Origin of the sequence: Curtobacterium sp. PhB78, assembly GCF_003751685.1 — a bacterium.
Lineage (GTDB): Bacteria > Actinomycetota > Actinomycetes > Actinomycetales > Microbacteriaceae > Curtobacterium.
On record NZ_RKIA01000005.1, the window covers coordinates 284943 to 342468 of the forward strand.

General features: G+C 71.3%; 49 protein-coding genes and 2 tRNA genes (2 of these 51 only partly in view). 21 read left to right on the top strand and 30 right to left on the bottom strand.

Going from position 1 to position 57526, the window contains the following annotated elements; genetic code table 11:
• Nucleotides 1–223 carry the beginning of a DUF3097 domain-containing protein gene (locus tag EDF53_RS13555; protein WP_123294198.1) on the bottom strand. 722 nt of this gene lie to the left of the window's left edge, so only the first 223 of its 945 coding nucleotides appear in the window; it begins with the start codon at nt 221–223; its stop codon lies off the left edge, out of view.
• Nucleotides 224–301: 78 nt separating this feature from the next.
• Between EDF53_RS13555 and EDF53_RS13560 the strand changes: the two genes are divergently transcribed.
• The 7 genes from EDF53_RS13560 (at nt 302) to EDF53_RS13590 (ending at nt 8566) form a co-directional block, all read left to right on the top strand.
• Entirely contained in the window at nt 302–1351 is a 1050-nt protein-coding gene (locus EDF53_RS13560; RefSeq protein ID WP_123294055.1) for an alcohol dehydrogenase catalytic domain-containing protein, read from the top strand.
• 137 nt (nt 1352–1488) lie between these two features.
• Complete coding sequence (locus tag EDF53_RS13565) at nt 1489–2730, top strand: ROK family transcriptional regulator (protein ID WP_123294056.1); 1242 nt, start codon at nt 1489–1491, stop codon at nt 2728–2730.
• Between the two features lie 126 nt (nt 2731–2856).
• Nucleotides 2857–4215, top strand: a complete 1359-nt coding sequence (locus EDF53_RS13570; RefSeq protein WP_248704655.1) for an extracellular solute-binding protein — start codon at nt 2857–2859, stop codon at nt 4213–4215.
• Entirely contained in the window at nt 4215–5258 is a 1044-nt protein-coding gene (locus EDF53_RS13575; RefSeq protein ID WP_207895476.1) for a carbohydrate ABC transporter permease, read from the top strand. The genes EDF53_RS13570 and EDF53_RS13575 overlap by 1 nt, the downstream gene beginning before the upstream one ends.
• Nucleotides 5259–5283: 25 nt before the next feature.
• Nucleotides 5284–6174, top strand: coding sequence for a carbohydrate ABC transporter permease (locus EDF53_RS13580; RefSeq protein WP_123294058.1), 891 nt, complete (start codon nt 5284–5286; stop codon nt 6172–6174).
• A gap of 8 nt (nt 6175–6182) precedes the next feature.
• Complete coding sequence (locus tag EDF53_RS13585) at nt 6183–7490, top strand: 6-phospho-beta-glucosidase (protein WP_123294059.1); 1308 nt, start codon at nt 6183–6185, stop codon at nt 7488–7490.
• Nucleotides 7478–8566 (top strand): N-acetylglucosamine kinase, encoded by a 1089-nt coding sequence (locus EDF53_RS13590; RefSeq protein ID WP_260215704.1) that lies wholly within the window; start codon nt 7478–7480, stop codon nt 8564–8566. Before EDF53_RS13585 ends, EDF53_RS13590 begins: the two co-directional genes overlap by 13 nt.
• A 185-nt stretch (nt 8567–8751) precedes the next feature.
• Here EDF53_RS13590 and gap read toward each other — a convergent pair whose 3' ends face one another.
• Together gap and EDF53_RS13600 are read right to left on the bottom strand one after the other, a co-directional pair.
• The gene (gap, locus tag EDF53_RS13595) at nt 8752–9756 is read right to left on the bottom strand and encodes a type I glyceraldehyde-3-phosphate dehydrogenase (RefSeq protein ID WP_123294060.1); all 1005 of its coding nucleotides are present in this window, start codon (nt 9754–9756) and stop codon (nt 8752–8754) included.
• 111 nt (nt 9757–9867) lie between these two features.
• Nucleotides 9868–10818 carry a GlxA family transcriptional regulator gene (locus tag EDF53_RS13600; protein ID WP_123294061.1) on the bottom strand — a complete coding sequence of 317 codons (951 nt, stop codon included), beginning with the start codon at nt 10816–10818 and terminating at the stop codon, nt 9868–9870.
• A 93-nt stretch (nt 10819–10911) separates the two neighbouring features.
• Between EDF53_RS13600 and EDF53_RS13605 the strand changes: the two genes are divergently transcribed.
• The gene (locus tag EDF53_RS13605; RefSeq protein ID WP_123294062.1) at nt 10912–11355 is read left to right on the top strand and encodes a prevent-host-death protein; all 444 of its coding nucleotides are present in this window, start codon (nt 10912–10914) and stop codon (nt 11353–11355) included.
• A complete protein-coding gene (locus tag EDF53_RS13610; RefSeq protein WP_185021045.1) occupies nt 11348–11794 on the top strand; it encodes a cytotoxic translational repressor of toxin-antitoxin stability system in 447 nt (148 codons plus the stop codon). The genes EDF53_RS13605 and EDF53_RS13610 overlap by 8 nt, the downstream gene beginning before the upstream one ends.
• Before the next feature lie 3 nt (nt 11795–11797).
• On the opposite strand, the gene EDF53_RS13615 is transcribed toward EDF53_RS13610, so the two are convergent.
• The 9 genes from EDF53_RS13615 to mnmA form a co-directional block, all read right to left on the bottom strand.
• Nucleotides 11798–12520, bottom strand: a complete 723-nt coding sequence (locus tag EDF53_RS13615) for a methyltransferase domain-containing protein (protein ID WP_123294063.1) — start codon at nt 12518–12520, stop codon at nt 11798–11800.
• Nucleotides 12517–13596: a type III polyketide synthase gene (locus tag EDF53_RS13620; RefSeq protein ID WP_123294064.1), complete on the bottom strand. Its 1080-nt coding sequence runs from the start codon at nt 13594–13596 to the stop codon at nt 12517–12519. Before EDF53_RS13620 ends, EDF53_RS13615 begins: the two co-directional genes overlap by 4 nt.
• A gap of 133 nt (nt 13597–13729) precedes the next feature.
• Entirely contained in the window at nt 13730–15235 is a 1506-nt protein-coding gene (gene gatB / locus EDF53_RS13625) for an Asp-tRNA(Asn)/Glu-tRNA(Gln) amidotransferase subunit GatB (protein ID WP_123294065.1), read from the bottom strand.
• Nucleotides 15235–16779 (bottom strand): Asp-tRNA(Asn)/Glu-tRNA(Gln) amidotransferase subunit GatA, encoded by a 1545-nt coding sequence (gatA, locus tag EDF53_RS13630; protein WP_111085022.1) that lies wholly within the window; start codon nt 16777–16779, stop codon nt 15235–15237. The genes gatB and gatA overlap by 1 nt, the downstream gene beginning before the upstream one ends.
• Nucleotides 16776–17075: an Asp-tRNA(Asn)/Glu-tRNA(Gln) amidotransferase subunit GatC gene (gene gatC / locus EDF53_RS13635; protein WP_111085021.1), complete on the bottom strand. Its 300-nt coding sequence runs from the start codon at nt 17073–17075 to the stop codon at nt 16776–16778. Before gatC ends, gatA begins: the two co-directional genes overlap by 4 nt.
• Before the next feature lie 145 nt (nt 17076–17220).
• The gene (locus EDF53_RS13640) at nt 17221–19551 is read right to left on the bottom strand and encodes a transglycosylase domain-containing protein (RefSeq protein WP_123294066.1); all 2331 of its coding nucleotides are present in this window, start codon (nt 19549–19551) and stop codon (nt 17221–17223) included.
• 201 nt (nt 19552–19752) lie between these two features.
• Nucleotides 19753–21120: an alpha/beta hydrolase gene (locus tag EDF53_RS13645; RefSeq protein WP_148058358.1), complete on the bottom strand. Its 1368-nt coding sequence runs from the start codon at nt 21118–21120 to the stop codon at nt 19753–19755.
• 182 nt (nt 21121–21302) lie between these two features.
• On the bottom strand, nt 21303–23636 hold the full coding sequence (gene ligA, locus EDF53_RS13655; protein ID WP_123294068.1) for an NAD-dependent DNA ligase LigA: 2334 nt from the start codon (nt 23634–23636) through the stop codon (nt 21303–21305).
• 66 nt (nt 23637–23702) lie between these two features.
• Entirely contained in the window at nt 23703–24809 is a 1107-nt protein-coding gene (gene mnmA, locus EDF53_RS13660) for a tRNA 2-thiouridine(34) synthase MnmA (RefSeq protein WP_123294069.1), read from the bottom strand.
• Between the two features lie 56 nt (nt 24810–24865).
• Here mnmA and EDF53_RS13665 point away from each other — a divergent pair, with 56 nt between their 5' ends.
• From EDF53_RS13665 to EDF53_RS13675, 3 genes are all read left to right on the top strand, one after another.
• On the top strand, nt 24866–26158 hold the full coding sequence (locus tag EDF53_RS13665) for an MFS transporter (RefSeq protein WP_123294070.1): 1293 nt from the start codon (nt 24866–24868) through the stop codon (nt 26156–26158).
• A gap of 175 nt (nt 26159–26333) precedes the next feature.
• Nucleotides 26334–26414: transfer RNA gene (locus EDF53_RS13670), tRNA-Leu, on the top strand.
• Nucleotides 26415–26532: 118 nt separating this feature from the next.
• Nucleotides 26533–27234: a DedA family protein gene (locus EDF53_RS13675; protein WP_123294071.1), complete on the top strand. Its 702-nt coding sequence runs from the start codon at nt 26533–26535 to the stop codon at nt 27232–27234.
• Between the two features lie 64 nt (nt 27235–27298).
• On the opposite strand, the gene rdgB is transcribed toward EDF53_RS13675, so the two are convergent.
• The 3 genes from rdgB to murI are packed head-to-tail and all read right to left on the bottom strand — an operon-like array spanning nt 27299 to nt 29530.
• Nucleotides 27299–27889: an RdgB/HAM1 family non-canonical purine NTP pyrophosphatase gene (gene rdgB, locus EDF53_RS13680; RefSeq protein ID WP_123294072.1), complete on the bottom strand. Its 591-nt coding sequence runs from the start codon at nt 27887–27889 to the stop codon at nt 27299–27301.
• On the bottom strand, nt 27886–28617 hold the full coding sequence (gene rph / locus EDF53_RS13685) for a ribonuclease PH (RefSeq protein WP_123294073.1): 732 nt from the start codon (nt 28615–28617) through the stop codon (nt 27886–27888). The genes rdgB and rph overlap by 4 nt, the downstream gene beginning before the upstream one ends.
• A gap of 37 nt (nt 28618–28654) precedes the next feature.
• The gene (gene murI / locus EDF53_RS13690) at nt 28655–29530 is read right to left on the bottom strand and encodes a glutamate racemase (protein WP_123294074.1); all 876 of its coding nucleotides are present in this window, start codon (nt 29528–29530) and stop codon (nt 28655–28657) included.
• Between the two features lie 155 nt (nt 29531–29685).
• On the opposite strand from murI, the gene EDF53_RS13695 reads away from it, so the two are divergent.
• The gene (locus tag EDF53_RS13695; RefSeq protein ID WP_395861795.1) at nt 29686–30936 is read left to right on the top strand and encodes a nicotinate phosphoribosyltransferase; all 1251 of its coding nucleotides are present in this window, start codon (nt 29686–29688) and stop codon (nt 30934–30936) included.
• 78 nt (nt 30937–31014) lie between these two features.
• Here EDF53_RS13695 and EDF53_RS13700 read toward each other — a convergent pair whose 3' ends face one another.
• From EDF53_RS13700 to EDF53_RS13710, 3 genes are all read right to left on the bottom strand, one after another.
• Nucleotides 31015–31275 carry a DUF3039 domain-containing protein gene (locus EDF53_RS13700; protein ID WP_111033217.1) on the bottom strand — a complete coding sequence of 87 codons (261 nt, stop codon included), beginning with the start codon at nt 31273–31275 and terminating at the stop codon, nt 31015–31017.
• Nucleotides 31276–31336: 61 nt separating this feature from the next.
• Nucleotides 31337–32908, bottom strand: a complete 1572-nt coding sequence (locus EDF53_RS13705) for an ABC transporter permease (protein WP_123294076.1) — start codon at nt 32906–32908, stop codon at nt 31337–31339.
• Nucleotides 32884–34224, bottom strand: coding sequence for an ABC transporter ATP-binding protein (locus EDF53_RS13710; protein ID WP_260215713.1), 1341 nt, complete (start codon nt 34222–34224; stop codon nt 32884–32886). Before EDF53_RS13710 ends, EDF53_RS13705 begins: the two co-directional genes overlap by 25 nt.
• A gap of 298 nt (nt 34225–34522) precedes the next feature.
• Here EDF53_RS13710 and EDF53_RS13715 point away from each other — a divergent pair, with 298 nt between their 5' ends.
• From EDF53_RS13715 to EDF53_RS13730, 4 genes are all read left to right on the top strand, one after another.
• Nucleotides 34523–35218, top strand: coding sequence for an NTP transferase domain-containing protein (locus tag EDF53_RS13715; RefSeq protein ID WP_111085011.1), 696 nt, complete (start codon nt 34523–34525; stop codon nt 35216–35218).
• A 44-nt stretch (nt 35219–35262) separates the two neighbouring features.
• Entirely contained in the window at nt 35263–36087 is an 825-nt protein-coding gene (locus EDF53_RS13720; protein WP_395873643.1) for an ABC transporter permease, read from the top strand.
• The gene (locus EDF53_RS13725; RefSeq protein WP_111085010.1) at nt 36087–36857 is read left to right on the top strand and encodes an ABC transporter ATP-binding protein; all 771 of its coding nucleotides are present in this window, start codon (nt 36087–36089) and stop codon (nt 36855–36857) included. Before EDF53_RS13720 ends, EDF53_RS13725 begins: the two co-directional genes overlap by 1 nt.
• Before the next feature lie 116 nt (nt 36858–36973).
• A complete protein-coding gene (locus tag EDF53_RS13730) occupies nt 36974–37276 on the top strand; it encodes a hypothetical protein (protein WP_111085009.1) in 303 nt (100 codons plus the stop codon).
• A gap of 17 nt (nt 37277–37293) precedes the next feature.
• Here EDF53_RS13730 and EDF53_RS13735 read toward each other — a convergent pair whose 3' ends face one another.
• From EDF53_RS13735 to EDF53_RS19695, 5 genes are all read right to left on the bottom strand, one after another.
• Nucleotides 37294–38526 carry a CDP-glycerol glycerophosphotransferase family protein gene (locus EDF53_RS13735; protein ID WP_123294077.1) on the bottom strand — a complete coding sequence of 411 codons (1233 nt, stop codon included), beginning with the start codon at nt 38524–38526 and terminating at the stop codon, nt 37294–37296.
• A gap of 54 nt (nt 38527–38580) precedes the next feature.
• A complete protein-coding gene (locus tag EDF53_RS13740; protein WP_260215773.1) occupies nt 38581–39489 on the bottom strand; it encodes a glycosyltransferase family 2 protein in 909 nt (302 codons plus the stop codon).
• Nucleotides 39490–39707: 218 nt separating this feature from the next.
• Nucleotides 39708–40529 (bottom strand): CDP-alcohol phosphatidyltransferase family protein, encoded by an 822-nt coding sequence (locus EDF53_RS13745; protein WP_123294078.1) that lies wholly within the window; start codon nt 40527–40529, stop codon nt 39708–39710.
• Nucleotides 40530–40533: 4 nt separating this feature from the next.
• A complete protein-coding gene (locus EDF53_RS13750; RefSeq protein WP_123294079.1) occupies nt 40534–41577 on the bottom strand; it encodes a glycosyltransferase family 2 protein in 1044 nt (347 codons plus the stop codon).
• Nucleotides 41578–41760: 183 nt separating this feature from the next.
• Nucleotides 41761–43812, bottom strand: a complete 2052-nt coding sequence (locus tag EDF53_RS19695) for a S1C family serine protease (RefSeq protein WP_260215716.1) — start codon at nt 43810–43812, stop codon at nt 41761–41763.
• A 191-nt stretch (nt 43813–44003) separates the two neighbouring features.
• Between EDF53_RS19695 and EDF53_RS13760 the strand changes: the two genes are divergently transcribed.
• On the top strand, nt 44004–45206 hold the full coding sequence (locus EDF53_RS13760) for an aminotransferase class I/II-fold pyridoxal phosphate-dependent enzyme (RefSeq protein WP_123294080.1): 1203 nt from the start codon (nt 44004–44006) through the stop codon (nt 45204–45206).
• Between the two features lie 54 nt (nt 45207–45260).
• On the opposite strand, the gene EDF53_RS13765 is transcribed toward EDF53_RS13760, so the two are convergent.
• From EDF53_RS13765 to EDF53_RS13780, 4 genes are all read right to left on the bottom strand, one after another.
• Complete coding sequence (locus tag EDF53_RS13765) at nt 45261–46160, bottom strand: carbon-nitrogen hydrolase family protein (protein WP_123294081.1); 900 nt, start codon at nt 46158–46160, stop codon at nt 45261–45263.
• 100 nt (nt 46161–46260) lie between these two features.
• Nucleotides 46261–46337 (bottom strand) — tRNA-Met (locus EDF53_RS13770).
• A 63-nt stretch (nt 46338–46400) separates the two neighbouring features.
• Nucleotides 46401–49370 (bottom strand): UPF0182 family protein, encoded by a 2970-nt coding sequence (locus tag EDF53_RS13775; protein ID WP_185021046.1) that lies wholly within the window; start codon nt 49368–49370, stop codon nt 46401–46403.
• Between the two features lie 165 nt (nt 49371–49535).
• On the bottom strand, nt 49536–50645 hold the full coding sequence (locus EDF53_RS13780) for a PDZ domain-containing protein (protein WP_260215719.1): 1110 nt from the start codon (nt 50643–50645) through the stop codon (nt 49536–49538).
• A gap of 152 nt (nt 50646–50797) precedes the next feature.
• Here EDF53_RS13780 and EDF53_RS13785 point away from each other — a divergent pair, with 152 nt between their 5' ends.
• Entirely contained in the window at nt 50798–52219 is a 1422-nt protein-coding gene (locus EDF53_RS13785; protein WP_123294083.1) for a zinc-dependent metalloprotease, read from the top strand.
• A 75-nt stretch (nt 52220–52294) separates the two neighbouring features.
• Complete coding sequence (locus EDF53_RS13790) at nt 52295–53152, top strand: TOMM precursor leader peptide-binding protein (protein ID WP_123294084.1); 858 nt, start codon at nt 52295–52297, stop codon at nt 53150–53152.
• Here the strand turns inward: EDF53_RS13790 and EDF53_RS13795 are convergent.
• Entirely contained in the window at nt 53043–54848 is a 1806-nt protein-coding gene (locus tag EDF53_RS13795; protein ID WP_260215722.1) for an ATP-dependent helicase, read from the bottom strand. The two genes, EDF53_RS13790 and EDF53_RS13795, sit on opposite strands and share 110 nt — an antisense overlap.
• On the bottom strand, nt 54845–55780 hold the full coding sequence (gene nudC, locus EDF53_RS13800; RefSeq protein WP_123294086.1) for an NAD(+) diphosphatase: 936 nt from the start codon (nt 55778–55780) through the stop codon (nt 54845–54847). The genes EDF53_RS13795 and nudC overlap by 4 nt, the downstream gene beginning before the upstream one ends.
• A gap of 129 nt (nt 55781–55909) precedes the next feature.
• Here nudC and EDF53_RS13805 point away from each other — a divergent pair, with 129 nt between their 5' ends.
• Nucleotides 55910–56908, top strand: a complete 999-nt coding sequence (locus EDF53_RS13805) for a phosphotransferase (protein WP_123294087.1) — start codon at nt 55910–55912, stop codon at nt 56906–56908.
• Between the two features lie 375 nt (nt 56909–57283).
• Here EDF53_RS13805 and EDF53_RS13810 read toward each other — a convergent pair whose 3' ends face one another.
• Nucleotides 57284–57526: the final stretch of an ATP-dependent DNA helicase gene (locus EDF53_RS13810; RefSeq protein ID WP_123294088.1), read on the bottom strand. It continues 2997 nt past the right edge of the window; only the last 243 of its 3240 coding nucleotides appear in the window; its start codon lies beyond the right edge, outside the window — the gene reads right to left on this strand; its stop codon occupies nt 57284–57286.

The window sequence follows — 57526 nt, forward strand, 5'->3', positions numbered from 1 at the left end:
CCTCGAGCAGGAACTGCCCGGTGAAGGGGAACGAGCGGGTGCGGCCCTTCCAGTCCTCGAGCGCGATGTTGCCCGCCTCGAGTCCGACGACGGCACCGGCCCACCCGGAGTCCGGGTCCTCGAGCACCATGTCGCGCTCGAGCGGCACCTGCCGCACCTTCTTCACCCCGCGGGAGCGCCAGTCTCCCGAGAGCACGTCCCCGCCGTACCGGTCGTCGTCCACCCGCACGAGGGTACTGTCGACGTCGGCTCGGACGACGTCGACCGCGCCGACACCCACCATCTCGACGGAAGGCCTCCCGTGCGCGCAGCCATCATCCACGCCCCGAACGACATCCGCGTCGAGGAGCGCGACCGTCCCTCGGTGCTCACCCCGACGGACGTCGTCGTCAAGGTCGTCGCCGCGTGCGTGTGCGGCTCGGACCTGTGGCCGTACCGCGGCGTCACGAAGACGAAGGAGCCCCGGCCGATCGGGCACGAACTCGTCGGCGAGGTCGTCGCCGTCGGCGACGCGGTCACCGACCTGCACGAGGGCGACTTCGTGATCTCCCCCTTCACCATGAACGACGGCACCTGCCAGGCCTGCCGCCACGGGATGACCAGCGGCTGCGACCACCTGTCCGGCTTCGGCGGGAAGGACGCGTACGGCGACCCGGTCGGCGGCGCCCAGGCCGAGTACGTCCGCATCCCGGATGCGTCCGCGACGCTCGTCGCGGTGCCCGGACCCGTCGACCCGGCGCTCGTGCCGTCCCTGCTGACCCTGTCCGACGTGTTCTCCACCGGGCACCACGCTGCGGTGTCGGCGGCGGTCGGTCCGGGCAAGACCGTCGTGGTGGTCGGCGACGGCGCGGTCGGCCTGTCCTCCGTGCTCGCGTCGAAGCGACTCGGCGCCGAGCGCATCATCGCCATGAGCCGGCACGCCGATCGCCAGGCGCTGGCACGCGAGTTCGGCGCGACGGACATCGTGTCCGAGCGCGGCGAGGAGGGCGTCGCGGCGATCCGCGCGCTGCTCGGCGGCGACCTGGCCGACTGCGCGGTCGAGGCCGTGGGCACCGAGGAGAGCATGGACCAGGCGCTGCACTCGGTGCGCGCGGGCGGCAACCTCGGTTTCGTCGGGGTCCCGCACGGCGTGCCGACCATCGGGACGCGCTACCTCTTCGACACGAACATCGCCGTCGCGGGCGGGATGGCGCCGGCACGGAAGTACATCCCGGAGCTGCTGCCCGACGTGCTGTCCGGAGCGATCGACCCGGGGCGTGTGTTCGACCTCGAGCTGCCGCTCGACGAGGCCGCCGAGGCGTACCGGGCGATGGACGAGCGCCGGGCGATCAAGGTGCTGCTGCGGCCGTAGGCACCGGTCGCTCGCGGGCGCCCGGCCGGCGTCCGGCGCGCCTGGGTCGGGGCGGCACGTTTCGCGCAGCAGAACGCGTGTTTCGAATCGGTAAACAAACCTTTCAGTAAAGAAGGTTGTCCGTTACAGTCCTCGACATGACCACACGAGGACGCACCCCCGGCCAGCCCGGTCTGCTGCGCGTCCTGAACGACCGTGCGGCCCTCGAGCTGCTGCTCGACGACGGCCCGCTCACCCGCAACGAGATCGCGCAGCGCACCGGGCTCAGCAAGCCCACCGCCGCCGAGATCATCCGCCGGCTCGAGTCGGCTGCGCTCATCCGCCAGGCCGGCACGGACACCCAGGCCGGGCGTCGCGGGCCGAGCGCCGTCGTGTACGAAGCGATCACCGACCGCGACCTCGGTGTCGCAGTCGACGTCCAGCTTGTCGACGTCCGGTCGACCGTGGTGGACGCCGCCGGTCGCACGTTCCCGGTCGCCACGCACCGGATGTCCGAGGCCGAGGTGCGCTCCCCCGGCGCCGACATCGTCGCCGCAGCGATCTCCCGCGCAGCCGCCGCGGCCGGTGTCGACCCCGAGCTCGTCACCGCCGTCGCGGTGGGTGTGCAGGCGAGTGTCGACCACGCCACCGACACCCTCATCTTCACCGACGGACTGCCCGGCTGGCCTCGTGAGCAGGTCAGCGCGACCCTCTCCGCCGAGCTCGGGGTCCACGTCGTCGTCGAGAACGACGCCAACCTCGCCGCCATCGCCGAACGCAACATGGGCGCCGGTCGGGCTCCCGGGTCGTTCGCGCTCTTCTGGATGGCCGAGGGCCTCGGCATGGCCCTCGACCTGCACGGTCACCTGCACACCGGCGCCTCCGGTGCCGCGGGTGAGATCGGCTACCTCAGCGTGCCCGCGGACGCACGCTCCATCGACCCGACGGCCACGATCGTCGCGGACCTCATCTCCGAGTCCGCGATCATCGCCCTGGCCGCCGAGCACGGGATCACGGCACCGGACGGCACCGCAGCCGACTGGCGCCAGGTGCTCCCGCAGCTGCCCGGCCTGCCCGAGCAGCACCCCTTCACCGTCGCCCTCGGCGAGCGCGTCGGGCACAACGTGCTCCCCGCCCTCGCCGTGGCCGATCCCGAGACGGTCGTCCTGCACGGCCCGACCGGGATCGCCGGTGGCCCCGCCCTGGCCGCCGCCGTGACCGCCTGGCTCCGGACCCGCTCGCGCTGGTCCACCGCCGTGGTCGCGCCCGGCGTCCCCGACACCCCCGTCCTGCACGGTGCGCGGCACGTCCTCATCGACGTCGTCCGCACCGCGCTCGCGGACCGGCTCGAGCGCATCAGTGACGATGCCCCGACGCCGGACCCCGTCGAGCGCCCCTGAACGTTCCACCCGCACCACTCGAGGCACCATCACCCAGCCCTGTCACAGGGCTCTTCGTCGCGCCCGGAAACGGGCGGCGCCCGGAAACGGACGGCGACGGAGCGAGACCAGAGAGCGAGTACCGCCTTGTCCCTCCCCGAACCGAACGTCCCGCGCCGCCGGGTGTTCCGCCGCATCGCCACCGCCACGGCCGTCGCCGCCGTCGGCGCACTCGTCGTCGCCGGCTGCAGCTCCGGCAGCAGCGCCGACTCGATCGAGAAGAGCGCCCCGAAGGAACTCAAGGGCACCGTGTCCCTGTGGCACTTCTTCACCGGCCGTGAAGCCGGCGTCGTGAAGACCGCCGTCGAGGGCTTCGAGAAGGCCAACCCCGACGTCACCGTCGACATCCACGCCGGTCAGGACGACGAGAAGCTGCAGAAGGCGATCTCGTCCGGCCAGAACATCGACGTGGGTCTGTCGTACTCGACCGCGATCGTCGGCAGCTTCTGCTCCTCGGGTGCCTTCCGCGACCTGTCGCCGTACATCAAGCGCGACAAGGTCGACCTGTCCGACATCCCGAAGGCGGTGCAGTCGTACACGCAGTACAAGGGCACGCGCTGCACCCTGCCGGCCCTCGCCGACGTCAGCGCGCTCATGTACAACAAGCCGCTCCTCGAGAAGGCGGGCATCACGACTCCACCGAAGACGCTCGACGAGCTGAAGACCGACGCGCTGAAGCTGACGACGTACAACGCCGACGGCTCCATCAAGCAGCTCGGCTTCAACCCGCTCATCGACTTCTACGAGAACTCCCCCGAGCACTGGGCGCCGATGGTCGACGGCTCGTGGCTCGACAAGGACGGCAACAGCGTGATCGGCACGTCCGACGCGTGGAAGAAGCTCATCACCTGGCAGAAGGGCTTCGTCGACGAGATCGGCTACGACAAGCTCAAGGCCTTCACGTCCGGCCTCGGGCAGGAGTTCGCGGCCGACAACGCGTTCCAGACCGGTCAGGTCGCGATGCAGATCGACGGCGAGTACCGCACGGCGTTCCTCAAGGACCAGAAGCCGGACCTCGACTACGGCACGTCCCCGACCCCGGTGATGGACGGCCTCGGCAACTACGGCTCGACGTACATCGCGGGCAACGTCGCGGGCATCGCGAAGGGGTCCAAGAACCCCGAGCTGTCGTGGGCGCTCCTGAAGTACCTGTCCACCAACACCGACGCGCAGGTCACGATGGGCAACGGTCTGAAGAACATCCCGACGCTCACCTCGGCGCTGGAGTCCCCCGACCTCGAGGTCGACGAGAACTACAAGACCTTCGTCGACGTCGCGGGCAACAAGGACACGATGACCTCGCCGGGCACCGCGGACGGTGCCGCCTACATCGGCACCTTCACGAAGTTCTGGCAGGCCTACCAGCAGAACGGCGGCGACCTCGACGCGAAGCTGAAGAAGCTGGACTCCGACATCGACAACGCGAACCAGCTGGCTGGTCCGTGATGAGCCTCACCACCAAGACGACCGGCCGGGAGGCGCGGCTCGCCCGCGCAGCCCGGCCCACGGGCCCGACGGGGTCCGGTCCGGTGCCCCCGACGGCTCCGCGACGTCGGCCCCGCTCCGCAGAGTCCCGGCGCCGCCTCGTCGCCCTGACGATGCTCGCGCCGGCCCTTGCGGGCCTGGTGATCTTCTTCGCCTACCCGCTCGTCGCGTCGATCTTCTACTCGTTCACGCGCTACAACCAGCTGCAGGAGCCCGAGTTCGTCGGGCTCCTGAACTACAAGTTCCTGTTCACCCAGGACCCGCAGATCGGGCCCGCGGTCGTGAACACGTTGTGGTTCGTCGTCATCCTGGTGCCGGTCCGGATCGTGTGCGGGCTCCTGGTGGCCGGGCTGCTCAGCCGGGCCAAGACGGCCACCGGGTTCTGGCGGACGCTGTTCTACCTGCCCGCCCTGGTCCCGCCGGTCGCGAGCGTCGTGGCGTTCGTGTTCCTCTTCAACCCGGGCACCGGGCCGGTGAACCAGATCCTCCGGGTCTTCGGCATCGACGGCCCGCTGTGGTTCAACGACCCGGCGTGGTCGAAGCCCTCGCTCGTGATCCTGGGCGTCTGGGTGATGGGCGACATCATGATCATCTTCCTGGCCTCACTGCTCGACGTGCCGCGCGACCTGTACGAAGCCGCGTCGCTCGACGGTGCGAACGGCGTGCAGCAGGTCCGGCACATCACCTTGCCGACGATCGCCCCGGTGATCGGGTTCGCCGCCGTGACGGGGGTGATCGCCGCGCTGCAGTACTTCACCGAGGCGGCCGTCGCCTCGGGCGTCGCGAGCGGCAAGGCGACGATCGGTGGCGGGACCGCCGCCCAGCTCGGCTACCCGGGCACCTCGCTGCTCACCTACACCGAGCTGCTCTACCAGCACGGGTTCGCGAACTTCCAGTTCGGCTACGCGTCCGCCATGGCCGTGGTCCTGTTCGTGATCACCGCCGTGGTGCTCGTCTTCACGATGCGTCGAATTTCTGTATTCAGGCCGGAGGCCGACCAATGAACACTGCCCGGCCGGAGGAGTCCTGATGACCGCTGTGTCCCAGTCCCCGCTCACCCGGGCGCCCCGGGGTTCCGCTCCCCGCACCGGCAGGCCGCGCGGCCGCACGCTCGTGTGGATCGCCGAGCACGCCGCCCTGGTGGCCCTCGGCGTCCTGACCATCGCCCCGATCGTGTTCGTGGTCCTGACCTCGCTGATGTCGAGCAACCAGGCCCTCACGGCGTCGATCGTGCCCCGGCCGTTCGACTTCTCGAACTACGCGCGGGTGTTCACCGAGCTGCCGCTCACGCAGTGGTTCGGCAACTCGTCGATGTACGCCGTCCTCGCCACCGCGTTCATGCTCCTCAGCTCGGTGCCGGCGGCCTACGCGCTCGCCCAGATCAAGTTCAGGGGCGCGAACCTGATCTTCACGGTGATCATCGTCGCGATGCTCCTGCCGCCGCAGGTCACCGCGGTGCCGGTCTACGTGATGTGGTCGCACCTGCACCTGACCGGCACCCTGTGGCCGCTCATCCTGCCGAACCTGCTCGGCGACGCCTTCAGCATCTTCCTGCTCCGCCAGTTCTTCATGACCATCCCGAAGGAGTACGGCGACGCCGCCCGCATGGACGGCTGCAGCGAGTGGGGCGTGCTCTGGCGCGTGGTCGTCCCGATGGCCCGCCCGGGCATCGCGTCGGCGGCGATCTTCATGTTCTTCCACTCGTGGAACGACTACTACGGCCCGCTCCTGTACGCGTCCGAGAACCAGGCCGCCTGGCCGGTGGCGTACGGGCTCGCCACGTTCCGCGGGCAGCACGGCACCGACTGGTCGATGACGATGGCGATGACCGTCGTCGTCATGGTCCCCGTCGTCATCATCTTCTTCTTCGCACAGAAGGCATTCGTCGAGGGCATCGCGCTCACCGGCGTGAAGGGATAGCAGCTCCAGTGAAACTCACAGTCGTCGGTGGCGGATCCACCTACACCCCCGAACTCGTGGACGGCTTCGCCCGGCTCCGCGACCAGCTCCCCATCGACGAGCTCTGGCTCGTCGACCCCGACCCGGTGCGCCGCGAACTCGTCGGCGGTGTCGCCAAGCGGATGTTCGCGCACGCCGGACACCCCGGCACGATCCACGTCACCGACGACGTGGTTGCCGGGGTCACCGACGCCGATGCCGTCATGTTCCAGCTCCGCATCGGCGGGCAGGCCGCACGGCAGCAGGACGAGACGTGGCCGCACGAAGCGTGCTGCATCGGCCAGGAGACCACCGGTCCGGGCGGGTTCGCAAAGGCGCTCCGCACCGTGCCTGTCGTCCTGGAGTACGCCGAACTCGTCCGGAAGCACGCCAAGCCGGACGCCTGGATCGTCGACTTCACCAACCCCGTCGGCATCGTCACCCGCGCCCTGCTCGAAGCCGGACACCGCGCCGTCGGCCTGTGCAACGTCGCGATCGGGTTCCAGCGACGCTTCGCGAAGGAGTTCGGCGTCGCCCCCGACCACGTCCGGCTCGACCACGTCGGCCTGAACCACCTGACGTGGGAGCGCGGCGTGCACGTCACGGGCGCGGACGGCGTCGAGCGCGACGTCATGGCGGACCTGCTCGCCGAGTCGGACGGTGCCCTCGGCCGGACGGCGGAGAGCGTGCACATGCACCCGGACCTCCTCCGCCTGCAGCACGCGATCCCCTCGTACTACCTGCGGTACTTCTACTCGCACGACATCGTGCTGCAGGAGCAGCTGCACGAGCCCACCCGTGCCGAGGCCGTCATGGAGACCGAGCGGGCCCTGCTCGCGAAGTACGCCGACGAGTCCGTCGTGACGAAGCCCGCCGAACTCGAGCAGCGCGGCGGCGCCTACTACTCCGAGGCGGCGATCGACGTGCTGTCCTCGATCCTCGGCGACCGCGGCGACGTGCAGGTCCTGAACGTGCGGAACGACGGCACGTTCCCGTTCCTGCCGGACGACCACGTCATCGAGGTGCCGTCGCGCGTCACCCGCCAGGCGATCACGCCGTTGCCGGTCTCCCCGCTCGACCCGGACATGGTCGGTCTCGTGTCGCACGTCGCCGGGTACGAGCGGCTCGCGCTCGACGCCGCGGTGCACGGTGGCCGCGACCGGGTGCTCCGTGCGATGTGGGCGCACCCGCTCGTCGGGCAGGTGGACAAGGCGGAGCAGCTCACCGACCTGCTCCTGGCCACGAACGCGGAACACATCCCGTGGGCGCGATCGGAGCAGGTGACGTGGGCGGGCTGAGCCGGACCGGCGCGGCGGGCCCGGCCCGAGCCTCCCGTCCGCCCGCGCCGGTCCCACCGGACGCGACCGACGTCGTGCTCGCCGTCGACGGCGGCGGGAGCAAGACCGACGTCGTCGCGATCGCGCTCGACGGGACCATCGTCGGGCACGCGCGCGGTCCGGGGTCGAACCCGCAGACGCGGGGCTGGGACCTCGCCGGCCCGATCCTCGACGACGTCCGCGCGCGGGTCGTCAGCGAGCTGGGCGACCGGCGCATCCGGACGACGCACGTGTACCTGGCCGGGCTCGACCTGCACGACGAGCTCGTCGCCGCGACCGCGGCCCTCGCGCACTGGGCCGAGGACGGCGGCGAACCACACGTCCTGGACAACGACCTGTTCGCCCTGCTGCGGGCCGGCACCCTGTCCCCCGACGCCGCGGCCGTGGTGTGCGGCACCGGGATCAACGCCCTCGCGGTGCGGGCCGACGGCACGACCGCACGGTTCCCGGCCATCGGGGACGTCTCCGGCGACTGGGGTGGCGGCGCGTGGCTCGGCAACCGGGCGCTCTGGCACGCGGCTCGGGCCGACGACGGTCGCGGCCCGGCGACGGCGTTGGTCGGCGCGGTGCCGGCGGCGGTGGGCCTGCGCAGCGTCCGCGAGGTCACCGAGGCCATCCACTTCGGCCGCTTGGACCAGCGGGTGTTCAACCGGCTCTGCCCGGTGCTGTTCGACGTGGCCGGAGCCGGCGACGCGGTGGCCCGGAGCGTCGTGGAGCGGCAGGCGGAGGAGATCGTCCTGCTCGCCGCGGTCGCACTCGAGCGGTTGGGTCTCGGCGGTTCGGCGGCCGAGCCGGTGCCCGTCGTGCTCGGCGGCGGGGTGCTCGCTGCTCGGCACCCGTTGCTCGTGGACGGTGTCGTCGACGGGCTCGCTGCCCGGGTCCCCGGAGCGGTGCCGACCTGGGTGACCGATCCCCCGGTGCTCGGCGCAGGGCTCGCGGCGCTGGAGTCGGTCGACGCCGACGACGCGGCGCTCGAGCGGTACCGCGAGGCCGTGCGCTCCCGGGCCTTCGCGAGCACGACCGCGCTGATCCGCTGACGCCCGCGGGCGCGGGCGCGGCGGGCGCGCGGCGCGCCCGCCCGCCCGCCGCGAGATTTCGCGCTCAGCGACAGCTCACGGCCGCCCGGTCCCGTGAACTGTCGCACAGCCCGAAACGTGACCACGACCGGACCGGAGGCGCGGCGCCAGCCCGCGCCGCGCCTCCAGTCCGACCGGCCCCGCGCCTACGCCCGCGCCAGCATCCCGAGCGTGTCGACCACGCGGTTCGAGAAGCCCCACTCGTTGTCGTACCAGGCGACGACCTTCACGTGCCGGCCCTCGTCGACGCGGGTGAGCAGCGAGTCGAAGATGCTCGACTCCGGCCGCCCGGTGATGTCCGTCGACACGAGCGGGTCCACCGTGAACGCCAGGACCCCGGCGAGCGGACCGGCAGCCGCGGCGCGGTAGGCCTCGTTCACCTCGTCCACGGTCACGTCCCGCGACACGACGGTGTTCAGCTCGACGATCGACCCGACGGGCACCGGCACGCGGATGGCGTCACCGGACAGCTTGCCCTCCAGGCGGGGCAGCACCAGCCCGATGGCCTTGGCCGCCCCGGTCGTCGTCGGCACGATGTTCACGCCGGCAGCGCGGGCCCGACGCAGGTCGCGGTGCGGCCCGTCCTGCAGGTTCTGCTCCTGCGTGTACGCGTGCACGGTGGTCATGAACCCGTGTTCGATGCCCGCAAGGTCGTCGAGCACCGACGCCAGGGGTGCGAGCGCGTTGGTCGTGCACGACGCGTTCGAGATCACCGTGTGCACGGCCGGGTCGAACGTGTCCGAGTTCACGCCGTACGCGATGGTGGCGTCCGCTCCGGTGGCCGGCGCACTGATCAGGACCCGTCGGGCGCCGGCGGTCAGGTGGCCGGCTGCCGCGTCGCGTGCGGTGAAGCGTCCGGTGGACTCGAGGACGACCTCGACGCCGAGCTCGGCCCAGGGCAGGTCCGCCGGCGACGTCGACGCGAGCACGCGGACGCGGCGCCCGTCGATGACCAGCGTGTCGCCGTCGACCTCGACGGTGCCGTCGAACGGCCCGAGGGCGGAGTCGTAGCGGAACAGGTGCGCGAGCGTGTCGGGGGCGGTCAGGTCGTTCACGGCGACGACCTCGAGGTCGTCACCACCCCGTGCGAGCAGGGCGCGGAGCGTGTTGCGGCCGATGCGGCCGAAGCCGTTGATGGCGATGCGGGTCATGTGGAGTTCCTTTCGTTCCGTGGTCCATGCTCACGGGCCGGGAGGCACGACTCCAGTGGCAGGGAAGCCAGCGTCCGAAAGGATCTCGCCACCACCGCCGCGACGGCGCGGTCAGTCCTGGAACGTCCGGCGGTACTCGGTGGGCGAGGTCCCGAGGATCCGCCGGAAGTGCGTCCGCAGGTTCGCGTTGGAACCGAGGCCCGCACGCTCGGCCACCTGGTCGACGCCGAGGTCCGACTGCTCCAGGAGCTCGCGCGCGAGGTCGACGCGCGCCCGCAGCACCCACTGCATCGGCGTGTACCCGGTGTCCTCCACGAACCGGCGTGAGAACGTCCGGGTCGACACCGTGGCGTTCCGCGCGAGCGCTTCGAGCGTGAGCGGCTCGGCGAGGTGCCGGAGCGCCCACTCCCGGGTGTCGGCGAACACGTCGCCGAGCGGTTCGGGAACGCTCCGCGGCACGTACTGCGCCTGGCCGCCGCTGCGGTACGGGGCGCTGACGAGCCGTCGCGCGACGTGGTTCGACAGTGCCACGCCGTGGTCCTGTCGGACGATGTGCAGGCACAGGTCGATGCCGCTCGCGGCGCCGGCGCTGGTCAGCACCGAGCCCGCGTCGACGAACAGCACGTCCTCGTCGACGTCCACCTCGGGGTACCGCTCACGGAGCACCCGCGTGTAGTGCCAGTGCGTCGTCGCCCGGCGGCCGTCGAGCAGCCCGGCTGCCGCGAGCGCGAACGCCCCGGTGGAGATCGCCGCGATGCGGACGCCGCGCTCGTGGGCCCGCGCGAGTGCCGCGACGACGTCGGCCGGCGGCGCGGAGTCCGATGGGCGGCGGTAGCCGGGCACGAAGACGGTCTCCGCCCAGTCCAGTGCCTCCAGCCCGTGGTCGACCGCGTAGGCCAAGCCGTCACCGCCGGTGATCCGACCGACCCGGGGGCCGCAGACCCGCACCTCGTAGGGCATGCTCGGCCGGTTCGAGAACACCTGCGCGGGGATCCCGACGTCGAGCGGTTTCGCGCCGTCGAGCACCAGGACCGCGACGCGGTGCAGTGGGGTCCGGGCCATACCGGCGACGCTAGCCGAACACGTCACCCTCGCGTTCTCCACAGATCTGTCAGCCCCCTCCCCTAAGATCAGCACACCACGTACGCTCCGTACGTGCCGTACTCACCGGAGGCCCTCGTGCCCATCGCAGCCGACTACCCCACGTACTCGCGCGCCCGCGAGCACTTCAAGGACATGCTCGACGCCACCGCGACCGGCCGTACCGTGACGGTCGCCCGCGACGGCGCCGTCTCCGCGATGCTGCCCGTCGACCGGCTTCGCGACTACTTCTTCCGGACCGTCTCCCCGCGGGTCAGTGTCTTCCGCGAGGCCGGCGCGGTCGTCGCCCTCATGGAGGGGCGCCCGTTCGTCGCCCAGGGAACGGACGTCGACGACGCACTCGACGACCTCGCCCTGTCGCTGCGGGAGTACGCGGTCGACTGGGAAGACCGTCTCCAGCACGCCCCGAACCACCACGACGCGTGGGCGCTCGTCCAACTGGTCAAGCTGTCCACGGACGCCGAACTGCGCGACTGGTTGGAGCGCGGCGGTGAGTAGCCCGAGGCACCCTGCTCCGAACCGCGAGCACCACGACACGTTCTGCACGACCGAGCGCTGGACACTGGTGCGCGGCGCCACCGGTCAGCCCGTCCGGCACCATCGCACCTACGAGCTCGTGCTCTGGGACGCACGCGTCCTGCGCACCCGGATCTCGAAGCCCGTCGACCGGTCGACCTACGGTGCGCGCATGTGGGCGCACGTCCTGCGCCACCAGCTGCAGGTCGATGCACCGGCCTTCTGGCGCTGCGTCGACGACGGCACGCTGCCGGACCGGGGCAGCCCCGTGCACCCGGCGCCCGCGAACGCCCTCCCGCTGTACCTGGTGCGGGCACTCCACGACCTCGGTGTGCCCGAGTCGGAGATCCTCGATCTCGGACCCGCCGGCGCTGCCGGACTCCACGCCGAGCTCCTGCGCCGGGCGGCCGAGCCGTCCTGATCGTCAGGCGTCGCGGACGGCCAGCACCCGGTGCGGCGATGCCCGTTCCGCTCGCCAACCGGTCGGCAGCGTGTCCCGCAGTTCCGCCAGGGTGAAGGACCGGCGGATCGACCGCAGGCCGTCGACCCGGACGAAGGTCCCCGCGGACACCAGCGGCGACGCCAGCGCGTACGCCCGGTAGGCCTCGCGCGACCGACGGATGTCCGAGTGCACGCTGCGACCCGACGCGAGCGCCTCCGAGTCCGCCAGGAACCCGTTCCGCTCGTCGTCGCCCAGGTGGTGCAGGACGTGGTTCGACACCACGACGTCGAACCGCTCGCCCGCCGTGACCAGGTCACCGCTCGACTGCTGCCGGAAGGTGACACCCCGCGGTGCCCGCCGGTTCGCCGCCTCGATCGCCCGCGGGTCCGGGTCGACCCCGACGACCTCGACGTCGAACCCGTCGCTCGCCGCCCACCGCACGACGGCCCGGGCCAGGTCGCCGCCGCCGCACCCGAGGTCGAGGACCCGGGCGCGGCCGTGCACCGGCAGGGCCGGTACGACGTGGGTCCGCCACGCCGAACGCCAGCCGCTGACCAGGGCGTTGACGAGCGCGAAGCGCCGGAAGGTCCGCGCGAGCGCGCGCGGGTCGCAGTCCGGGTCGTCCATGAGTTCGGTCAGGTCGACCTCGCGCGTGCGCAGGTCGAGGACCGGGAGGCCCGTGGAGCCGCCGTCGGGACGGCTCACGTGCGCACCATGGTCAGTCGCGCACTCTCGACCGTGAGACCGGGGCCGAAGGCGAGCGCCACGACGGCAGCACCGTCCGGGATCCCGGCGTCGAGGGCCTCGCGGAGCACGAACAGCACGGTCGCGCTCGACATGTTCCCGTGGTCGCGCAGCACCGTCCGGCTCGCCGCGATCGCCGTGTCCGGCAGGTCGAGCGCCTGCTGCGTGCGGTCGAGGATCGCGCGGCCACCGGGGTGCACGGCCCACACCGGCACGTCGGCGGCGGGACCGTCGAGCAGCGACGCGACGGCTTCGGCGACGCTCGTGCCGACGAGCTTGGGCACGGCGGTGCTCAGGACCATCTCGAAGCCCTCGTCGCCGATGTTCCACGCCATCTCGCCGGCGCTCTCGGGCACGACGGCGGTGGCGAACGCGTCGAGGCGCAGGCCGGGGCCGTCGGCGGTGACCACGACGGCGGCGGCACCGTCCCCGAAGACGCTGTTCGCGACGATCTGGTCCGGGTCGTCGCTCGCGCGGACGTGCAGGGTGCAGAGCTCGGCGCAGACGACCAACACGACGGCGCCCGGGTCCGCCTCGGCGAACGCGGCCGCGATCCGGAGTGCCGGGAACGCCGCGCAGCACCCCATGAACCCGATGTGGTGGCGGAAGACGTCACGACGCAGGCGGAGCTCGGTCACGATGTCCAGGTCCGGGCCGGGCTGCGTGAACCCGGTGCACGACACCGTGACGACGTGCGTGACCGAGGCCGCGTCGACGTCTGCGCGGGCCAACGCGTCACGAGTAGCCTCGACGAAGAGCGTCGGTGCGAGTTCTCGGTAGCGGTCGTTGCGGGTGCCCGTCGAGGGCGAGTGCAGCGCGCCGTCCGTGTCGCGGAACACGCCCGCTGGACGGCTCCGGTCGAGTTCGGCCAGCACGGTGTGCCGGTGCTCGACCGCCGAGGCGTCGAAGGCTGCGGGGACGAGCCGCCGGCCGAGACGACCGAGTTCGGGCTGCGCAGCGAAGAGGTCTCGCACGGCAGCCTGCTCGAGCGTCGTCTCCGGGACGGCGGTTCCGATGGCGCGGATCGTTGCGGACACGACTCATCCTGTCACCGGGTCGCTGACGCGTCCCCAGGTTCTCCCACACCGCGGAACGGACACAGCACCGTGGTTTCCCACGGTGCTGTGTCCGGAACCTGGTTCCGCGGAACGGAACTGCACGGAACGGCGACTACGCCTGCTGCGCGCGCTCCAGCACCAGCTCGCGGACGCGGGCGGCGTCCGCCTGGCCCTTCATGGCCTTCATGACGGCACCGATGATGGCGCCGGCGGCCTGGACCTTGCCGTCCCTGATCTTCGCGAGCACGTCCGGCTGGCCGGCGAGCGCCTCGTCGACCGCGGCGGTGAGCGCCGAGTCGTCGGACACGACCTTGAGCCCGCGGGCCTCGACGACCTGGGCCGGCGAGCCCTCGCCGGCGATGACGCCCTCGAGCACCTGGCGTGCCAGGCGGTCGGTCAGGTCGCCGGACTCGACGAGCGCGATGACCTCGGCGACGTGCTGCGGCGACACGAGGTCGCCGGGCTCGGCGTCCTGCGCGTTCGCGACCCGGCTGATCTCGCCGGTCCACCACTTGCGGGCGGCCTGCGGCGCAGCGCCGGCGGCGACGGTGCCCTCGACCTGGTCGAGCAGCCCACCGTTCACGACGTCCTGGAACTCCAGGTCGGCGAAGCCCCAGTCACCCTTGAGGCGACGGCGGCGAGCCACCGGGGCCTCGGGCAGGGACGCACGGAGCTCCTCGACGACCGCGGGGTCGGGCACGACCGGCAGCAGGTCGGGCTCGGGGAAGTAGCGGTAGTCGTCGGCGTCCGACTTCGGACGGCCGGCCGAGGTCCGGCCGGTGTCCTCGTGCCAGTGACGGGTCTCCTGCGTGATCGAGCCGCCGTCGGCCAGGATCGCGGCCTGGCGCTGGATCTCGTAGCGGATCGCACGCTCGACGGCACGGAACGAGTTGACGTTCTTCGTCTCGGTGCGGGTGCCGAGCTTCTCCTGGCCGCGGGGGCGCAGCGAGATGTTGGCGTCGCAGCGCAGGTTGCCGCGCTCCATGCGGGCCTCGGAGACACCGAGTGCACGCACGAGGTCGCGGATGACCTGCACGTACGCGGCACCGAGCTCGGGGGCACGGTGCTCGGCACCGAAGATCGGCTTCGTGACGATCTCGACGAGCGGCACACCGGCGCGGTTGTAGTCGACGAGCGAGTACTCGGCACCCTGGATGCGGCCGGTGGCCCCACCGACGTGCGTCAGCTTGCCGGCGTCCTCTTCCATGTGGGCACGTTCGATCGGGATGTTGAAGATCGTGCCGTCGGCCAGTTCGACCTCGACCTCGCCCTCGAACGCGATCGGCTCGTCGAACTGCGAGACCTGGTAGTTCTTGGGGTTGTCCGGGTAGAAGTAGTTCTTCCGGGCGAACCGCGACGACTCGGCGATCGAGCAGCCGAGCGCGAGCCCGAGCTGGATCGAGTACCGGACGGCCTGCGCGTTGACGACGGGCAGCGACCCGGGCAGCCCGAGGTCGACCGGCGTCACGTTCGTGTTCGGCTCGCCACCGAAGAAGTTCGGCGCGTCCGAGAACATCTTGGTCTTCGTCGCGAGTTCGACGTGCACCTCGAAGCCGAGCACCGGCTCGTAGCGCTCCAGTGCCTCGTCGAAGTCCATGAGCGCGTCCTTCTGCGCCATCAGATCACACCTTCCTGCGCAGCCGACTGCTGACTCTGGTCGAGGTCCGGGATCCGGTCGATGAGCGGGGCTCCCCACTGCTGTTCGAGCAGACGCTCGAGTGCCGCACCGTAGCGGTACAGGCGGGCGTCCTCGCGCTGCGGGGCCATCAGCTGGACGCCGACGGGCAGGCCGTCCTCGGGTGCGAGGCCGTTCGGGATGCTCATGCCGGGCACGCCCGCCAGGTTCGCCGGGATCGTGGTGAGGTCGTTGAGGTACATCGCGAGCGGGTCGTCGATGCGCTCACCGATCGGGAACGCGGTCGTCGGGGCCGACGGGCTGATGAGCAGGTCGACCTGGTCGAACGCGGCCTGGAAGTCGCGCTGCACGAGCGTGCGGACCTTCTGCGCCGAGCCGTAGTAGGCGTCGTAGTACCCGGCGCTCAGGGCGTAGGTGCCGAGGATGATGCGACGCTTCACCTCGGGACCGAACCCGGCCTCGCGCGTGGCGGCCATGACGTCCTCGACCGTCGCACCGTTCTCCGGCGTGACGCGCAGGCCGAAGCGCACCGAGTCGAACTTCGCCAGGTTCGACGAGGCCTCGGCCGGCAGGATCAGGTAGTAGGCGCTGATCGCGTAGGCGAACGACGGGGCGTCGATCTCGACGACGACCGCACCGGCCGACTCGAGCAGCGCGACGGTCTCCTGGAAGCGCTGGGTGACCCCGGCCTGGAAGCCGTCGCCACCGGCGAGCTCCTTCACCACGCCGACGCGCAGGCCGCGCAGCGTGTCCGCCTGCAGTCCTTCGCGGGCGGCGGCGGCCATCGAGGGCCAGGCGTCGGGGATCGAGGTGGAGTCGCGCGGGTCGTGCCCGCCGATGACGTCGTGCAGGAGCGCGGCGTCGAGGACGGTGCGGGCGACCGGGCCGATCTGGTCGAGGCTGGACGCCAGGGCGATCGCGCCGTAGCGGCTGACCCCGCCGTAGGTCGGCTTCACACCGACGGTGCCGGTGACGGCGCCGGGCTGGCGGATCGAGCCACCGGTGTCGGAGCCGAGGGCGATGGGTGCCTCGTGCGCGGCGACGGCAGCGGCCGAGCCACCGCCGGACCCGCCGGGGATGCGGTCGAGGTCCCACGGGTTGTGGGTCGGTCCGTACGCCGAGAACTCGGTGGTCGAGCCCATCGCGAACTCGTCCATGTTGGTCTTGCCGAGCGGCACGAGGCCGGCGGCGCGGAGCTTCGCGACCGGGGTGGCGTCGTACGGCGGCATCCAGCCTTCGAGGATCTTCGAGCCCGAGGTGGTCGGCATGTCCTGCGTGCACAGGACGTCCTTGATCGCGATCGGGACACCGGCGAGGGGCCCGAGGTCGTCGCCGGCCGAGCGACGCGAGTCGATCGACTTCGCGACGGCGATGGCGTTCTGGTTGACGTGCAGGAAGGCGTGCACGTCGCCGTCGACGGCGGCGATGCGGTCGAGGTGGGCCTGCGTGGCCTCGACGCTCGAGACGTCGCGCGCCACGAGGGCGTCGGCGAGCGCCGCGGCGCTCATCCGCGTGATGTCGGTCACTGTTCTTCTCCCAGGATGGCGGTCACTCGGAACCGTTCGCCGTCGGAGTCCGGCGCTCCGGAGAGCGCCTGCTCCTGCGTCAGCGTCTGGCCGACGACGTCGGGTCGGGTGACGTTGCCGAGCGGCACGGGGTGGCTCGTCAGCGGGACGTCGTCGGTCGCGACCTCGGCGACCTTGGCGACGCTCTCGACGATGTGCGACAGCTCCCCGGTCAGCTTCTCGATCTCGTCGGGCGTGAGTGCGATACGTGCGAGGTTCGCCAGGTGCGCGACCTGCTCGCTCGTGATGTCAGGCATGGTGCTCCGTCGATCGGTTCGTGGACGTCCGACAGTCTATTGGCTGCGGTCGATCACGCAGGCGCGGCTGTGGACGGCTGCCTGGAGGCCCGTCACCGGTCCGGCGGACCGGTGACGGGCCTCCAGGCGGCGTGGACCCGAGCGGTCACTTCCCGTTCTGGTCGCCCGCTGCCGGAGCCGCCGTGGCGGCGGGTGCCGCCGGTGCTGCCGGCGCCGCAGGTGCAGCCGGAGCAGCGGGAGCCGCCGTCTGCGTCGGCGTGGTCGGCGTCGACTGGTCGGCCTGCGACGCGCCGGATCCCGACGACGCCGAGGACTGCGACTGCGACGACTGCGACGAGTGGCTCGCCTGCCCGATCATCGCCTGGCTCGGCGTGGGCAGGGCGTCCCCGCCGACCGTCTGGTCCAGGTACGCCATCATCGACTTCCCGACCCCGAACTTCGCGCTGTACCCGGTGGTGCCCTGCAGGAACGGCCAGTTCGCCAGGCTCACGCTCCCCTGCACGTTCCCGATCCAGGTGGCGTTCGTGTACTTCGTCGACGACGCGACGAGCCAGTTCTGCACGTCGCCGTCGGTGGTGCCGGTCTTCGCGAACTTCGGCACGCTGTCGCCGGGGTTCGCACTGGCGGCGGTGCCGGAGCCCGACAGCACGCCCTGCAGCGCGTAGTCGACGGTGCCGGCGACGTCCGCCGAGACGCCCTGCGTGCAGGACGACGGCGTCGGGGTGATCTTCGTGCCGTCCGACTCGGTGACCGAGTCGATCGCGGTCGGCGTGCAGACGACGCCGCCGTTCGCGAAGCCGGCGTAGGCCTCGGCCAGGTCGATCGGCGACAGCTCGTTGACGCCGAGGATCGACGAGGGGGTCTGCCCGAGGGCACCGCCGTCGGCGCGGTGGATCCCCATCGACTGCGCGAGCTGCGCGATCTTGCAGAGGTCGAGCTGCTTGCCCATCGCGCCGAAGGCGGTGTTGATCGACTCGACGGTGGCGGCCTGCACGGTCATCGACGCCGGCACGGACTCGGCGTTCGCGACCGGCCACGTCCCGCCGCTGACGTTCTGGCAGGAGTTCGTGAACTCCGAGTTCTGGAACGTGTGCTCGGTGGTCGACACCGACTCGGAGAGCGTGTGGCCGGTCGCGAGCCACTCGGCCAGGGTGAACACCTTGTAGGTGGAGCCGGTCTGGAACCCGCCGGAGTTGCCGTAGCCGGAGTCCGCGCTGTAGTCCACCGCGGTCGACCCCGCTGCGGCGTTGTCGCCCTGCGTGTACGACGTGTTCTGCACCATCGACATGATGCGTCCGGTGCCGGGCTCGACGGTGACGTTGGAACCGCCGACGTCGACGCCCGCCATCGTGGCGGGCACGTAGGTCGACAGTGCGGTCTGCGCCTGGCCCTGCAGGTCGAGGTCGAGCGAGGTGTGGATCTGCAGGCCCTTGGTGTCGAGCGTCGCGATGCGCGCCGCGGCGGTCTTGCCGAACGCCGGGTCCTGCAGCACCTGGTCGCGGACGTAGTCGCAGAAGTAGCCGGCGTCGTAGTTCGTCGCCGCGGTCGAGCAGCCGTTCGCGGTCTCGGTGATCTTCGGCGTGACCGGGGTCGCGATGGCCTTCGTCATCTCGGCCTTCGTGATCGACCCGTGCGCCTGCATGCGGCGGAGGACGTAGTCGCGTCGTTCCTTGGTGAGCGCGTAGCCGTTCGCCTGCCCGTTGTCCTTGTCACCGGGCACGTCGATGCGCAGGTTCGAGGGGTTGTTGAGGATCGCCACGAGCGTGGCCGACTGCACGAGCGACAGGTCCTTCGCGTGCACGCCGAAGTAGTACTCGGCACCGGCCTCGGCGCCGTACACCCGACCGCCGAGCCCGACGATGTTCAGGTACCCGGTCAGGATGTCGTCCTTCGAGTACTTCTTGTTCACCGCGATCGCGTACCGCATCTCCTGCAGCTTCCGCTGCGGGGTGACGCCGGCTGCGTCCTCGTAGCAGGCCTCCACCTTCTTCGCCGTGGCGGCCTGGTCCTTGCCGGTGAGCTCCTCGCACTGCTGCACGAGGACGTTCTTGACGTACTGCTGCGTGATGCTCGATCCGCCCTGGACGTCGCCGCCGACGACGGTGGCGGCGACTCCGCGCAGCGTGCCGAGGACGTCGATGCCGCCCTCGTCGTAGTAGCGGGGGTCCTCGGTGTCGATGGCGGCCTGCTTGAGCGTGTCCGCCATCTGGTCGGCCGTGACGTTCGTCCGGTTCTCGGCGTAGAACGACGCGATCTTGACCTGCTTGCCGCCCTTCGTCGCGTACACCGACGACACCTGCTGCGGCGTCTGCACGTCGAGGTAGCTCGGCAGGTCCTCGAAGAACGCGACCGCACCCGAGGTGCCCTCACCCGCGACGGCGACCGCGGGCGTCACCGCGACGGCGACGAGCATGCCGGCGAGCACGGACATCACCACGAACATCAGGAGAGCACCAGGCCATCGCACCACACGCATGCCCCGAACCGTAGGGAGGCGGGCTGTACTGGTTCTGCCGTGGAACCGACTGAGGCTGCGCCGTCGCTCAGGTTGCCGCTCAGGCACCACCTGTCGCGGGTCGCGATCCGCGCGGGGTCGCGGATCCGGCCGGGAGGCCCGGTGCGGCCCCGGCACGTCGGCCGCCGGTCACGATCCGGTCACGCCCAGGGCCTCGCCCCGTCAGTCGCGCGGCTGCAGGTCCTGCGGACGGACCAGGTACATGTCGACCGACGCACCGACGACGCCGTCGTCACCGGTGCTGCCGCGTCGGACCTGCTCGCGGACGAGGTCACCGCGGCCGATCCCGATCAGGGCGACGTCGTGCAGCGATGCGGTCCCCGGCTTGAGGTAGTCGTTGTGCCCGACCGGACGGCGGAACAGGTCGCCGGCGGCCAGCGCGTCGGCACCGCCGGCCAGGTTCATCACGGTGGCGCCGAACGACGAACCGCCCGGGTCCGTGCCGTAGTACCCGGACCCCGCGATCGGGTCGCTGTGCGCGACACCGACGAACACCTCGTCCGAGGCGACGTCCAGGTCCGCCGCCGACCGGACGTCGCTGCCCGGTGACCCGAGCACGGTGAGGGTGTCGGCGCTCATCCGTCCGGAGGCGAGCGCCATGAGCGCCGTCGTCGACCCGTACGAGTGCGCCACGATGTTCAGCCGGGGCTGGTCGCCGTCGCGGATCTGCCGCAGGCCGTCGACGGTGCGCTCGAGTCGCTGCGCCCCGGAGTCGGCGAGGCTGAGCGACATGATGTTCGACAGGTCGGGCGTGCGGTAGCCCATCCACGCCACGACGGCGACGCCCGTCCCGTCGCCGGAGCCACCGGCGGCCAGCGGCGCGAGGGTCGCCTGTTCGCTCGCCAGGTCGTTGGCGGTGTTCGTGAAGTCGGCCATCTGCCCGGTCACGGTGAAGAACATCCCGGGGACGATGACGGTGACGTCCGCCGCGGTGTCGAGGTCTCCGATGCTGATCGCCGCTCGGCCCGCCGCCCGGGTGTCGAGCGTGATGAGGAACCGCTGCGGGTCACCGGGCTCGCGCCGCAGCGAGTCCCGCACCTGTCCGAGCATCGCGGCGTGCGCGGCTCCGGTGTCGGGGTCGGCGAGTCCGGTGGTCAGGGTCGACCGGTTCGCTCGGTCGCGGACGACGTACGGCACGCCCTCGAGGTTGCCGATGATCGACGGCGCGTGGACCAGGAGCGTGCCCTGTTCGTCGGCGCCGAGTCCCGCCCACCACTGCGCGACGACGGCCGCCGCGGGCGGGTCGTCCTGTGCGGTCGCCACGACACGGCGGTCGTCGGCGGCGCGGCGCAGGTCACCGGCGCCGAGGACCCCGAGGTCGTCGAGGAACGCCCGACCGTGCGCGTCGGCGACGGTGTCGACGTCGATCTGTCCCCCGGTCATGACCGGCTGGGGCACCGCGTGGCGCTCGGAGACGAGCGCGACCGTCACGGTGGCCGTGGCGGCATGGGTCGGAGGCGCGACGGGGGCCTCGATCACTCCGAGCGAGTGCATCGAGGCGGTGAGCAGAGCCGCGGCGATGAGCAGCAATCGGGTCTCCCCCTGGAAGGCCGTCCCGTCGTCTCCCTGCAGACGACGGGTGATGCTCTGTCGAGTGTAAGGAGAATGCCCGAGGATCGGTCATGCGCGATGCAACTTGTCCCCCGAACTGGGTGCGTCGCACGGCGCGCCGCAGTGTGCGCCCACGTCGACGGCGTGCTCGTCGCCCCGGCTCAGCCCTCGGGCGCGGGCACCTCTGGCTCGGGGAGCGCGCTCGGCCCCTCGGTCACGAGCAGGTGGAACTGCTCGGCGTCGATGATCCGGAGCCCCAGCTGCTCGGCCTTCGTGAGCTTCGACCCGGCCCCGGGACCCGCGGCCACGAAGTCGGTCTTCTTGCTGACGCTCGACGCCGCCTTGCCGCCGGCGGTGATGATCGCCTCGAGCGCGCCCTCGCGCGTGTACCCCTCGAGGGACCCGGTCGCCACGACCGTGACGCCGCTCAGGACACCGCCCTCGATCGCCGCGCCCCCGGGGCCGGGGTGGTCCGGCGTGGTGAACTGCACGCCCGCCGACGTCCAGCGGTCGATGATCTCGCGGTGCCAGTCGACCTCGAACCACGCGAGCAGGGCGTCGGCGATGATCCCGCCGACCCCGTCGACCGCCGCCAGTTCCTCGCGCGAGGCGCTGCGGATCCGGTCGAGCGACCCGAAGTGGTTCGCGAGCGCCCGCGCCGCGACCGGTCCGACGTGGCGGATGCTCAGCCCCACCATGATGCGCCAGAGCGGTTTCGTCTTCGCCGCGTCGATGTTCGCGAGCATCTCGAACGCGTTCTTCGACGGGAAGCGGCTCGGCTCGCCGGTGTAGTCCGCACCGCGTGCTTCGGGGTCGAACGGCGGGTCGGTCTTCTTGCGCGCGCGGCTGAACGGGGTCACGCGCTTCGGGGCACCGGCGTCGTCGACCTTCTCCATGCCGGTCTCGGCGTCGCGGACGATCACCTCGATCGGGACGATGTCCTGCATCGTCAGGTCGAACAACCCGGCCTCGGTCACGAGCGGCGGGGTCTCCGGGTGCAGCGGCTGCGTGAGCGCTGCGGCTGCGACCTCGCCGAGGCCCTCGATGTCGAGGGAACCGCGCGATGCGATGTGCTCGACACGACCGCGGACCTGCGCGGGGCAGCTCTTCGCGTTCGGGCAGCGGAGGTCGATGTCGCCTTCCTTCGCGGGGGCGAGCTCGGTGCCGCACTCCGGGCAGTGCGTCGGCATCACGAACTCGCGCTCCGTGCCGTCGCGCAGGTCGACGACCGGCCCCAGGACCTCGGGGATGACGTCGCCGGCCTTCCGCAGCACTACGGTGTCGCCGATCAGGACGCCCTTCGCCTTGACCACCTGCTGGTTGTGCAGGGTGGCCTGGCGGACGACCGACCCGGCGACCTCGGCCGGGGCCATCACCGCGAACGGGGTCGCACGCCCGGTCCGCCCGACGCTGACGACGATGTCGACGAGCTCGGTGTGGACTTCTTCCGGCGGGTACTTGTACGCGATCGCCCACCGGGGTGCACGAGACGTCGAGCCGAGTTCTTCGTGCAGGGCGAGGTCGTCGACCTTGATGACGACGCCGTCGATCTGGTGCTCGACCGAGGCGCGGCGGTCCCCCGTGGAGCGCACGAAGGCGTTCACCTCGTCGATGGTGTCGAAGACCCGGTAGTGGCTGCTCGTCGGCAGGCCCCAGGTCTCGAGCAGCTCGTAGACCTCGGACTGCGAGCGGACGTCGGTCTCCTGCTCGAGCTCGCGCACGGGCCACGCGCCGATGCCGTGCACGAGCATCCGCAAGCGCCGGAGCCGGTCGACCATGAGCGCGCGCTTCGCCTCGGACTTGCCCTCTTCCTTCTGGCGGAGGGACCCGGCGGCGGCGTTGCGCGGGTTGGCGAAGACGCGCTCCCCCGCCTCGCGCTGGTTCGCGTTGAGCTCGTCGAACTCGGCGACCGGGAAGAAGATCTCGCCGCGGACCTCGACCAGGGGCGGGTGGCCCGTCCCCGACAGCCGGTCCGGGATCGTGCCCATCGTCCGGACGTTGCCGGTGACGTCCTCGCCCACGACGCCGTCACCACGGGTCGCCGCCGACACCAACCGGCCGTGCTCGTAACGCAGGTTGATCGCGAGGCCGTCGATCTTCAGCTCGGTCAGGAACCGGACACGCTCGGCACCGGCGTCGCGCTGCACCTTGACGGCCCACTCGGTGAGCTCGTCCGGGCTGAACACGTTGTCGAGCGAGAGCATCCGCTCGGCGTGCTCGACCGGTGCGAACTGCGTGGTCTGCGCCTGCCCGCCGACGGTCTGGGTCGGGCTGTCCTCGGTCAGGAGCTCCGGGAACCGCTGCTCGATCGCGGCGAGCCGTCGGACCAGCACGTCGTAGTCGGCATCGGCTTCCGGTGATCCGTTGTCGCCCTGGTAGTACGCCTGTCGCAGCTCGTTGATGCGGGCCCGCAGCCGGTCAACCTCGCGCCCGGCCTGGGCGGCGTCGAGCCCGTCGGGGTCGATGGTCTCGAACGTGGCGTCGGTCTCGCTCATGCCATCAGTTCTACCGTGTGCCACCGACGGCGCGTGCAGCGGACCCACCGCCCGGGAGCGGCGGTCTCAGGCGTCGACGGGGACGGCGCTGACGGTGCTGTCGATCGTGCACTGTCCGAGCACCCGGGTGCCGACGTAGACCACGGCCGTCTGCCCTGGGGCGACCCCGTGCAGCGGCTCGTCGACGTCGATCACGAGCACGTCGTCCTGCACCCGCGCGGTCGCCGGCACCGGGTCGGCGTGCGCCCGGATCTGCACGTCGCACGCGAACGGCGTCTGCGGGTCTGCGGGTGCCGTGCCGGCCCACGTGAAGCGGGAGCCCGACATCGACGACACGGCCAGGGCCTCCTTCGGGCCGACCACGACGGTGTTGTCCTTCGGGCGGATCTCGAGCACGAACCGCGGCCTGCCGTCGGCGGCGGGGCGCCCGAGCGACAGTCCGCGGCGCTGCCCGACCGTGTAGCCGTGCGCGCCGTCGTGCGAACCGACGACGGTGCCGTCGCGCTCCACGACGTCACCGGTCTCGCTGCCGACACGCTCGGCGAGCCAGCCGCGGGTGTCGCCGTCCGGGATGAAGCAGATGTCGTAGGAGTCGGGCTTCTGGGCGACGGTCAGCCCACGCTCGGCGGCCTCGGCCCGGACCTCGTCCTTCGACGGGGTCGCTCCGAGCGGGAACATCGCGTGCTGCAGCTGCTCGGCGGTCAAGACCCCGAGCACGTAGGACTGGTCCTTCGCCCACGCTGCCGATCGGTGGAGTTCGCGGGAGCCGTCCGGGCCGGTGACGATCGAGGCGTAGTGCCCGGTCGCGACGGCGTCGAAGCCCAGGGCCAGCGCCTTCTCGAGCAGCGCCGCGAACTTGATCCGCTCGTTGCACCGCATGCAGGGGTTCGGGGTGCGGCCGGCCTGGTACTCGGCGACGAAGTCGTCGACGACGTCCTCCTTGAACCGGGCCGAGAAGTCCCACACGTAGTAGGGGATGCCAAGGGCGGACGCGGCGCGCTGGGCGTCCATCGAGTCCTCGATCGTGCAGCACCCGCGACTGCCGGTGCGGAGCGTGCCCGGCATCCGGCTCAACGCCAGGTGCACGCCGACCACGTCGTGCCCGGCGTCGACCGCCCGGGCAGCAGCCACCGCCGAGTCGACCCCACCGCTCATCGCCGCCAGAACACGCATGCCTCCAGGGTAACCCGCCGACGAACCCGTACCGCTGGCGTACCGTTGGTCGAGCGATGGCCACGACGGGGAACGACTCATTCGACTTCCGGTCCGTCCTGTTGTCCGGGTTCCTGCCCGCGGCACTGTTCGCCATCGGCGAGGGCGCGATCATCCCGATCATCCCGATCGCCGCGGACTCCCTCGGCGCGACCCTGGCGTTCGCGGGCTTCGTCGCGTCGCTCATCCTGGTCGGCGAACTCATCGGCGACGTGCCGTCGGGCATCGTCGTCGCGCGGATCGGCGAGCGGAACGCGATGATCGGCGCCGCCCTGGTGTCGGTCGGCGGCCTGGTCGTCTGCACGACCGCGGCGAACGCGTGGGTGCTCGCGCTCGGGGTGTTCCTGGTGGGCGTCTCGACCGCGGTGTTCGCCCTGGCACGGCACGCCTACATGACCACCGCGATCCCCGTCCGCATCCGTGCCCGGGCACTGTCGAGCCTGGGCGGGGTCTTCCGCTTCGGGTACTTCGTCGGGCCGTTCCTCGCCGCCGGCGTGATCCACCTGACCGGCACCACCGCGAGCGCCTTCTGGATCCACGTCGTGTGCTGCCTGGCGGCGGCGACCGTGCTCCTGGTGCTGCGCGACCCGGCGACGGGCGCACGCGGTCTGCGGTTGCCGCCACGGGCCTCCCGGTCGGGGTCGGACGCGACCGGCGTGACGGAGCCGTCCACCGACACCGGAGCGGTCTTCGTCGGCAAGGAGGCGCACGGCCTCTTCCGGACCCTGCGCACGAACCGGGCCGTGCTGCTGCGGCTCGGCAGCGGCGCCGCGCTCATCGGCGCGATGCGCGCCGGACGCCAGGTGATCCTGCCGCTGTGGGCGGTCAGTGTCGGGCTGAACGACTCGACGGCCGCGTTGATCATCGGCATCGCCGGTGCCGTCGACTTCGCGCTGTTCTACACGAGCGGCCAGATCATGGACCGCTGGGGGCGGTTGGCGAGCGCACTCCCCTGCATGCTCGGGCTGAGCATCAGCTACTTCCTGCTCGCCTGGAGCGGGCACCTCGACGCGCGGGTCGGCTGGTTCGTGGGGATCGCGATGGGGATGTCGCTCGCCAACGGCGTCGGCTCCGGCATCCTCATGACGCTCGGCGCCGACCTCGCCCCGCGCGACGACCCGGCGCCGTTCCTCGGGGCCTGGCGGTTCACCGGCGACTTCGGGTCGGCAGCGGCACCGCTCGTGATCTCCGGGGTGACGGCCGTCGCGACGATCGCGGTGGCCAGCGGCGTGATGGGCGTGCTCGGCCTGATCGGTGCCGGAGTGCTGCTGCGGTACGTGCCGCGGTACCTGCCGCGCCAGCTGCGCTGACGCGCGCCGCGCTGCGCGCAGCCGTTTCCCACGACTCGGTGCGAGGTTGCCCACTCGGTGCGCGCTTTCTGCGCCGCACGGAGTGATCAACCTCGCACCACCGACGTCCACCGACGTCCGCCGACGCCGGCCGACGTCCGCCGACCAGGGACCGCTCGGTAGACTGCCGCTGCTCGCGGGAGTGGTGGAATCGGTAGACACGCAGGATTTAGGTTCCTGTGCCCCAGGCGTGAGGGTTCGAGTCCCTCCTTCCGCACCGACCGTTGCGTGCTCGCGCATCTCATACCACCGAGGGACGTTCCGGTCACGCGCGGACGGTACCCTCGTCGTGCGGGTGACCCTCCCGTCACCGCATCTGCACGACCGGAAGAGACATGCACTCCGTCGCACTCGCCCTGATCCCATGGCTGGATCCGCAGTACATCCTCGACCACTTCGGGGCGGTCGCCGTGCTCGTCGTCTGTGCGATCGTCTTCGCCGAGACCGGTCTGCTGATCGGCTTCATCTTCCCGGGCGACAGCCTGCTCGTCATCACCGGCCTGTTCGCGTTCGACCGCGGCGGCGAGATCGGCGGCATCCCGATCTGGGTCGCGGCCCTGATGATCGGCGCTGCCGCGTTCCTCGGTGGGGAGCTCGGCTACTACATCGGCAAGAAGGCCGGCCCGCCGATCTTCGAGCGCAAGGAGAGCGGTCTGTTCTCCAAGGCGAACGTCGAGCGGACCAACGCGTTCTTCCACCGGTTCGGCCCGCTCGCGGTGATCCTGGCGCGCTTCGTGCCGGTCGTCCGCACCTTCGCGCCGATCGCCGCCGGCGTCGGCCGCATGGACTACAAGAAGTACTCGCTCTACAACGCCATCGGCGCCGTCGTCTGGGGTGTCGGCGTGACGTTCCTCGGGTACTTCATCGGGCACATCCCGTTCGTCGCCCACATCGTGCGCGAGTACATCGACATCATCCTGCTCGCCGCCGTCCTGGTCACCGTCGTGCCGATGGCGCTGACGTACATCCGGAACGCCCGCAAGGCGAAGAAGCGCGAGCACCAGGCCGAGTCGACGGCCGTCGACCCGCAGCTGTAGTCGGACCGAACACGACAGGCCCACACCGTTCGGTGTGGGCCTGTCGTCGTCGCAGGTGGGCAGTTCAGAGCCCGAAGTGCTCCCGCACGACCGGCGCGATGCCCCGGAACGCCTTGCTGCGGTGCGACAGCGCGTTCTTCTCCTCGCGGGTGAGCTCGGCCGACGAGCGGTCGGCGTCGTCCGGCCGGAACACCGGGTCGTAGCCGTGGCCGCCGTCGCCGACCGGCGCGGTCAGCACCTCGCCGTTCCACACCGCCTCGACCACGTGCTCGAACCCGTCGGGCGTGACGAACGCGGCCGCGCACACGAAGGCGGCGGTCCGCTCCACGACGCCGTCGAGGTTCTGCAGCAGCAGCGCGATGTTGTCGGCGTCCGACCGGGTGCCCGCGTACCGCGCCGAGTGGATGCCCGGGGCACCGTCGAGCGCGTCGACCGCGATGCCGGAGTCGTCGGCGAGCGCCGGCAGCCCGGTGTGGGCGACCGCGGCACGCGCCTTGATCAGGGCGTTCGCGGCGTAGGTGTCGCCGTCCTCGACCGGCTCGGGGCCGTCGTAGCCGACCAGCTCGACACCCTCGCCCAGCGCCGACCCGAGGATCTCGCGCAGTTCCACGACCTTGCCCTGGTTGTGGGTGGCCAGGACGACGGTGCCGGTCACGCCAGCCCCAGCACGGTCTTCTGGATCGCCGCGAGCGACTGGTTGCCGGCCAGGCCCAGGTCGAGCAGGACGTTCAGCTCGTCGCGGTCGAACGGCGCGTGCTCGGCGGTCCCCTGCACCTCGACGAACTTGCCCGACCCGGTCGTGACGATGTTCATGTCGGTGTCGGCGGCGGAGTCCTCGGTGTACGCCAGGTCGAGCATCGGTTCCCCCTTGACGATGCCGACCGAGATCGCCTGCACGCTGTCGGTGAGCGGGGTGGCCTTCTTGCCGATGAAGCCCTTGCCGCGGCCCCACTCGATCGCGTCGACCATCGCCACGTAGGCGCCGGTGATCGACGCCGTGCGGGTGCCGCCGTCGGCCTGCAGGACGTCGCAGTCGATGACCAGGGTGTTCTCCCCGAGGGCCTTCGTGTCGACCACGGCGCGGAGCGAACGCCCGATCAGCCGGGAGATCTCGTGGGTGCGGCCGCCGACCTTGCCCTTGATCGACTCGCGCTGCATGCGCTCGTTCGTCGACCGCGGCAGCATCGAGTACTCGGCGGTGACCCAGCCGGTGCCCTTGCCGGCGAGCCAACGGGGCACGCCGTTCGTGAACGAGGCGGTGCAGAGCACCTTGGTGTTGCCGAACGAGATGAGCGCGCTGCCCTCGGCCTGCGTGCTCCACCCCCGCTCGATGGTGACGGGACGGTGTTCCTCGGCCTGGCGGCCGTCGATGCGGGTGGTCATGGTGTCCTTTCGGTCCGGCCTGGAGGCGCGGTGCGGGTCATCGGGGCGGGCGGCGGCTGGCGGCTGGTCGCCGCTCAGGCCCGCCCACGGGCAGCGTGATGGCGCCGGTCTCGAGGTGGCCGACGCGGACGATCTCGGGGCCGAGGAACCGGCGGGCGAGCCGCAGGAACCCGTCCTCGTCGTCGCCGGTCGACTCGAACGAGTACGTCGGGGCGGTGGTGGAGGTGCGTTCGAGGCCGTGCTCGACCAGCCGGCGGTACACGTCGCTGGCGGTCTCCTCGGCACTCGACACCAGGGTGACGTCCTGGCCCATCACGTACTGGATGGCCGCGGACATCAGCGGGTAGTGGGTGCAGCCGAGCACGAGGGTGTCGACGTCGGCGGCGCGGATCGGGTCGAGGTAGCCGGCGGCGACCTCGCGCAGCTCCGGTGACGAGGTGTCCCCCGCCTCGACGAACTCGACGAACCGCGGGCACGCCGCCAGGGTCAGGCTGACGTCGGAGGCCACCGCGAAGGCGTCCTCGTAGGCGCGCGAGGTGATGGTGCCGACCGTGCCGATGACGCCGATGCGCCCGGTCCGGGTCTGCTTCACGGCGGCGCGGGCGGCGGGCTGGATGACCTCGACCACCGGGATGCCGTACGCCTGCTCGTACCGTTCGCGGGCGTCGCGGAGCACGGCCGACGACGCCGTGTTGCAGGCGATGACGAGGGCCTTGACGCCGAGTTCGACCAGGTCGTCCATGACCTCGAGCGCGTAGCGGCGGACGTCGGCGATGGGCTTCGGGCCGTACGGCGAGTGCACGGTGTCGCCGACGTACCGGATGCTCTCGCGCGGCAGCTGGTCGATGATCGCGCGGGCCACCGTGAGCCCGCCGACCCCGCTGTCGAAGACTCCGATCGGTGCATCCGTCACGGTGACCAGCGTACCGACGCGCGCTGCGGACGTCGGGACTGACCGCCTGCGCGCCGCGGGCCGGGCGCCCGAGGCGATCCGGGCCTCCAGGAGGTCACGTCGCTAGTGTCGACAGCGTGACCAGCGCGCTCCTGACGGACCAGTACGAACTCACCATGGTCGACGCGGCCCTGAAGGACGGCACCGCCCACCGGCGCTGCGTCTTCGAGGTGTTCGCCCGGCGGCTGCCCGACGGTCGTCGCTACGGCGTCGCGGCCGGCCTCGGCCGGTTCCTGACCGCCCTCGGCGACTTCCGCTTCGGCGACGACGAGATCGGGTTCCTGCGCGACCGCGGGGTCATCGACGAGGGCACCGCAGCCTTCCTCGCCGACTACCGGTTCACCGGGGACGTCCGGGCGTACCGCGAGGGCGAGGTGTACTTCCCCAACTCCCCGATCCTGCAGGTCGAGGGCACGTTCGCCGAGGCCGTCGTGCTCGAGACGCTCGCCCTGTCGGTCTTCAACGCCGACTCCGCCATCGCCTCGGCCGCCGCGCGCATGGTCTCCGCCGCCGACGGGCGTCCGCTCGCCGAGATGGGCTCCCGCCGCACCGGCGAGTGGAACGCCGTCGCCGCAGCACGGGCCGCGTACATCGCCGGGTTCGGCGCGACGAGCAACCTCGAGGCCGGCCGCACCTGGGGCATCCCGACGATGGGCACCGCGGCGCACGCCTTCACCCTGCTGCACGACTCCGAGGAAGAGGCGTTCCGGTCGCAGCTCGACGCCCTCGGCAACGGCACGACGCTGCTCGTCGACACCTACGACATCGAGCAGGCCGTCGAGACCGCCGTCCGGCTGACCGACGGCAAGCTCGGCGGTGTCCGCATCGACAGCGGCGACCTGCCCTCGGTCGTCGCGGCCGTCCGGGCGCAGCTCGACCGGCTCGGCGCGACCGACACGAAGATCACGGTCACGAACGACCTGGACGAGTACACGATCGCGGCCCTCCGTGCGGCCCCGGTCGACTCGTACGGCGTCGGCACCTCGGTGGTCTCCGGCTCGGGGCACCCGGCCGCCGGCATGGTCTTCAAGCTCGTGGCGCACCAGTCCGCCGACGGCGACGACTGGGTCGCCGTTGCGAAGAAGTCGGCGGACAAGGCCTCGATCGGTGGCCGCAAGGAAGCCGGCCGACGCCTGCGCAACGGTGTCGCCACGGCCGAGGTCGTGCTCACCGCCGGACAGGTCGGCCCCGACGAGCGCCCCCTGCTCGTGCCCGTGGTCACCGGCGGCGTGGTCGATCCGGCGTTCCTCGGAGCACAGGGCGTCGAGGCCGCGCGGGCGCACCACAAGCGGGCGAAGGCCGAGCTGCCGGCGGACGCCGCGCGCATCGGTCGCGGCGACCCCGCGATCCCCACCCTGGTGATCTAGCGCGCCGCTTGGTGAGCAGAAATGGTCGGGTCCCCGAAGGAGACCCGACCATTTCTTCTCACGATGCGCAGGCTGCGCCTACTCGGACTTCATCTTCTCGTAGATGGCCTTGCAGTCCGGGCACACCGGGAACTTCTCCGGGTCGCGGCCCGGGATCCACTTCTTGCCGCACAGCGCCTTGACCGGCTTGCCGGACAGGGCGGACTGCAGGATCTTGTCCTTCTTGACGTAGTGCGAGAACCGCTCGTGGTCGCCGGGTTCGATCGCTTCGTCTTCGAGGAGCTTCTCGAGCTCCCGGTCCATCACGTCGAGGCCGCCGCCTGGTTCCGTCATGCTCATGGGTACAGGGTACGACGGTCTGCGCACGTTGGTCTGCGCACCTTGCGCTCGTTCCGGAACGCTAGTTGCGCTGCGCCGCTGCCAGCAGGTCCGGGCCGCGCCGGTCGAACAGCCGCCCGCCCGCGAAGATCCCGATGACGAGCACGACCACGCCGATCCCGATGCCCACCGCGAGCGTCAGCATCGACCACGGCTCAGCGCCTCGGACGAAGGCCAGCACCGCGAGCCACGCCGCCGGGACGGTGCAGACCACGATGCCGATCACCATCATCGACTGCGCGACCGTCGCCGTCACACCCGCGGCCTGCGGCTGCTGGAACGGGTGGTCCCCCGGCCGCACGGTCGGGTAGGGCAGCAGCACGGACACGACGCTCGACAGCCCGAGTCCGGACAGCAGGGCGCTGGCGCTCACGCCGATCAGCAGCGGGAACACCGTCCAGTCGTCGAACAACCAGGCGGACACCGCCGAGCCGGCCACGATCGCCGGCGCACCGACGACGAGCACAGGGACGACACGGCCGAGACGGTCGCTCCACCCGGGAGCCCCGGAGGCGACGTGCAACCACACCGCGGTGTTGTCGTACGAGACGTCGTTGTGCGGCAGGAACCCGGCGATCAGCGCCATGAGCGGCAACGGCACGAGCGCGGTCCAGTGCCACGGCACCCCGGCGACCCCGAGCGGGATGACGACGAGCGGGACGAACAGGATGATCAGGTACGAGGTGCGGTACCGCGGGTCGCGCACCCAGTAGGTCAGGGCGCGGGCGGCGACGGCGGCGACCGGTGTCGAGCCGAGCCGGTCGAACCAGCCGAGCCCCTGGTAGCGCCGGGTCCGGGTGCGACCGTCGACGGTGTCGAGCGCCCGACCGACGAGCGCCCACCACGCCCAGGTGAGCAGGGCGACGACGGCGATCGCGACGAGCAGCTTGAGGAACCCGGTGCCGACGTGGCCGCTGGCGACCTCGGCGGGCACGGCCCAGGCGGCACCCCACGGTGTCCACCCCGCGACGTCCGCGACGCGTTGCATCTCGGCGCCCTCGGGGTCGAGCCAGTCGACGCGCAGCAGCAGCGAGACCGCCGGGATCGCGAGCACGATGATCACGAGCGCGACGAGCCACCCGGCGTCGCGGGACCGGTGCGGACCGATCAGCCGCGAGCCGACGGTGCAGCACACGCGGACCAGGAGCGCGCAGGTGGCGATCGCGAGCAGGCCGCCGATCACCGCGAGCACACCGGTCCCGGCGTCACGCGCCCAGGCGATCGACTGGGCGACGGCCACGACGACGACCCCGATCACCGGGATACCGATCAGCCCGGCGACGACGAGGCCGATCGCGAGCCCGCGACGGCCGATGCCGAACACCGCGAAGCGCCGCGGGTCGAGCTGGTCGCTCCGTCCGACGACGAGCGGGACGACGGTGAACGCGAACGCGATGAGCGTGCCGACCGGCACGGTGACCGCGCGGGCCGTGTCGGGGTCGGCGGAACGCAGCGCGACCGTCTGCGTCGCGACGAACACGGCGGCGAGGAGCCCGACGAGGCTGCCGAGCACGACGAGCACGGACCGGCGGGCGCTGCCGCGGACCTCGCCCGCGAGCAGGTCGGCCCTCAGCCGGAGAAGCTGTGCAACCATTCCATGCTCTCTGCCACGACGCGGCCGCCCGCGAGTTCGACGAACTTGTCCTCGAGGCTCTTGCGACCGCGCACCTGGGCCATGGTCCCCGAGGCGAGGACCTTGCCGCCGACGATGATGGCGACGGAGTCGCAGGTGCGCTGCACGAGCTCCATGGAGTGGCTGGAGAGCACGACGGTGCCGCCACCGCGCGTGTAGCGGCGCAGGATGTCGGTGATGGTCGCGGCGCTCACGGGGTCGACCGACTCGAACGGTTCGTCGAGCACGAGGACCCGCGGCGAGTGGATGAGCGTGGCGGCCAGGGCGATCTTCTTCGCCATGCCCACCGAGTAGTCGGCGACCTGGCGACCGAGCGCCTCGCCGAGCCCGAACGCCTCGGCCAGGTCGGTGCTGCGCTCACGAGCCGTGGCGCCGTCGAGACCGCGCAGGGTTGCCGAGTAGTAGAGCAGCTGCGCACCGGTGAGGCGGTCGAACAGCCGCAGGCGGTCCGGCAGCACGCCGAGGCTGCGCTTGGCGGCCGTGGGGTCGGCCCAGACGTCGTGGTCCAGGACCGTCACGGACCCGGCGTCGGGACGCAGCAGACCGGTGATCATCGACAGGGTGGTCGTCTTGCCGGCGCCGTTCGGGCCGACCACGCCGAAGATCGAGCCCTGGCGGATCTCGAGGTCGACCTCGTCGACGGCGAGGGTCTGCCCGTACCGCTTGACCAGGCCGTCCGCGGCGAGCACGACGGGCTGCAGCTTCTGCGGGGCCTTGGGTGCGGTGGCCCGGGGAGCACGCTTCTTCGCGGCGGGGCTCGTCGCGGCGTCCGTCTCCGGTGCGTCGGCCTCCGGTGCGCCCTGCGCTGCGTGCGCGGTCGCGTCCGTCGCCGACGTCGCGTCGCTCGACGCGGGGCCGGGAGGCACGGTGCCGGTCGTGCCGGCGGCCTTCGCCGGTCGCTTGGTGCGTTGCTTCGTGGGGCGCGCCTTGGCGGGTCGGGCGCCGGTGGTCGTCGTCGGGGCCGCTGCCGCGGCAGGGGCCGCGGGACCGGGCGCTGCGGTACCGGGCGCTGCGTCCGACTGCGGCTCCGTGACCGGATCGGTGTCGGCGGCCGTGGTGTCGGCGGCCGTGGTGTCGTCGGTCATCTCGTCATCAACGGAGGCGTCGCGCGCATCCGGTTCCCCCATGTCGTCGTCGTCGGCGTCGTCCCCCGCCGCGGCGTCCACCCGGTCGGCGGCACGCTCGTCGGCGTCCTGCTCGTCGGTGTCACTCGCTTCGGTCATCCAGGCAGCGTCGGTCGTGGCGTACACGTCCTCGTTCTCTGCTCTGGCGGCCATCGCCCAACCGTACCAACGCTCTCCGGACAGCGGGGAACCGCCCGCTCCAGTGTCACGAAATGAGTACGAAGCGCGGCGGACCTACCCCTTGAGCGGGTGTTTCCGTATCATTCACCAGGGCACGAAGGAGTGTTCACCACTTGGAAACCTGCTCCGGCGGGCTCTCCGACACCGTGCAGCAGCCGGCCCTCGTGGCCCGCGGCGTCCGGTTCTCGGCGAACTCGGACGTTCCGCGAGCAGACTCGACGAGGCCCGCCCGTGCCCCAGGGCGCGCGGGCGGACACCAGAAGGGACCAGCATGACCACGCAGATCGTGATCCTCGCAGCGGGGATGGGCAGCCGGCTCGGCCGCAGCCTGCCGAAGCCGCTCACGGAGCTCAGTGACGGCCGCACCATCATGCAGCAGCAGTTCGACAACATCCGCGCCGCGTTCGGTTCGAGCGCCCGCGTGACGATCGTCGTCGGCTACAAGTCGGAGCACATCGTCGAGGCCTTCCCCGACGCGTCCTTCGTCTACAACGAGTCCTACGACTCCACCAACACCTCCAAGAGCCTGCTGCGCGCCCTCAAGGCGACCGGCAAGAGCGGTGTCCTCTGGATGAACGGCGACGTGGTCTTCGACCCGATGGCACTCGTCCGTGCGGCCGACATGATCGACGAGGACCACTCGTTCGTCAGCGTCAACACCGACAAGGTCTCCGACGAAGAGGTCAAGTACACCGTCGACGCCGAGGGCTTCATCCACAAGCTCTCCAAGCAGGTCGTCGGTGGGCTCGGCGAAGCCGTCGGCATCAACTACGTGTCGGCGAACGACAAGCAGGCCCTCATCCGCCAGCTCGGTCGCGTCGACGACCAGGAGTACTTCGAGGGCGGCATCGAGGCTGCCATCGCCGAGGACGGGCTACGCTGGTCCCCGATCGACATCTCCGACCTGTACGCGGTCGAGATCGACTTCGCCGAGGACCTCGAGCGCGCGAACAACCTGTTCGCCTGAACCTCCGTCAGGACCCCTTCGGCGGTTCCGCCCGAAGGGAAACCGTGACCACAGCGAGCGCGCCGACCGTGCCCGCGGCTGCCGCACCAGCGGCGACCCGGAGCGCCGGTCGGCGCTATCGTCATGCCCTCTGGCTGCTGACCGTCCGCGACCTCCGGGTCCGGTACTCGACGTCGGCGCTCGGGTACGTCTGGTCGATCCTCGACCCGCTCGTGATGTCGGCGATCTACTGGTTCGTCTTCACCCAGGTGTTCCACCGTGGCTCGGTCGGTGAAGACCCGTACATCGTCTTCCTGCTCTCCGCGCTGCTGCCCTGGATGTGGTTCACCGGGGGCGTCTCGGACTCCACCCGGGCGTTCATCAAGGAGTCGAAGCTCATCCGCTCGACGACGATCCCCCGTACCATCTGGGTCGCGCGGATCGACGCGTCGAAGGGCATCGAGTTCCTGCTGAGCCTGCCGGTGCTGGCGGCCTTCGCGATCGCGACGGGTGCGCACCTGCACTGGCAGGTCGTCTTCTTCCCGCTGGCGATCGTGCTGCAGTGCGCGCTGGTGTACGGCCTCGGCCTGATCGTCGCGCCGCTCGTCGTCTTCTTCCGCGACCTCGAGCGCGCGACCAAGCTCGTTCTGCGCTTCCTGTTCTACGCATCGCCGATCATCTACGGCACGCAGGCGCTGCCCGACGCCCTGCGACCCGTCGCCGCGGTCAACCCGCTCACCGGCATCTTCGGGATGTACCGCGCCGCGTTCTTCCCGAGCCAGCTCGACTGGCTCGAGGTCGGGGCGTCGGTGGTCATCACGGGCATCGTCCTGGTCATCGGCTTCGCGGTGTTCCGACGCAGCGAGCACCGCGTGCTGAAGGAGCTGTGATGACCGCCACCGACCAGACCCGACGCACCGAGACCGTCGCGCCGGTGATCTCCGTGCGCGACGCCGGCATCTGCTTCAAGCGCAACCGACGGGCGAGCCGCAACTTCAAGGACCTCTTCGCCGGACGCGGCCGCCGCAAGCGTGCCGACGAGTTCTGGGCGCTCCGCAACGTGTCGTTCGACGTCCGTCCGGGCGAGGCGATCGGCGTCGTCGGTCGGAACGGTCAGGGCAAGTCCACGCTCCTGAAGCTCGTGGCGCAGGTGATGCTGCCGGACGAGGGCCGGATCGACGTCGGGGCCGGCGTCGCGCCGCTCATCGAGATCACCGGTGGGTTCGTCGGCGACCTGTCCGTCCGCGACAACGTCTACCTGACCGCCGGCCTGCACGGCATGTCGCGCGCCGAGATCCGTGCCGCCTTCGACGAGATCATCGACTTCGCCGAGATCGCGGACTTCGTCGACACCCCGTACAAGCACCTGTCGAGCGGCATGAAGGTGCGCATCGCGTTCGCGGTGATCTCGCGGCTCGACGAGCCCGTCATCCTGGTGGACGAGGTCCTCGCCGTCGGCGACAAGGCCTTCCGCGAGAAGTGCTACAAGCGGATCGAGGAGCTCCTGGCCGGCGGTCGGACGCTCTTCTTCGTGTCCCACAGCGACAAGGACCTGCGCCGCTTCTGCGACCGCGGTCTGTACCTCGACAAGGGCCGGCTGCAGCTCGACGGCACCATCGAGGAAGCGCTGGCGCAGTACTCCGCCGACTACGGCGTCTGACCGGTCGGGTACTCCCCCTCCACAACCAGGGCACCACGGTGCCCCCTCCACAGCAACGGGTTCCCGGGTGCTGCGCCGGGGCCCCACCGTCGGACCCTCCCCCTAGCGTTCCCCCCATGCACCACCCAGCACCCGCGTACGCCGTCCCGTTCACCATCGACCGCTCGCAGGCTCCGCGCCGGTACGACCTCGTCAACACCGGGGACGAACCGGTCGACGGCCTGACCCTCACCCACCTCGGCAACGGCTACAGCCCGCCGCTGGCGGTGCACCGGCTCGAACCGGGTCGACGTCTGTCCGTCGCCGTGTTCGGCGCGGATCCGCAGGACACCGGCGTCGTGATCGTCCGCTGGCGCCGTCCGGACCGCTCCGAGTACGTGTGGCGGATGTCACTGGTCGGTCAGGGGTTGCACCCGTGACCGTGTCCGGACGGGGCTCAGCGTTCGCCGCGCTCGGCAGCGACGGTGTGCCAGCGCTCCAGCAGCCACTCGACGGCAGCGTGGAACCGGGCCGTCGCGGCACCGGGCGTGGTGTCGCCGAAGTAGCGCGCCACCCACTGCTGCAGCTTGGCGAGCTCGGCGGCGTCCCCCACGGCGGCGTCGATCCGAGCGAGCACCGACGGCGCGTCGGCCGCGGTCAGCCAGTTGGCGTCGCTCAGGTAGCCGCGTTCGTCCACATCGGCCTCCGGCGACACCGGGCGGGTCACGATCAGGGGCTTCCCGACCGCCAGGCGGTCGTAGATCATCGCGCTGATGTCGGTGATCGCCACGTCTGCGTCGGCCAGCTGCCAGCCGAGCTCGCCGCCCTCGTCGTGGACGTGGTGCGCGGTGGGGTCGGCCGCGTTCGCCGCCGTGATCGCCGCGACGATCCGCTCGTGTGCCGTTCGGTACGCCGGGTCGAGCACACCGCTCCGCGGGTGCGGGCGGTACACCAGGCGGTGGCGGGGCGACGCGAGCACCTGCTCGGCGATGGTGGTGCCGTGGGACGCGATCGAGCCGTACGCCGCGGCGCCGCGGTCGCCCTCCCACGTCGGTGCGTACAGCACGACGGTCCGGTCGTCGGCGGGGTACGGTGCCGCGCCGGCGAAGTGGTCGGCCTGGGGGCGGCCGATCGCGATGGTCCTGGCGTCGAGGTCGTAGTCCCACAGCGCCTCGGCGAGCCGGCCACGCGCGGCGTCCCCAGCGATCAACGCGTAGTCGTACGCCTTGAACTGGTTCGTCGTCATGTACATCTTGTCGCTCTCGCCGTGGTTGACGAAGACGTGCCACATGCGCCCGTACCGCATCATCTGGAAGTTGCGGGCGTTCTGGTTGACGTACAGCACCACCTTCGGCGCCTGGGTCTCGACGAACTGCTCCAGGTCGACGACCTGACGGGCGTACACGGCAGGGACCGGCGACTCGTCGATGAGCGTGGTCATCGTGCCCGGGCTGCGCGCGATGATCGCGACCGGGTGCGTCTTCGCCAGTTCGGCCAGCGGCGCGTACCACTGGCGCACCTGGTACATGTTCACGGGGCCGTCGGCGAAGTAGACCGCGATCTCGATCGTGCCGGGCGCCGGCGCCGCGACCGACGGCAGGCGACGGGCGAGCTCCCGGCGGCTCCGGCGCGAGGCGAGCAGGCGCTGGGCCAGGCGCACGGCGGTCCGCACGTCACTGGTGATCGGCATGGACTGTCTCCCGTTCTGCGGTGGCGGTGGCGGTGGCGGTGGGGTTCGGGGTGGTCAGACGACGGGCGGGCGCCCGGCGAGCGTCATCCGGGCGACGGTCAGCCAGCTCATCGGTCGGGTCGGTCCGCAGTCGGTGGTCCGTCCTTCGCGGATGCCGACGAACCACGTCGTCAGGCGTCGCGGGTGTCGCCACCAGCGCGCGACCTGGATCGCGGCCCACGAACCGACGTAGAGCGGTCGGAGCGGTGCCGGCAGGTTCCGTCGGGCCAGCCACACCCGGTTGCGGGCGTTCAGGCGGTAGTACTCGGTGTGCCGCGCCGGGTCGATGGCCGGGTGGTGGGCGACCAGGTCGCCGGCGTACCAAGCACGTCGACCGGCGTCCCACACGCGCCACGCGAGTTCGATGCCCTCGTGCGCGTAGAAGTACTCCGCTCCCCAGCCCCCGACGATCCGGTACACGTCCATCGGCAGCACGACGGCGCCCTCCCACACCGAGAACACCGGCGACGAGTGGTCCGGCTCGCCCTTGCGGATGCGCGGGACCCAGCGCCGCGGGTTGGCAGCGCCGGTCGGGTCGACCACGCGGGGCTGGAGCAGTCCGAGCGAGGGGTCGCGTTCGAAGCGGCCGACGGCGTCCTGCAGGAACGTCACCGAGGGGATCGAGGCGTCGTCGTCCAGGAAGAACACGTAGTCCCCGTCGACGACCTCGGCACCGGCGTTGCGGCCGGCCGGGATCCCGAGGTTCTCCGGCAGCGCCAGCGTCCGCACCCCGTCCGGCAGGCCGGTCGGCTCCCAGCCGTTGCCGACGCAGACCACGTCGAGTTCGACGCCCTGCTGCGCGAGCACGCTGTCGAGCCCGCGGCGCAGGTCGTCGGGCCGGGTGCCCTGCGACAGGCTCACGACGGCGACACGGGGTCGCTTCGGGTGCGCGACCGCGTGGCGACGAACGGTGCTCGGGGTCACGGTGCCATCGGTCACCGCGCCGTCGGGCACCGCGGTCGCGAGCACGCTGTCGAGCCCGCGGCGCAGGTCGTCGGGCCGGGTGCCCTGCGACAGGCTCACGACGGCGACACGGGGTCGCTTCGGGTGCGCGACCGCGTGGCGACGAACGGTGCTCGGGGTCACGGTGCCATCGGTCACCGCGCCGTCGGGCACCGCGTCGTGGGGCACCGCGTCGTCGGTCACGCCTTGACCCGCTTGGACGCGATGATCGCCAGGAAGTGTCCGACGGTCGCCAGCACGGCCAGCGGCAGCAGCGCCCCGACCAGGATCCGGCTGGCGAGCGTGTCGCCGATCGCCAGTCCGATGAGCGCGAACAGGAACGCGAGCATGCTCAGCTCGACCGAGTGGTACAGGCGGTGGAACGGCAGGAACCGCGCCAGGCGGCGGAGCGAGGCGAGCTTCCGGCCGGACGGCGCGGTCGAGGCGTCGCGTCGGTCGACGAGCTTGTCGAGCCCCGCGTTCGCCCGGGCGACGTGCACCATGTCGTTGAGGGCCTTGTTCAGCACGATCACCAGGCCGAGTGCGCAGCCGATCGTGGTCCACATCCAGTCGGCGCCGTGGATCGGCCAGGTGGCGGCTCGGATGCCCAGCGCCACCGGGATCAGTCCCTCGGTCGTGTAGTGCCCGACCTTGTCCAGGAACACCCCGGCGGGCGAGCGGGTGCCACGCCACCGTGCGACCTCGCCGTCGCAGCAGTCCACGAGCATCTGCAGCTGTCCGAGCACCAGGGCGAGCGCTGCGCCCCAGATGCCGGGGATGAGCAGGGCCGCGGCGATGCTCCACCCGACCAGGATCATCAGGCCGGTCACCTGGTTGGCGCTGACGCGGGTCTTCAGCAGCACCCAGGTCAGGTACGGCGAGACGTCGCGCAGGTACAGCGACGCCGTCCAGTGCTCGGCGTTGGCGCGGGCGCGGACCTCGTCCGGCTGGGCGACGGCCCGCAGCTCGGCGATCGACGTCGGGCGTGCGGATCCGCGGCCGTGGGTGGCGGGGTCGGTCATGGGGTCACCGTCCGGTGTGGGTGGTCAGCTCGGAGGTACGGGTGAGGAACCCGATGATGAAACCGAGCCCCCATCCCACGTGGATGCAGGGCAGCACCACGAGCAACCAGAGGAAGGTCGCCACCCCGGACCGGCGCGCGACGGCGACCGACCCGAGGACGACGAAGAGCAGGTACACGGCGGGCACGGCGAACCCGAGGAGCGCCCAGGCGACCGGGCTGCCGAGGGCTGCGCCGACGACACCGACGACGCCGGCGAGGATCCCGACGGCCATGGCGGCGACCATCGCGGGCGGCACGAAGTACCGCAGGCCGTTGTTCGCGGGGAACCGACGGGCGAGCTCGCCCCGCCACAACCCGGTGGCGACGAACTGCCGCACCAGGCGCTTCAGGCTCGGCCGCGGGCGGTACGTGACGACCAGCTCGGGCGTGAACCACACCGTGCCGCCGGTCTGGCGCAGGCGTCGGTTGAGTTCCCAGTCCTGGCCGCGCTTGATGCCCTCGTCGAACAGGCCGACCTCGAACAGGCGGTCGCGGCGGAAGACGCCGAGGTACGCGGTCTCGGCGGGGCCGGCGGTCCCGCCGACGTGGTGCGGGGTGCCGCCGAGGCCGACGCGGCTGCCGTACGCCAACGCGACGGCCCGCTCGAACGGGCTGCGGCCCTCGGCGCGCATGATGCCGCCGACGTTGTCCGCTCCGGACTCGAGCAGGGTGCGGACGGCGATGCGCGTGTAGTCCGGTGGCAGCACCGAGTGCGCGTCGACGCGGACCACCACGGGGTGCACCGACGCCGTGATCGCGACGTTCAGGCCGGCCGGCGTGGACCCGACCGGGTTGTCGATCGCCCGGATGCGCGGGTCGGCCGCGCTCATCTCGGCCACGAGTTCGTTCGTGCCGTCGATCGAGGGGCCGAGCGCGAGGATGACCTCGAACACGCCGGTGTAGTCCTGGTCGAGCAGGCTGGCGACCGCAGCGCGGACCTCGGTGACCTCGTTGAGCACGGGCATCACGTACGAGACGCCCGGCAGGGGCTGTCCGTCTGTCTGCATGCGTACCTCGGGGTGCTGGCTGGGTGCACGGGACGCACCGGGGCGGTGCCGCCCCGCAGAGCGACCATGAGCCTATCAAGACCCGAACCCGGAACCTGCGGGGCGCCCGCGACGTGACCCGCAGACGGACGGGAGGCCCGGCGCACGTCGTGCACCGGGCCTCCCGTCCTGTCCGTGGTGGCGTCAGCCCTTGCTGTCGTACGTGCCCAGGGTCACGTCCGCCTCGCGGGACTGCCCGTTCCGGAGGTAGCTGATCGTCGTCGACGCGCCGCCTGCGAAGTAGCGGACCTGCGCCGTCAGGTCGGTGGCGTCCGAGACGGTCGCCGAACCGATCTTCGTGACGACGTCACCCTTCTGCAGACCGGCCTTCGCCGCCGCACCGCCGGACGAGACCGACTTGATGAGCGCACCCATCTGGGTCGCGCTCGCGTTCTCCGAGGCGTCGCCGACGGTGGCACCGAGCAGGCCGTGCGTGGCCGAGCCCTTGTCCTTGATCTCGTTCGCGACGCGCTTCACCAGGTTCGACGGGATCGAGAAGCCCACGCCGATGCTGCCGGCCGCCGAGTCCGACGACGACGAGCTGCCGGCCGAGGCGATGGCCACGTTGATGCCGATCAGCTTGCCCTTCGCGTCGAGCAGCGCACCACCGGAGTTGCCCGGGTTGATCGACGCGTCGGTCTGGATGACGGGCAGCGAGACCGTGGTGTTCGCGGACGAGCTGCTGCCGTTGTCGCCGTTGCCCCAGAAGTCGAACGGGCCGCTGCCGCCGTTGCCGCCCTCGTTCGAGTCGCCGCCCTCGCTGGGAGCGCTCGACGTGACCTGGATGCTGCGGTTCAGGGTCGAGACGATGCCGTCCGTGACCGTGTTCGACAGGCCCAGGGGCGCACCGATCGCGACCGCGGTGTCACCGACGTTGAGCTTCGTGGAATCGGCGAACTCCATCGGCTTGAGGTCGGTCGCGTCGATCTTGATGACCGCGAGGTCCACCGTCGGGTCGGTGCCGATGAGCTTGCCCTCGTAGATCTTGCCGTTCGAGGTCGTCACGGTGATCGAACCGTTCGAGCTGTCGCCGTCGAGCGTCACCACGTGGGTGTTCGTGACGATGTAGCCGTCCTTGCTCATCACGACGCCCGAACCGGTGCCGGCCTCGTTGCTGGACGACACGTTGATCGTCACGACCGACGGCGTCGCCTGAGCAGCGACCGCGGTGACGACCGTCGCGGAGTCGTAGTCGTTGACCGTGAGGTTGCCGCCCTGCGACGAACCGGAGGACGACGTGACGGTGCCGCCCTGCGACGACCCGGCGAGCCACCCGGCACCGCCGCCGACCAGACCCGCGACGACCAGTCCGGCGATGATCGGCAGGACGAGCTTGCCGCGCCCGGAGCGGGTGGTGGTCGTGGTGGCCGCTGCACCCGCGGTTCCGTCAGCGAAGTAGTGGCCGTTGCGCTGGTTCGCGCCGTCCACGTCGCCGAAGGCGCTCGTGGCGGACTGCGGTGCCTGCGCCGACGCCGTCGCGTACTCCGACGAGGACGCGGGGGCAGCGGCGGAGGCCGGCTGGGCGTACTCGCCGTACCGCGGCTGGTTCGCGGTCGGCTGCTGGCCGTACGGCGGCTGCTGGGCCTGGCCGTGCTGGCCCTGCTGGCCGTACTGCGACTGCTGACCGTACTGGGACTGCTGGTTCGGCTGGTTCTGGCCGTACTGGGACTGCTGGCTCTGGCCGTACTGGGACTGCTCGCCCTGGCCGTACTGCGACTGCTGGCCGTACGGGCTCTGCTGGGCCTGGCCGTACTGCGGCTGCTGGTTCTGCCCGTACTGGCTCTGCTGGGCCTGCCCGTACTGGCTCTGCTGGTCGGCGGCGGGCTGCTGGCCGTACTGGGACGCCTGCCCGTACGGGGAGGTCTGCTGGCCGTACCCGGCCGGCTGCTGGCCGGCATCGCGCTGCTGGTCGCCCGAGAGCGTCGGGTACGGGGCCGTGTAGCGGTCCGTGGGGTGGTCGGTCGCCGACGGGATCACGTCGGTGTGGTCGGCGCTCGTGGCGTCGTCGGACCGCTCGGCGTTCTTGGACTGCTCGGCGTCGTTGGGCTGCTCGGCGTCGTTGAACTGCTCGGAGTCGTTCGGCATCGACGTGTTCCCCTTCGTGGCCGCTGCGGCGGCGTCCTCACTGGCGGCAGGCGATGCCGCATCGTCCGGACGGCGGTCGTCGCCCTGCCCGTTGGGCGTGGTGTCGGTCATGCTGGACGTGCTCCTTTCAAGCTCGTGCAGTCTGTCGCAACCACCTGAGCGGTGCTTCTGGCGACGCTGGAAGCATCCTCTGCCGATCTTATGCGTGGGCTGTGGGTCCGTCCCCGGATCGCCGTCGGACGGCCAGCTAGGTTGGGGTCCGTTCAGCGCGACACGTCGTCGCCGTCACCGGAGGGAACCACATGCGGCAGGCAGGACCCTGGTTGCGAGCAGCCGAGGGAGCGATGCTCCTGGGACCCGACGGCGTCCCCGCGCCCACCGTCTTCGCCGAGATGAGCGCCCTCGCCGCGAGCACCGGCGCGATCAACCTCGGGCAGGGCTTCCCCGACCAGGACGGCCCCGCCGAGGTGCTCGAAGCCGCGGTCCGCGCCATCCGGGACGGCGTCAACCAGTACCCGCCCGGACGCGGGACGGTCGACCTCCGCACCGCCGTGGCCGAACACCAGCAGCGGTGGTACGGCCTCGAGGTCGATCCTGACCGGCAGGTCCTGGTCACCGCCGGCGCCACCGAAGCCCTCGCCGCGACGCTCCTCGCCCTGGTCGAACCGGGCGACGAGGTCATCACGTTCGAACCGTTCTACGACGCCTACGGTGCGCTCGTCCGGCTCGCGGGCGGCACCCACGTCACCGTGCCCCTCACCGCTCCGGACTTCCTGCCGGACGAGGACACGCTGCGCGCCGCGTTCACCGACCGCACCCGCGTCGTGCTCGTCAACACGCCGCACAACCCGACCGGCCGGGTCCTGCCCGACGAGGTCCTGCGCACGATCGTGGAACTCGCGACGCGGTACGACGCCCTCATCGTCACCGACGAGGTCTACGAGCACCTGACGTTCACCGTCCCGCACACGCCGATCGCGACACTGCCCGGAGCCGCCGAGCGGACGGTCTCGATCTCGAGCGCCGGCAAGACCTTCAGCACCACCGGTTGGAAGATCGGTTGGCTCACCGCTCCCCCGACGCTCGTCGACGCGATCACGACGGTGAAGCAGTACCTGACCTTCGTCAACGGCGCACCGTTCCAGCCGGCCGTCGCCGTCGGACTGCGGTTGCCGGATGCCGTCTTCACCGGGATCGCCGCCGAACTCGCCGCCAAGCACGAACTGCTCGCCTCGGGGCTCCGGTCAGCGGGCTTCGACGTCATGCGGCCGGACGGCGGGTACTTCGTGATCGCCGACACCGCGCCGCTCGGGTACGACGACGCACGGGCCTTCTGCCTCGAGCTGCCCGCCCTGGCCGGGGTCGTCGGCGTGCCGGTGTCGGCCTTCGTCCGGCCGGAGCACGCCGCGGGCTACCGGTCCCTCGTGCGCTTCGCGTTCTGCAAGCGGCGTTCCGTCCTCGAGGACGCCGCCGGCCGCCTGGCACGCCTCCACGCGCCGTCCTGAGCCCGATCCCGCCACCGGCGCAGTCGCGACCACGGATCGGACGGGACCTGCCGGTCAGGGGCGAGCCGTGCCTCCAGGCCGGGCGCGCAGCGCGACGTCGTACCGGCGGAGTGCCAGCGACGGGTTGACCTGCCGGACCGCCTCGGTCACAGCGGTGTCGACGGTCGCGACGAGCTTGCCGGGCGCAGAGCCGGCCGACGCCACGGCGACACCGGAGGGGTCGAGCACCACCGAGGCGCCGATGCCGATCGGCGGCGTCTGGCCGACACCGACGACCCAGACGGTGTTCTCGATCGCCCGCGCGGTGAGCAGGGTCCGCCAGTGGTGTTCCTTGCCGGGGCCACGCACCCACTCGGCCGGCAGCACGACGACGTCGGCCGCACCGTGCTCGGGCGCTGCCAGCCGGCGGGTGACCTCGGGGAAACGCAGGTCGTAACAGGTCTCGAGCCCGATCCGGAGGCCTTCGAACTCGAAGACCGGCAGCTGCTCCGGGTCGCCGGACTCGATGCGGTCGGACTCCCGCGACCCGAAGGCGTCGTAGAGGTGCACCTTCCGGTAGGTCGCCGCGAGCTCGCCGGTGGGGAGCACTGCCACCAGGGTGTTGCGGAAGCGCGTGGGTTCGTCCGCGGTCGCTGCGTCGGTCGTCGCTGTTTCCGTCGACTCGGCGTCGGTCGTCTCGGCGTCGGTCGTCTCGGCGATCCCGACGATCAGTGCGACACCGGTGTCGCGGGCGATGTCGCGCAGCCCTGACACGAAGGGGCCGTCGAGCGGCTGCGCTGCGGCGACGAACCGGTCGTCGATGTCGGCGGTGAAGTACGACGAGTACTCCGGCGTGACGAGCAGCGCCGCTCCCCGCGCCGCTGCGTCGACCGCCGCGGTCCGGACGGTCTCGAGGTTGGCCACCGGGTCGTCCACGGGAGCGAACTGCGCGGCGGCGATCGTGAGGGTGCCCATCCGCCGAGCGTACCGGCGCACTGCGGAGCGTTCCGGCGTGGAGGATCCCGGGAACGAGGAAAGCCCCGGTCCTTTCGGACCGGGGCTTTCGTGTGACGCTTGGTTGCGGGGGCAGGATTTGAACCTACGACCTCTGGGTTATGAGCCCAGCGAGCTACCGAACTGCTCCACCCCGCGGCACATTGAATAGCCTACACACGGTCGTGGCGGGGCACAAATCGTGTGCCCCGCCACGGCGTGTCAGCTGCCGTCTTCGGCTGCGGTCGCGGCCTCGATCGCCTCTTGCAGGCGCTTGTCGGCCTCGGCTGCAGCGACCAGGTCGTTGTCGGCGTAGGCCTGCTGACGGTCCTGCAGGGCGTCGTTCGCGTCGGACAGCGCCTGCTGCAGTGCGTCGTTGTCCGTGGTGCCCGAACCGGTCGAGCCACCGGTCGACCCGGAGCCCGAGTCGGAACCGGAGTCGGACGAGCCCGACCCGGACGAACCGGAGTCGCTCCCCGAACCACTGGCATCGGAGTCTCCGGCAGCAGCACCCGAGTCACCGCCGAACAGCGAGTTGAGTGCCTCGTCGAGGGTGTCCTCGAACGCGATCTTGTCGCCGAACGCGACGAGCACCTTCTGCAGCAGCGGGTACGAACCGCTCGACGTCGACTGCACGTACACGGGCTGCACGTACAGGAAGCCGCCGCCGACCGGAAGGGTGAGCAGGTTGCCCTGCTTCACCGTCGAGTTGCCGCGCTTCAGGATGTTCAGCTCCTGCGACACCGTGGTGTCCGAGTTGAACAGGTTCTGCACCTGCGCCGGGCCCGGGATGTTGTCGGTCTTCGGCATCGTCAACAACGTGAGCTTGCCGTAGCCCGACGCCTTCTTGCCCTTGCCTGCACCTCCCGCGTCGGAGTCGGCGGCCAGGTAGCCGGTCAGCACGTTGCGGTTGTTCGCGCCGGCGGACTGCTGGGGGATGTAGGTCGTGTACAGGTTGTACGCGGTCTCCTGCCCCGGCACCTTCATCGTCAGGTAGTACGGATCCTGCAGGTTCGCCTTGCTCGCGGTCGTCGTCGTCTGCGCGCCCAGGGCGTTCGTGGTCGTCGACGTGTCGGCGGCGCTCGCATCCGTGTCGGTCGACCCCGTGGTCGTGGGCTCCTGTGGTGTGTTCCATGCGTCGTCACCCGAGTAGAACGAGTTCGCGTTCGTGACGTGGTAGGTGCCGAGGATCGACCGCTGCACCTTGAACAGGTCCGTCGGGTAGCGGACGTGGTCCAGCAGCTCGGCGCTCATGCTCGACACCGACTTGACCGACGTCGGGAAGATCTTCTCCCACGTCTTCAGCACCGGGTCCTTGGTGTCCCACGCGTAGAGGGTCACCTTGCCCGTGTAGGCGTCGACCGTGGCCTTCACCGAGTTGCGGATGTAGTTGACCTGGTCGGTGCGGTACGCCGAGGACTCCGAACCGGCGATGCTGTCCGACAGGCTCTGGCTCTGCGAGTACGGGTAGGCATCGCTCGTCGTGTAGCCGTCGACGACCCACTGGATGCGGTGGTCGACGATCGCCGGGTAGGCGTCACTGTCGACCGTCAGGTACGGCGCGACCTTCTGGACACGCGTGATCGGGTCGCGGTCGTAGAGGATCTGCGAGTCCTTGTTGACCGCGTCCGACAGCAGGACCTGCTCCGACTGGAACTTCGCCGCGTAGACGAGTCGGTTGAAGAAGTTGCCCACACTCGGTCCGCCGTCGCCGGAGTACGTCGTGGTGGCGTTGCCGCCGTTGTCGTCGTCGGATCCGGACGGGTAGTCGAGCTCGACGTCCTTCGAACCCTTCGGCGCGCCGACGATCGAGTACGCCGGCGAGGTCTCGCCGAAGTACACGCGCTGCTGGAAGTCACCCAGCGCACCGTTCGAGGGGATGCCCGACTCGAGGAAGACCGGCTTGCCGTCGCTCGCGCGCTGGTTGCCGAAGGCCGCGGTCACGCCGTAGCCGTGGGTGTACACGAACGCCCGGTTGTACTGGGTGTTCGCGGCCGAGCTCAGGCCGTCGAGGTCGATGTCGCGCACCGCGATGACGGTGTCCTCGGTCTCGCCCTTGACGTCGTACCGGTCGACGTCGAGCTCGTCCGGGAACTGGTAGTACTGCCGGTACTGCTGCAGCTGGCTGAAGGTGTCGGAGACGATCTTCGGGTCGATCAGGCGGATGTTCGCCGTCGTCTGGGCGTCCTGCGCGAGGGCGCCGGAGCTGGCCTCGGTCGTGGCGTCGTAGTTCTGTTCCTTGACGTCGGAGACACCGTAGGCGTCCCGCGTGGCCTTGATGTTCCGCTCGATGTACGCGGACTCGTAGGTACGCTCCGAGGGCTTGACCTGCAGGCGCTGGACGATCCAGGGGTAGATGCCCCCGATGACGATCGCGGCGACGAGCAGCAGGCCGGTGCCGACGATCGAGATGCGCCAGCGGCCGATCACCGCGGTGACGATGAACAGGATCGCGACGATCGCCGCGATGCCCGCCATGATCTCGCGACCCGGGATGACCGCGTTGACCTCGGTGTACTGCGCACCGGTGATGAGCGAGTTCGACTTGGTGAGCGCCGCGTACTGGTCGAGCCACAGGCTGACGGCCTGCAGCGCGATGTAGAGCGCAGCGGTGACGGCGAGCTGGATGCGCGCTGCTCGGGAGATCCGGACTTCACGTCCCCCGAAGCGCAGCGCGCCGTACAGGTAGCAGGCGGCGAGGGCGGCGAGCCCCGCGATCAGCACCACGGCCGACGAGTACGCCACGATCGAGCGCCAGAACGGCAGCTCGAAGACGTAGAAGCCGATGTCCATGCCGAACTGCGGGTCCGTCTTGCCGAACGGGGTCCGGTTGAAGTACTCGAGCACCATGCTCCAGCGCCCCGAGGTCGACAGCCCGGCGAAGATGCCGAGCACCACCGGGATGCCGATCATGACGGCGCGGCGCAGCGGTTCGATGACCTGCTGGTACCGGTCCAGCTGCGAGTTGAGCTTCGCGTAGACCGGGCGGTACCGGAAGGCCAGTCCGATGCTCAGGAATACCGGGATCGCCATTCCCAGGAAGCCCGCGAGGAACATCAGGGTCCCTGCGATCCACCGCGTCGTGAGGACCTGCTGGAACCCGAGCTGCGCGAACCACGCGTAGTCGGTGTACAGGCTGGCGAAGATGAAGAAGCCGATCACCAGTGCGGCCAGCACGATGATCGTGACCACGATCGGGACCCGCGGCGAACGCCGCCCCGAGGTGGACGAGGTTGTCGTCACTTGATGTGCTCCAGACGTGTCGGACCGGCGGGCCCGGCTCGCGGCGGGCCGTCAGTGCACTGATCCTATTGGACCGGGCGGACTGTGAAACTGTGCGAGGACTCAGGAACCCGGTCAGGAACCGCAGCGGACGAGCTTCGCGGTGCTCTTCCCGTCGGCGATGGTCTGCAGGTCGGTGACGGCCTGGTCGAGCGTCGACACCTTGTAGACGTCGAGCCCGTCCGGCACGTGCCCGACGACCTCGCCGCAGTTGTCGGCCGGGGCGAGGAACACCGTCGCCCCCGCTTCCCGCGCTCCGTAGAGCTTCTGCCGGATGCCGCCGATGGCTCCGACCTCGCCGTCGGCGGTGATCGTGCCCGTCCCCGCGACGTGCTTGCCGCCGTTGAGCTTGCCGGGTGTGATCTCGTCGATGATCCCGAGCGCGAACATCATGCCGGCCGAGGGGCCACCGACGTCCTGCAGCTTGATCGAGACGTCGAACGGGAAGTCGTACTTCTCCGTGACGCCGACGCCCAGGAGCGCGGTGCCCTGCTCGTCGCGCGGGGTCACCCGGACGTCCTTCGTCGCACCGTCGCGCTCGATGGTGACGGTGGCCGGGGTCGACGTGCCGTGCTTCGCGACGAGCTCCCGCAGCGAGGTGGCGTCGGCGTTCGTCGTGAGCGAGGTGCCGTCGAAGGCCGTGATGACGTCGCCCTTCTCGATCGGGCCGTCGGCAGCCGAGCCGGGCTGCACGGTACCGACCTCGAGTTCGGTCGGCAGGTCGTTCCCCTGCTGGATCAGTGCTGCGGCCACTGCGGACTGCTGCGACGCCTGCATGTCGGCGGAGTCCTGCTGGTTCACCTGCTCGGTCGTGGTGCCGGTCGGGTAGATCGCCTCGACCGGGATCACGGCCTCGGACTTCGTGAAGATCGCCCGGACGACGCTGGTCCACGACGGACGGTTCGTCGCGTCGCCCTGGATGCCGACCGTCAGCATGTCGAGCGCCCCGGCGGTGGGGTAGGTCTCGTGCCCGGAGACCTGGATCAGCTTGACGTCCTTCGCGTCCTTGCCCGTCCCCTGCTTCTGGGTCCCGATGGTGTTGTAGACCGGTCCGGGGACCTCGATGAGGTACGGGCTCGGCAGCACGCTCGCCAGGATCCCCAGCACGACGGCACCGATCACGAACGCCCACCCGACGGTCCTGGCACGCGAACGACGACGGGGCGCGGGGGTGAAGAGGGTCACGCGGGGTCCTTCCAGGGGCGGTCGCCGGGCCTGACGGCGGGGCGGTCGTCCGCGCCGTGCGGCGGGACTGTTCGCCCTCGGCGCAGCGGTTCGGGCGTTCCCACGGGGGCATCCCAGGTGCGGCCCCGTGAGCAGCGATTAGCGTAGTCGGCATGCCTGATGAACCACAGCCGGGGCCGGACGACGACTTCCAGGAGATGCTGCGCAAGCTGCTCTCGGGCGAGGGCCAGATCGACCCGTCGCAGCTCGCCGGTGCGGCCGGCCTGCCGAACGACCCGGCCTTCGTCGCGAACCTGATGAGCCAGCTGCAGCGTGCCGCGCAGTCCGGCGGTGACGGCATCGACTTCTCCGCGACCGCCGAGCGCGCCACCGCGATCGCCCGCGAGGGCGGCCACGCCGTCGACCCGGTGGCCTCGCAGGCGGCCGACCAGGCGTTCCAGGTCGCCGCCCTCTGGTTGGACGAGGTCACGACCGTGGCCGAGCTCACCGCCACCCCGAGCCTGTACACGCGGGAGCAGTGGGCGAAGGCGACGGTTCCGGTGTGGACCCAGATCGCCGAGCCCGTCGCGTTCAGCATCGCCGATGCACTGACCGAGGCCATCGACCAGCGTGCTCCCGAAGAACTCAAGGCGATGCTCGGTGACGTCTCGAAGGCGATGCGCGGCGTCGGCGGTGCCCTCTTCGCCATCCAGCTCGGCCAGGTCGTCGGCCAGCTGTCGAAGGAGGTCGTGTCCGGCGGCGACGTGGGTGTCCCGCTGCTGGACGAGCAGGTCGCAGCACTCCTGCCGCAGAACGTGGCCGAGTTCGCCGAGGGACTCGACGTCTCCGAGGACGAGGTCCGCATCTACCTGGCGGTCCGCGAACTCGCGCACGCACGGCTCTTCCGCTCGGCGCGGTGGCTGCGACTGCACATCATCTCGTCGATCACGGACTACGCACGGGGCATCCACATCCCCTTCGACCGCGTCGAGGAGCTCGCCGCGGACATCGACCCGACCAACCAGGAGCAGCTGCGGGACGCGCTCGCCTCCGGTGCGCTCATCCCGCCGCGCACGCCCGAGCAGGACGCTGCGCTGGCACGGCTGGAGACCATGCTCGCGCTCGTCGAGGGCTGGGTCGACACGGTCACCGCCGCCGCCACCGTCCGGCTGCCGAAGAGCGGCGCCATCGCCGAGATGGTCCGCCGTCGCCGGGCAGCCGGAGGACCCGCCGAGTCCGCGTTCGCGACGCTCGTCGGCCTCGAACTGCGACCCCGCCGTCTGCGCGAGGCCGCCGCGATGTGGCAGCGGGTGACGGACGAGCTCGGTGCCGAGCAGCGTGACGCACTCTGGTCGCACTTCGACCTCGTCCCCACGTCCGACGACGTCGACGCACCGGACGCCCTGGTCGCCCGTCTGCGGAACCCCGCGCAGACCGAGGAGGACGACGCGTTCGACAAGGCGCTCGAGGACCTGCTCAACGACGCCACCGGCGCCCGTCCGCACGAGGACGAGTCCGGCCGCATCGACGACGGCGCCCCGGGCACCGACGAGACAGGCACCGACGAGGACCGCCCCGGCGACCAGCCCCGCTGAGTCCGGCACCGTCGAGTTCTCCACAGATCCACCACCCGGCCCCACGCGTGCCCCCGACTCGGGCACCGTGGGGTCATGGGCATCCGCATCGATCCGACACTCGAGTTCGTCTGGCGCGACCCGACGACGGTGCAGCTCGGGGTCGATCCGCCTCGTGCCGTCGTCGACGTCCCGACCACGGGCGAGGAACGGTTCCTCAGTGCCCTGCGGCGTGAGACGGGGCGCGAAGCGCTGAGTGGCCTCGCCGTCACCTCGGGCTGCCCACCGGACGTCGCCGCGCGCGTGCTCGGTGCGGCGTCCCCCGCGGTGATCGACGTCCTGCCCGAACCGCTCGAACGGGTCGAGGTGCACGGGGCCGGCGGGTTGGCGGACACGATCGCGGCCCACCTGTCCGGTGAGGGCGTGACCGTCGCGCGGACATCGTCCCCGCGGGGCGGCCCGGTCGAGCTGCCGGAGCACGAACCCCGGCTCGCCGTGGTGGTCGCCGACCACGTCGTCGACCCCGCGCTCCGCGCAGCCTGGACCCGCAGGGGCGTGCCGCACCTGGCTGTGGTGGTGGGCGACGGCCGCATCCGCCTCGGGCCGTTCGTGGTCCCGGGGGCCGGCCCGTGCCTCCAGTGCGCGGAGTTCGCACGCGTGGACGACGACCCGGCGTGGCCCGCGATCGCGTCGCAGCTGTGGGGACGACCACCGGCGCCGCTGTCACCGTGGCGGTCCGCCGCGGTGGCCGCGGCCACCACCCGGCTGCTCGTGCAGCGCCTGCCGCTCCGGTCGCAACGTGCCGACCCGGACCAGGTGGTGTTCGACCGCGACGACCTGGCCGTCAGCCGGTGGTCGGTGCCGCCCCATCCGCGGTGCGCGTGCCGAGCACTGCCAGGAACCGACTCGGAGCGCGGGCTCCCCCACGCGTGGAACCCTGTCTCGACCACGTGATCGTCACGGTCCGCCGGGCGCGGGTCAGGCCGACGTAGAACAGGCGACGTTCCTCGTCCACCTCGGTGTCGGTGGTGGCGTGCGAGATCGGCAGGAGGCCCTCGGCGGCACCGGCGATGACCACGTTCGGCCACTCGAGTCCCTTGGACGAGTGCAGGGTCGCCAGGGTCACGGCGTCGACCTCGGGCTCGTGGTGGGTCGCGGCACGGTCCACCAGGTCCTGGGTGAACTGCTGCATGGTCGTGCCGGCGGGGGCGTCCTCGGCCAGGCCCATGATCGCCTGCAGCGCTTCCCACTGCTCGCGGACGGCGCCGGTGCCCTCGGGGGCGGTCGACGTCCACCCACTGACCTGCAGCACGAGGCGGACACGGCGGGTCAGTTCGTCGTCGGTCTGCCGGATCGCCTCGCCGCGCATGTGGTGCACCGCGAGCTTGACCTCGGGCCGGTTGAAGAAGCGCGTACCGCCCTGCACCCGGTAGGGGATGCCGTTGCGGCCGAGCGCGGACTCGAGGGCCGCGGACTGGGCGCCGACGCGGAACAGCACCGCGCAGTCGCCGTACGACGCTCCGCCGGCGACGAGTTCCGCGATCCGTCGGGCGATGGTCTGCGCCTCGTCGCCGTCGTGCACGCACGGCACAACGACGGGGTCGGGACCGGACTCTTCCGTCTGGGCGACCAGGTCGAGCGCGCCCGGTTGCCCGCGCATCAGGGCGTTGGCGGCGTGCACGACCTCGCGGGTGGAGCGGTAGTTCCGCTCGAGTCGCACGACCGAGCCGCGGGGGAACTCCGAGCCGAAGCCGAGCAGGTAGTCGCTCGACGCACCGGCGAACGAGTAGATCGTCTGGCTGGCGTCGCCGACGACGCACAGGTCGTCGCGGCCGCCGAGCCAGGCCCGCAGCAGGTCGTGCTGCACGGGCGAGACGTCCTGGTACTCGTCGACCACGAAGAACCGGTACTGCTGCCGCACGTAGGACGCCACCCGCGGCTCCGACTCGACCATGCCGAGCGTGGCGAGCAGGACGTCCTCGAAGTCGAGCTGTCGGCGGTCGTCCTTCAGGCGCTCGTAGGCCTTCATCAGGTCGATCACCCGGCGCGGCGAGGTGTCGCGCGGCATCACCCTTTCGGCGGCGGCAGCCTCGTACTCCTCGAGCGAGAGCATCTGCACCTTGCGCCACTCGACCTCGGCGGCCAGGTCGCGCAGCACCGGGGTGTCGACCGACATCCCGACGGTGTCCGCGGCGTGCGCGATCATCCGGCCCTTGGACTCGACGATCTTCGGCGCGTGCCCGCCGACGGTGTCCGGCCAGAAGTAGCTGAGCTGCGCCATCGCCGCAGCGTGGAAGGTGCGCGCCTGCACCGTGCCGGCGCCGAGCGAGCGGAGTCGCGACCGCAGCTCCCCGGCGGCGCGGGTGGTGAACGTCAGCGCGAGGACGTGGTTCGGTGCGTAGGTGCCGGTCGCGACGCCGTAGGCGATGCGGTGGGTGATCGCACGGGTCTTGCCGGTGCCGGCGCCCGCCAGGACCGCGACGGGGCCGAGCAGGGTCCGGGCGACGGTGCGCTGCTCGGTGTCGAGAGCGGCGAGGAGTTCATCGGGCGACGGCGGACGGACCTCGGCCGAACCGGCCGAACCGGCCGAACCGCCTGCACCGCCCGGACCAGCGCCAGCCGGCACCGGCCCACCACCAGCACTGCTCACGGCAGGTCCAGCGGCCCGCCGTACCACTCCTCGATGATGGCGCGGGCGATCGAGGTCCGACCGGGCAGCAGCAGGGTGTCCCCCGCGCGCTCCCGGATGTCCTCGCGCGAGAACCAGCGCACGTCGAGGATCTCGACGCCGTCGGGCCGGGCAGTGGACGGGTCGCCGTCCACTGCGCGGGCACGGAAGCCGACCATCAGCGACGCGGGGAACGGCCACGGCTGCGAGCCGAGGTACTCGGGCTCCTCGACGTGCACGCCGGACTCCTCGAAGACCTCGCGGCGGACGGCGTCCTCGAGCGACTCCCCCGGTTCGACGAACCCGGCGAGCAGCGAGTAGCGGTCGGCGTCCCACGCGGCGTTCGAGCCGAGCAGGATGCGGTCGTCGGCGTCGACGACACCGACGATGATCGCGGCGTCGGTACGCGGGAAGTGCTCGTGTCCTTCAGGGTCGCGGCGCACCCACCCGCCGGTGACGACGTCGGTCGCGGACCCGGTGCGGGGCGAGAAGCCGTGGACGGCGTGCCAGTTCGCCATCGCCACGGCCTCGACCGCCAGGCCCTGGTCGCGCGGGGACAGCTCGGTGCCGAACATGCGCAGGCTCTCCCACGCGTCGTCGGACGGTTCGATGGCCGACGCGGTGGCGTCGTCGACGAGGGCCGCGACGAAGCGGGTGCCGGCGGGGGCGTCGGCAGCGTCGGACACGGCGCGGCCGAGGTACAGCGTCACGGTGCCGTCCGGCACGTCGGCCGCGGTCACGAACCGCAGGGTTCCGTCGGCGTTCCGGAGCATCTCCGAGCCGTGCACCGGCAGGTACCGGGTCGCTGAGTCCTCGCGCAGGACCCGGTCGAGGTCCGACGTCGTGCGGAACTCGGCGTCGCGGTCGAGTTCGTTGCGGGACAGCGGGAGCCGGGAGGCGAACTCGACGGTCACGGCAGAGGGCTCCTCGGTTCAGGTGCAGGCGAGGCCTGCGGGCGGGGCGTGCGGCAAGGCGTACTGGGAAGGCTTCGGGAACAGCGTGGCGTGCACCGGTGCAGGCGTCACGCACCTACCCTGAGGGGCATGGCGGGATCCCAGTTCACTCTAGCCGCGTTGGCGACGACGGCCGTGCCCGGTCTCGTCGTCACGGGCACGCGCACGCTCGGCTCGGCCGCGGCCGGCGACTACGAGTCGGCTCTCCTCCGCGACGCCGACGGCGCCCTGACGGTCATCCGACGTCCCCGGAACCAGCGGGCGGAAGCCCGGCAGTCGGCCGACCTCGTCGCGATCCGTGCGCTGAGCGCCGGGATCCGCACGCGCCTCCCGTTCGGTGTGGCCGAGTACCGCGGTCAGGCGCCGATCGGATCGACCCGCGCCATCGTCACCACCCGACTGCCGGGCGCGCACCCGACGCTCGCGTCGTTCGCCGAGCGCCCCGAGCTCGCCACGAGCGTCGGCCGCGCCCTCGCCGCGATCCACCAGCTCCCGACGAGCTTCGTCTCGGACGCCGGCCTGCCGTCGCTCACCCCGTTCGAGGTGCTGCGCTCCGCAGTGTCCGTGATGGACCGCGCCGTCGCCACCAAGCTCGTGCCCGCCGCCCTGGTCGAACGGTGGGAGGGTGCCGCGCGCGACCAGCAGCTGTGGCAGTTCACCCCGACCGTCGTGCACGGATCGATCGGCACCGGCGTGCTGCTCGTCGACGGCGACGCCGTCAGCGGGATCCTCGACTGGGGCGAGCTCCGACTCGGCGACCCGGCCAAGGACCTCGCCTGGGTGCTCGCCGGCCGACGCGACGCCTTCGACACCGTCCTGAGCGCCTACGAGGCGAACGGCGGCGGACGCGACCGTCAGCTCGCACAGCGCGCCCGGGTGCACCACGAACTCGAGACGGCGCACTGGCTGCTGCACGGCGTCCAGGCGAAGAGCACCGAGGTCGTCGACGACGCGGTCGCGATGATGCACCGGCTGGTCGACGCGGTGCACGCGCCGAGCGCGGAGCCGCTGCAGTCGGTGTCCCCCGAGACGATGGAGATCGGCGAGGTCGAGCAGTTGCTGTCGTCGACCGAACGCCGACACGGCTGACCTCCGCTCCGACGTTCCGGCTCGTGTGCCGCGCTCACCTCTGCCGAGCGGTCACGTAACGTCGTCTGCCCCGCGTTCGAGCGACCGTCCACGACCAGTCCGCAGCCGCCGACGGGCTGTCGTGACCAGTGGCGGTCGCGCTGGGCGGTGAGCGCGACTGCCTGGAGGCCCGGTGCCGGTCCGCGAGACCGGCACCGGGCCTCCCGGGTGGCGGGCTGGGCGCGGCGCGCTCCCCGCCCGCGTCCGGCACCGAGCGGTCACGACTCCCCGCCTTCCGAGCACCGACCGGCCACGAACCGTCGGCCGGCGAGCCGCGCACTGACGGCCTGTGACCGGTCGCCGTGCACGCCGCGGGATGTCGCGACCCCTCGTCGGTCAGCCGATCGCGGCCGTCCAGGCGCGCTCGAGTCCGGCACGGTCCAGCAGCTCGGTCGGACGCACCTCGAGGTCGTCCGCGACGAAGTAGAACACGGCGTCGACCTGGTCGAGCGGTCGACCGGTGAACTCGGCGTAGGCCACCCGGTACAGGGCGAGCTGCAGCGTCCGTCGGGCCAGGTCGTCGGCACCGGACGGCGCCTTGCCCGTCTTCCAGTCGACGACCTCGGCACGCCCGTCGAT

Coding starts and splice junctions, on each gene's coding strand:
- EDF53_RS13640 (WP_123294066.1), bottom strand. CDS start 19,551: ATGCGTGTGGTGCGATGGCCTGGTGCTCTCCTGATGTTCGTGGTGATG.
- gatC (WP_111085021.1), bottom strand. CDS start 17,075: ATGCCTGACATCACGAGCGAGCAGGTCGCGCACCTGGCGAACCTCGCA.
- EDF53_RS13750 (WP_123294079.1), bottom strand. CDS start 41,577: ATGCAGACAGACGGACAGCCCCTGCCGGGCGTCTCGTACGTGATGCCC.
- EDF53_RS13760 (WP_123294080.1), top strand. CDS start 44,004: ATGCGGCAGGCAGGACCCTGGTTGCGAGCAGCCGAGGGAGCGATGCTC.
- EDF53_RS13785 (WP_123294083.1), top strand. CDS start 50,798: ATGCCTGATGAACCACAGCCGGGGCCGGACGACGACTTCCAGGAGATG.
- EDF53_RS13745 (WP_123294078.1), bottom strand. CDS start 40,529: ATGACCGACCCCGCCACCCACGGCCGCGGATCCGCACGCCCGACGTCG.
- EDF53_RS13705 (WP_123294076.1), bottom strand. CDS start 32,908: ATGGTTGCACAGCTTCTCCGGCTGAGGGCCGACCTGCTCGCGGGCGAG.
- EDF53_RS13725 (WP_111085010.1), top strand. CDS start 36,087: ATGACCGCCACCGACCAGACCCGACGCACCGAGACCGTCGCGCCGGTG.
- EDF53_RS13580 (WP_123294058.1), top strand. CDS start 5,284: ATGACCGCTGTGTCCCAGTCCCCGCTCACCCGGGCGCCCCGGGGTTCC.
- EDF53_RS13805 (WP_123294087.1), top strand. CDS start 55,910: ATGGCGGGATCCCAGTTCACTCTAGCCGCGTTGGCGACGACGGCCGTG.
- EDF53_RS13715 (WP_111085011.1), top strand. CDS start 34,523: ATGACCACGCAGATCGTGATCCTCGCAGCGGGGATGGGCAGCCGGCTC.
- EDF53_RS13665 (WP_123294070.1), top strand. CDS start 24,866: ATGGCCACGACGGGGAACGACTCATTCGACTTCCGGTCCGTCCTGTTG.
- EDF53_RS13765 (WP_123294081.1), bottom strand. CDS start 46,160: ATGGGCACCCTCACGATCGCCGCCGCGCAGTTCGCTCCCGTGGACGAC.
- EDF53_RS13600 (WP_123294061.1), bottom strand. CDS start 10,818: ATGGCCCGGACCCCACTGCACCGCGTCGCGGTCCTGGTGCTCGACGGC.
- EDF53_RS13730 (WP_111085009.1), top strand. CDS start 36,974: ATGCACCACCCAGCACCCGCGTACGCCGTCCCGTTCACCATCGACCGC.
- EDF53_RS13735 (WP_123294077.1), bottom strand. CDS start 38,526: ATGCCGATCACCAGTGACGTGCGGACCGCCGTGCGCCTGGCCCAGCGC.
- EDF53_RS13575 (WP_207895476.1), top strand. CDS start 4,215: ATGAGCCTCACCACCAAGACGACCGGCCGGGAGGCGCGGCTCGCCCGC.
- EDF53_RS13565 (WP_123294056.1), top strand. CDS start 1,489: ATGACCACACGAGGACGCACCCCCGGCCAGCCCGGTCTGCTGCGCGTC.
- EDF53_RS13700 (WP_111033217.1), bottom strand. CDS start 31,275: ATGAGCATGACGGAACCAGGCGGCGGCCTCGACGTGATGGACCGGGAG.
- ligA (WP_123294068.1), bottom strand. CDS start 23,636: ATGAGCGAGACCGACGCCACGTTCGAGACCATCGACCCCGACGGGCTC.
- EDF53_RS19695 (WP_260215716.1), bottom strand. CDS start 43,812: ATGACCGACACCACGCCCAACGGGCAGGGCGACGACCGCCGTCCGGAC.
- rph (WP_123294073.1), bottom strand. CDS start 28,617: ATGACCACCCGCATCGACGGCCGCCAGGCCGAGGAACACCGTCCCGTC.
- EDF53_RS13790 (WP_123294084.1), top strand. CDS start 52,295: ATGGGCATCCGCATCGATCCGACACTCGAGTTCGTCTGGCGCGACCCG.
- EDF53_RS13695 (WP_395861795.1), top strand. CDS start 29,686: ATGGTCGACGCGGCCCTGAAGGACGGCACCGCCCACCGGCGCTGCGTC.
- EDF53_RS13675 (WP_123294071.1), top strand. CDS start 26,533: ATGCACTCCGTCGCACTCGCCCTGATCCCATGGCTGGATCCGCAGTAC.
- gap (WP_123294060.1), bottom strand. CDS start 9,756: ATGACCCGCATCGCCATCAACGGCTTCGGCCGCATCGGCCGCAACACG.
- mnmA (WP_123294069.1), bottom strand. CDS start 24,809: ATGCGTGTTCTGGCGGCGATGAGCGGTGGGGTCGACTCGGCGGTGGCT.
- gatB (WP_123294065.1), bottom strand. CDS start 15,235: ATGGCGCAGAAGGACGCGCTCATGGACTTCGACGAGGCACTGGAGCGC.
- EDF53_RS13710 (WP_260215713.1), bottom strand. CDS start 34,224: ATGGCCGCCAGAGCAGAGAACGAGGACGTGTACGCCACGACCGACGCT.